At 42.3% G+C, this 57671-nt stretch carries 53 protein-coding genes, 3 tRNA genes and 1 other RNA gene (2 of these 57 cut by a window edge); 11 read left to right on the forward strand and 46 right to left on the reverse strand.

Annotation, left to right across the window (positions count from 1 at the left end; translation table 11 throughout):
• From PROVRUST_RS00585 to PROVRUST_RS00595, 3 genes are all read right to left on the reverse strand, one after another.
• Positions 1-353: the 5' end (the start) of a TonB-dependent hemoglobin/transferrin/lactoferrin family receptor gene (locus tag PROVRUST_RS00585; RefSeq protein ID WP_006812725.1), read on the reverse strand. It extends 2305 nt beyond the left edge of the window; 353 of the gene's 2658 nt are visible here — the first part of the coding sequence; its start codon is at positions 351-353; its stop codon lies off the left edge, out of view.
• Between the two features lie 124 nt (positions 354-477).
• Entirely contained in the window at positions 478-1422 is a 945-nt protein-coding gene (locus PROVRUST_RS00590; protein ID WP_039853988.1) for a FecR family protein, read from the reverse strand.
• The gene (locus PROVRUST_RS00595; protein WP_039853989.1) at positions 1422-1919 is read right to left on the reverse strand and encodes an RNA polymerase sigma factor; all 498 of its coding nucleotides are present in this window, start codon (positions 1917-1919) and stop codon (positions 1422-1424) included. Before PROVRUST_RS00595 ends, PROVRUST_RS00590 begins: the two co-directional genes overlap by 1 nt.
• A gap of 234 nt (positions 1920-2153) precedes the next feature.
• Here PROVRUST_RS00595 and yvcK point away from each other — a divergent pair, with 234 nt between their 5' ends.
• Positions 2154-3062 (forward strand): uridine diphosphate-N-acetylglucosamine-binding protein YvcK, encoded by a 909-nt coding sequence (gene yvcK, locus PROVRUST_RS00600; protein WP_006812729.1) that lies wholly within the window; start codon positions 2154-2156, stop codon positions 3060-3062.
• Between the two features lie 56 nt (positions 3063-3118).
• Here yvcK and pgtA read toward each other — a convergent pair whose 3' ends face one another.
• From pgtA to PROVRUST_RS00615, 3 genes are read right to left on the reverse strand one after another with little or no spacing between them, the layout of a single operon-like run.
• Complete coding sequence (pgtA, locus tag PROVRUST_RS00605) at positions 3119-4366, reverse strand: two-component system response regulator PgtA (RefSeq protein ID WP_006812730.1); 1248 nt, start codon at positions 4364-4366, stop codon at positions 3119-3121.
• Entirely contained in the window at positions 4359-6365 is a 2007-nt protein-coding gene (gene pgtB / locus PROVRUST_RS00610; RefSeq protein WP_006812731.1) for a two-component system sensor histidine kinase PgtB, read from the reverse strand. The genes pgtA and pgtB overlap by 8 nt, the downstream gene beginning before the upstream one ends.
• On the reverse strand, positions 6362-7609 hold the full coding sequence (locus tag PROVRUST_RS00615) for an ABC transporter substrate-binding protein (protein ID WP_039853990.1): 1248 nt from the start codon (positions 7607-7609) through the stop codon (positions 6362-6364). Before PROVRUST_RS00615 ends, pgtB begins: the two co-directional genes overlap by 4 nt.
• Positions 7610-7979: 370 nt before the next feature.
• On the opposite strand from PROVRUST_RS00615, the gene pgtP reads away from it, so the two are divergent.
• Entirely contained in the window at positions 7980-9359 is a 1380-nt protein-coding gene (gene pgtP, locus PROVRUST_RS00620; protein WP_006812733.1) for a phosphoglycerate transporter PgtP, read from the forward strand.
• 149 nt (positions 9360-9508) lie between these two features.
• Here the strand turns inward: pgtP and PROVRUST_RS00625 are convergent, their stop codons facing one another.
• The 6 genes from PROVRUST_RS00625 to bioB form a co-directional block, all read right to left on the reverse strand.
• Positions 9509-10432 carry an Rpn family recombination-promoting nuclease/putative transposase gene (locus tag PROVRUST_RS00625; RefSeq protein ID WP_006812734.1) on the reverse strand — a complete coding sequence of 308 codons (924 nt, stop codon included), beginning with the start codon at positions 10430-10432 and terminating at the stop codon, positions 9509-9511.
• A 222-nt stretch (positions 10433-10654) separates the two neighbouring features.
• Positions 10655-12673, reverse strand: coding sequence for an excinuclease ABC subunit UvrB (gene uvrB / locus PROVRUST_RS00630; protein WP_006812735.1), 2019 nt, complete (start codon positions 12671-12673; stop codon positions 10655-10657).
• A 612-nt stretch (positions 12674-13285) separates the two neighbouring features.
• Positions 13286-13960, reverse strand: coding sequence for a dethiobiotin synthase (gene bioD, locus PROVRUST_RS00635; protein ID WP_006812736.1), 675 nt, complete (start codon positions 13958-13960; stop codon positions 13286-13288).
• Positions 13953-14786 carry a malonyl-ACP O-methyltransferase BioC gene (bioC, locus tag PROVRUST_RS00640; RefSeq protein WP_006812737.1) on the reverse strand — a complete coding sequence of 278 codons (834 nt, stop codon included), beginning with the start codon at positions 14784-14786 and terminating at the stop codon, positions 13953-13955. The genes bioD and bioC overlap by 8 nt, the downstream gene beginning before the upstream one ends.
• On the reverse strand, positions 14764-15921 hold the full coding sequence (bioF, locus tag PROVRUST_RS00645) for an 8-amino-7-oxononanoate synthase (protein ID WP_006812738.1): 1158 nt from the start codon (positions 15919-15921) through the stop codon (positions 14764-14766). Before bioF ends, bioC begins: the two co-directional genes overlap by 23 nt.
• The gene (gene bioB, locus PROVRUST_RS00650; protein ID WP_006812739.1) at positions 15921-16958 is read right to left on the reverse strand and encodes a biotin synthase BioB; all 1038 of its coding nucleotides are present in this window, start codon (positions 16956-16958) and stop codon (positions 15921-15923) included. Before bioB ends, bioF begins: the two co-directional genes overlap by 1 nt.
• Before the next feature lie 93 nt (positions 16959-17051).
• On the opposite strand from bioB, the gene bioA reads away from it, so the two are divergent.
• Positions 17052-18323 carry an adenosylmethionine--8-amino-7-oxononanoate transaminase gene (bioA, locus tag PROVRUST_RS00655; RefSeq protein ID WP_006812740.1) on the forward strand — a complete coding sequence of 424 codons (1272 nt, stop codon included), beginning with the start codon at positions 17052-17054 and terminating at the stop codon, positions 18321-18323.
• Between the two features lie 44 nt (positions 18324-18367).
• Here bioA and pgl read toward each other — a convergent pair whose 3' ends face one another.
• Positions 18368-19348 (reverse strand): 6-phosphogluconolactonase, encoded by a 981-nt coding sequence (gene pgl / locus PROVRUST_RS00660; RefSeq protein ID WP_039853991.1) that lies wholly within the window; start codon positions 19346-19348, stop codon positions 18368-18370.
• 176 nt (positions 19349-19524) lie between these two features.
• Between pgl and PROVRUST_RS00665 the strand changes: the two genes are divergently transcribed.
• The gene (locus tag PROVRUST_RS00665) at positions 19525-20343 is read left to right on the forward strand and encodes a pyridoxal phosphatase (RefSeq protein WP_039853992.1); all 819 of its coding nucleotides are present in this window, start codon (positions 19525-19527) and stop codon (positions 20341-20343) included.
• A 139-nt stretch (positions 20344-20482) separates the two neighbouring features.
• On the opposite strand, the gene modC is transcribed toward PROVRUST_RS00665, so the two are convergent.
• The 6 genes from modC to PROVRUST_RS19065 all read right to left on the reverse strand — a co-directional run bounded on the left by modC (position 20483) and on the right by PROVRUST_RS19065 (position 25046).
• A complete protein-coding gene (gene modC / locus PROVRUST_RS00670) occupies positions 20483-21550 on the reverse strand; it encodes a molybdenum ABC transporter ATP-binding protein ModC (RefSeq protein ID WP_006812743.1) in 1068 nt (355 codons plus the stop codon).
• Position 21551: 1 nt separating this feature from the next.
• A complete protein-coding gene (gene modB / locus PROVRUST_RS00675) occupies positions 21552-22241 on the reverse strand; it encodes a molybdate ABC transporter permease subunit (protein ID WP_006812744.1) in 690 nt (229 codons plus the stop codon).
• Between the two features lie 22 nt (positions 22242-22263).
• On the reverse strand, positions 22264-23034 hold the full coding sequence (gene modA / locus PROVRUST_RS00680) for a molybdate ABC transporter substrate-binding protein (protein WP_006812745.1): 771 nt from the start codon (positions 23032-23034) through the stop codon (positions 22264-22266).
• Positions 23035-23226: 192 nt separating this feature from the next.
• Positions 23227-24012, reverse strand: coding sequence for a surface-adhesin E family protein (locus PROVRUST_RS00685; protein WP_006812746.1), 786 nt, complete (start codon positions 24010-24012; stop codon positions 23227-23229).
• On the reverse strand, positions 24009-24617 hold the full coding sequence (locus PROVRUST_RS00690; protein WP_039853994.1) for a hypothetical protein: 609 nt from the start codon (positions 24615-24617) through the stop codon (positions 24009-24011). The genes PROVRUST_RS00685 and PROVRUST_RS00690 overlap by 4 nt, the downstream gene beginning before the upstream one ends.
• 276 nt (positions 24618-24893) lie before the next feature.
• Positions 24894-25046 carry an AcrZ family multidrug efflux pump-associated protein gene (locus PROVRUST_RS19065; protein ID WP_039854347.1) on the reverse strand — a complete coding sequence of 51 codons (153 nt, stop codon included), beginning with the start codon at positions 25044-25046 and terminating at the stop codon, positions 24894-24896.
• 185 nt (positions 25047-25231) lie between these two features.
• Here PROVRUST_RS19065 and modE point away from each other — a divergent pair, with 185 nt between their 5' ends.
• From modE to PROVRUST_RS00715, 4 genes are all read left to right on the forward strand, one after another.
• Positions 25232-26020, forward strand: a complete 789-nt coding sequence (gene modE, locus PROVRUST_RS00700; RefSeq protein ID WP_039853996.1) for a molybdenum-dependent transcriptional regulator — start codon at positions 25232-25234, stop codon at positions 26018-26020.
• Between the two features lie 134 nt (positions 26021-26154).
• Positions 26155-27633, forward strand: coding sequence for a molybdate ABC transporter ATP-binding protein ModF (gene modF / locus PROVRUST_RS00705; protein ID WP_006812750.1), 1479 nt, complete (start codon positions 26155-26157; stop codon positions 27631-27633).
• A gap of 370 nt (positions 27634-28003) precedes the next feature.
• Positions 28004-28756 (forward strand): 2,3-diphosphoglycerate-dependent phosphoglycerate mutase, encoded by a 753-nt coding sequence (gpmA, locus tag PROVRUST_RS00710; protein WP_006812751.1) that lies wholly within the window; start codon positions 28004-28006, stop codon positions 28754-28756.
• Positions 28757-28941: 185 nt separating this feature from the next.
• Positions 28942-29682, forward strand: coding sequence for a hypothetical protein (locus PROVRUST_RS00715; protein WP_006812752.1), 741 nt, complete (start codon positions 28942-28944; stop codon positions 29680-29682).
• A 56-nt stretch (positions 29683-29738) separates the two neighbouring features.
• On the opposite strand, the gene aroG is transcribed toward PROVRUST_RS00715, so the two are convergent.
• The 3 genes from aroG to nadA form a co-directional block, all read right to left on the reverse strand.
• Positions 29739-30794 carry a 3-deoxy-7-phosphoheptulonate synthase AroG gene (aroG, locus tag PROVRUST_RS00720; RefSeq protein WP_006812753.1) on the reverse strand — a complete coding sequence of 352 codons (1056 nt, stop codon included), beginning with the start codon at positions 30792-30794 and terminating at the stop codon, positions 29739-29741.
• Positions 30795-31104: 310 nt separating this feature from the next.
• A complete protein-coding gene (pnuC, locus tag PROVRUST_RS00725; protein ID WP_006812754.1) occupies positions 31105-31827 on the reverse strand; it encodes a nicotinamide riboside transporter PnuC in 723 nt (240 codons plus the stop codon).
• Between the two features lie 95 nt (positions 31828-31922).
• Positions 31923-32963 carry a quinolinate synthase NadA gene (nadA, locus tag PROVRUST_RS00730; RefSeq protein WP_006812755.1) on the reverse strand — a complete coding sequence of 347 codons (1041 nt, stop codon included), beginning with the start codon at positions 32961-32963 and terminating at the stop codon, positions 31923-31925.
• Between the two features lie 251 nt (positions 32964-33214).
• Here nadA and PROVRUST_RS00735 point away from each other — a divergent pair, with 251 nt between their 5' ends.
• A complete protein-coding gene (locus PROVRUST_RS00735; RefSeq protein WP_006812756.1) occupies positions 33215-34090 on the forward strand; it encodes an aminoglycoside 6-adenylyltransferase in 876 nt (291 codons plus the stop codon).
• A gap of 542 nt (positions 34091-34632) precedes the next feature.
• On the opposite strand, the gene PROVRUST_RS18980 is transcribed toward PROVRUST_RS00735, so the two are convergent.
• From PROVRUST_RS18980 to sdhC, 23 genes are all read right to left on the reverse strand, one after another.
• Positions 34633-34761, reverse strand: a non-coding RNA gene (locus tag PROVRUST_RS18980) — RtT sRNA.
• A 42-nt stretch (positions 34762-34803) separates the two neighbouring features.
• Positions 34804-34879, reverse strand: a tRNA-Lys gene (locus tag PROVRUST_RS00745).
• A gap of 33 nt (positions 34880-34912) precedes the next feature.
• A tRNA-Lys gene (locus tag PROVRUST_RS00750) sits at positions 34913-34988 on the reverse strand.
• A gap of 34 nt (positions 34989-35022) precedes the next feature.
• Positions 35023-35098 (reverse strand) — tRNA-Lys (locus PROVRUST_RS00755).
• 185 nt (positions 35099-35283) lie between these two features.
• A complete protein-coding gene (gene cpoB / locus PROVRUST_RS00760) occupies positions 35284-36072 on the reverse strand; it encodes a cell division protein CpoB (protein WP_006812757.1) in 789 nt (262 codons plus the stop codon).
• Positions 36073-36094: 22 nt separating this feature from the next.
• Positions 36095-36592 (reverse strand): peptidoglycan-associated lipoprotein Pal, encoded by a 498-nt coding sequence (gene pal, locus PROVRUST_RS00765; RefSeq protein ID WP_006812758.1) that lies wholly within the window; start codon positions 36590-36592, stop codon positions 36095-36097.
• Positions 36593-36635: 43 nt separating this feature from the next.
• Positions 36636-37928 (reverse strand): Tol-Pal system beta propeller repeat protein TolB, encoded by a 1293-nt coding sequence (tolB, locus tag PROVRUST_RS00770; protein ID WP_006812759.1) that lies wholly within the window; start codon positions 37926-37928, stop codon positions 36636-36638.
• A 144-nt stretch (positions 37929-38072) separates the two neighbouring features.
• Positions 38073-39206, reverse strand: a complete 1134-nt coding sequence (tolA, locus tag PROVRUST_RS00775; protein ID WP_006812760.1) for a cell envelope integrity protein TolA — start codon at positions 39204-39206, stop codon at positions 38073-38075.
• 70 nt (positions 39207-39276) lie between these two features.
• On the reverse strand, positions 39277-39699 hold the full coding sequence (gene tolR / locus PROVRUST_RS00780) for a colicin uptake protein TolR (RefSeq protein WP_006812761.1): 423 nt from the start codon (positions 39697-39699) through the stop codon (positions 39277-39279).
• Positions 39700-39716: 17 nt separating this feature from the next.
• Complete coding sequence (gene tolQ, locus PROVRUST_RS00785; protein ID WP_006812762.1) at positions 39717-40400, reverse strand: Tol-Pal system protein TolQ; 684 nt, start codon at positions 40398-40400, stop codon at positions 39717-39719.
• Entirely contained in the window at positions 40397-40792 is a 396-nt protein-coding gene (gene ybgC, locus PROVRUST_RS00790; RefSeq protein ID WP_006812763.1) for a tol-pal system-associated acyl-CoA thioesterase, read from the reverse strand. The genes tolQ and ybgC overlap by 4 nt, the downstream gene beginning before the upstream one ends.
• Before the next feature lie 133 nt (positions 40793-40925).
• On the reverse strand, positions 40926-41213 hold the full coding sequence (gene ybgE / locus PROVRUST_RS00795) for a cyd operon protein YbgE (RefSeq protein ID WP_006812764.1): 288 nt from the start codon (positions 41211-41213) through the stop codon (positions 40926-40928).
• Positions 41214-41218: 5 nt separating this feature from the next.
• Entirely contained in the window at positions 41219-41341 is a 123-nt protein-coding gene (cydX, locus tag PROVRUST_RS19070; RefSeq protein ID WP_006660445.1) for a cytochrome bd-I oxidase subunit CydX, read from the reverse strand.
• Between the two features lie 12 nt (positions 41342-41353).
• Positions 41354-42493, reverse strand: a complete 1140-nt coding sequence (cydB, locus tag PROVRUST_RS00800) for a cytochrome d ubiquinol oxidase subunit II (RefSeq protein ID WP_006812765.1) — start codon at positions 42491-42493, stop codon at positions 41354-41356.
• Positions 42494-42507: 14 nt separating this feature from the next.
• Entirely contained in the window at positions 42508-44076 is a 1569-nt protein-coding gene (gene cydA, locus PROVRUST_RS00805) for a cytochrome ubiquinol oxidase subunit I (protein ID WP_006812766.1), read from the reverse strand.
• Between the two features lie 813 nt (positions 44077-44889).
• Complete coding sequence (gene sucD, locus PROVRUST_RS00810) at positions 44890-45762, reverse strand: succinate--CoA ligase subunit alpha (protein WP_006812767.1); 873 nt, start codon at positions 45760-45762, stop codon at positions 44890-44892.
• Positions 45762-46928, reverse strand: a complete 1167-nt coding sequence (gene sucC, locus PROVRUST_RS00815) for an ADP-forming succinate--CoA ligase subunit beta (protein WP_006812768.1) — start codon at positions 46926-46928, stop codon at positions 45762-45764. Before sucC ends, sucD begins: the two co-directional genes overlap by 1 nt.
• A 131-nt stretch (positions 46929-47059) precedes the next feature.
• Complete coding sequence (odhB, locus tag PROVRUST_RS00820; RefSeq protein WP_006812769.1) at positions 47060-48265, reverse strand: 2-oxoglutarate dehydrogenase complex dihydrolipoyllysine-residue succinyltransferase; 1206 nt, start codon at positions 48263-48265, stop codon at positions 47060-47062.
• Positions 48266-48279: 14 nt separating this feature from the next.
• On the reverse strand, positions 48280-51087 hold the full coding sequence (gene sucA / locus PROVRUST_RS00825) for a 2-oxoglutarate dehydrogenase E1 component (RefSeq protein ID WP_006812770.1): 2808 nt from the start codon (positions 51085-51087) through the stop codon (positions 48280-48282).
• 358 nt (positions 51088-51445) lie between these two features.
• The gene (locus PROVRUST_RS00830) at positions 51446-52162 is read right to left on the reverse strand and encodes a succinate dehydrogenase iron-sulfur subunit (RefSeq protein WP_006812772.1); all 717 of its coding nucleotides are present in this window, start codon (positions 52160-52162) and stop codon (positions 51446-51448) included.
• A 35-nt stretch (positions 52163-52197) separates the two neighbouring features.
• Entirely contained in the window at positions 52198-53964 is a 1767-nt protein-coding gene (gene sdhA / locus PROVRUST_RS00835; RefSeq protein ID WP_006812773.1) for a succinate dehydrogenase flavoprotein subunit, read from the reverse strand.
• Positions 53965-54309 carry a succinate dehydrogenase membrane anchor subunit gene (gene sdhD, locus PROVRUST_RS00840; protein WP_006812774.1) on the reverse strand — a complete coding sequence of 115 codons (345 nt, stop codon included), beginning with the start codon at positions 54307-54309 and terminating at the stop codon, positions 53965-53967.
• Positions 54303-54692, reverse strand: coding sequence for a succinate dehydrogenase cytochrome b556 subunit (sdhC, locus tag PROVRUST_RS00845; RefSeq protein ID WP_006812775.1), 390 nt, complete (start codon positions 54690-54692; stop codon positions 54303-54305). Before sdhC ends, sdhD begins: the two co-directional genes overlap by 7 nt.
• 641 nt (positions 54693-55333) lie before the next feature.
• On the opposite strand from sdhC, the gene PROVRUST_RS00850 reads away from it, so the two are divergent.
• Positions 55334-56620 carry a citrate synthase gene (locus tag PROVRUST_RS00850; protein WP_006812777.1) on the forward strand — a complete coding sequence of 429 codons (1287 nt, stop codon included), beginning with the start codon at positions 55334-55336 and terminating at the stop codon, positions 56618-56620.
• 64 nt (positions 56621-56684) lie between these two features.
• Here PROVRUST_RS00850 and PROVRUST_RS00855 read toward each other — a convergent pair whose 3' ends face one another.
• Entirely contained in the window at positions 56685-57443 is a 759-nt protein-coding gene (locus PROVRUST_RS00855) for an AraC family transcriptional regulator (protein ID WP_006812778.1), read from the reverse strand.
• 112 nt (positions 57444-57555) lie between these two features.
• Between PROVRUST_RS00855 and PROVRUST_RS00860 the strand changes: the two genes are divergently transcribed.
• Positions 57556-57671, forward strand: the 5' portion of a protein-coding gene (locus PROVRUST_RS00860; RefSeq protein WP_039854000.1) for a multidrug effflux MFS transporter. It continues 1009 nt past the right edge of the window; only the first 116 of its 1125 coding nucleotides appear in the window; the start codon lies at positions 57556-57558; the stop codon falls past the right edge of the window.

Below are 57671 nucleotides of genomic sequence, written 5' to 3' on the forward strand. Positions count from 1 at the left end.
TCATCAGCTGCTTTATTAATTCGTTGAATCGAGATTCGGTTTCCATCAATTTGATACAGAATAGGATTAGCGCCAATCAATTGGTTCAGCCCTTTTTGAATTGACATATTGCCCTGTATTTTTTGACTGTTCAGTCCATTAATCTCTTGGCTATCAATAAAAATCTCCATATTAGCTTGTTGGGCAAATTGGAGCAGTGCTGAATCAAGAGGTTGAGCAGGAATAGAAAGTGAAGCTGTCTGGCTCAATTTATCTGCGTGCGCATAGTTAGAAAAAGAGATGGCGGGTAGCGCCATTAATGCAAGGTGAATCCCCAGTACTGCTTTTTTATAATCGAACTTTTTATTTGTCATTTCTCATCCTAAAAATGATAATGGTAATGAAAATCATAATCACTTAGATTAAGACGACAAATAACATAAAACCCGTAAATAAATTTTTAATAATTTGTTATCAAAATAACCAAAACATTTAATATCAATAAACTAGAGTGAAAAAAGGTAATTCAGAGACTGATAACCCTTTCGAACTGGTGACAGTTAATAACGCATTTTCGACAGAATCTATCTGGAAAACGCCACTAATCATGGCTTGGGGTGGATTGCCCAATAAAATTATAGGTTTTTCTCTATACCGGCTCAGTTCATGGATAACATGATCAACACTGCTTTGCTGGAAAATAATCAGCCCTTTTCTCCACGAAACTCCATGCTGAATGTTAGCAGGTACCATTGGTGATATATGCTGCTGATAAGATGCCTGATCCCCCGCTATGACCCGCTGAGTCTCCCCAGACAACAAGGTTATTTGTACCTGATGTTCATAGACAGCAACATTGACCTGCTTCTCTTGGGTGTCAATCTCAAATTCCGTTCCCAAGGCTTGAACTGTTCCATTGTTTGCTTTAACCCGAAAAGGTCGTGGCTCTTGAGTTGAAATAGGTGCCGCTGAAAAGTAGGCTCGACCAGAATGTAAATTAACTTGCCGATAACCCTCATTAAATTCGAGCGTTATCGCAGCTCCACTGTCTAAATCAACTTGGCTACCATCGGGTAATATAATGTGTAAAATTTCACCATTTTTAGCCTGATAATCTACAGACTCTTGGCTTAAAAATGACCAAATCGCGAATGAGAACACACTTAAAATTAAGGCTGATGCCATCGCAATCCAACGGGGAGCAAATTTTATATTGCCTGTTTTTCGGCTTGATCCCTTTTGAACGGATAATGCGATCCCAGAGGTTAATCCCCACAGTTGCCGAGCTTTAAAATAGGCGTTCCGATGTTGTTCTGATGTCGTAACCCATTGTTGAAACTCATGCTCCTCTTGGGAGGTTAAGTTTTTTTGAGTCGTTTTGATAACCCAGAAAGCGGCGACTTCCTCAATTTCAGAAGGTTTATTTGAATATTGACTCTCCATTAATCTCTCCATTTATGGATGAGCATAGCTAACGCATTGGCTAAATGTTTTTCAACGGTACTTAACGAAATATTTAACGTTTCTGCCACTTCATTTTGGGTCATTCCATCTTCGCGGTGTAGCCGGAAAATTTCCTGAGTTCGCAGGGGTAATGTCCCTATAATATTTTGTATTTGCTGAATTTGTTGCTCTCGAATTGTCTGAGCTTCAAGGCTTTTCGTTTTAGAGGGCACGGACTCCCATTGCACCTCACTGATGGCGGTGGCTGAGTGTCGTTTCTGCTGACGAAAATAGTCAATCATCAAGTTTTTAGCGGTTCTATAAAGATAGGCATCCACATCCTGAATGGGGGAATGTTTCATTAACTCCGCCATACGCACAAAGCTTTCCTGCATGATATCCATACTTAAATTATAGTCTTTCAGATAACCATTAAGATAACGACATAGTGAGGAAGAGTGACGAGCAAACAGGCATTGTAACTCTGAATCTGACATATCAAGCCATAACACCAATAATGTAAATGAGAATTATTTACATATTATAGTTATTAACATCAAATGGGAACTAGCAACCTGTATTTTTGGTGCAAACATCTGAAAAATCCAAAAGTTTCTTTTTTATTGTTTTTTATCACGGTAAGTGAACTTCAAATGCGGTTTTATGATAGATTAGCGCCAAATTTGTTTTAGATATAACTCTAGAAACATGATTACTGATATAGGAACACTATGCCGAACAGCAGTCTGACAGGTCTTAGGCATGTTGTCGCTCTTGGGGGCGGACATGGGCTGGGTCGTGTGATGTCTTCACTTTCATCTTTAGGCTCCCGTTTAACTGGAATTGTCACCACTACAGATAATGGTGGTTCAACTGGTCGTATTCGCCGCTCAGAAGGGGGAATTGCTTGGGGTGATATGCGTAACTGCCTCAACCAGTTGATCACAGAACCGTCTATTGCCTCTAAAATGTTTGAGTATCGTTTTGCAGGTACCGGGGAGTTATCCGGGCATAACCTAGGCAACCTGATGTTGAAATCATTGGATCACCTCAGTGTACGTCCTTTGGAAGCCATCAACCTCATCCGCAATATGCTCAAAGTTGATGCTCAATTGATCCCAATGTCTGAATCACCTGTAGATTTAATGGCGATTGATGATATGGGGAACGAAGTTTACGGGGAAGTAAATGTAGATGCCTTGAAGGTATTACCCCAAGAACTGCGTTTGTATCCTCCTGTAAAAGCAACAACAGAAGCCCTTGAAGCTATTCACCGCTCAGACTTAATTTTGATCGGACCCGGCAGCTTTTTTACCAGCTTGATGCCTTTATTATTACTCGATGATATTGCCGATGCCTTGAGAGAAAGTCGCGCGCCTATGGTTTATATCGGTAATCTAGGAAAAGAACTCAGCACTTCCGCAGCCAATCTTTCATTAGCAGAAAAATTGGTAATGATGGAAAAGCATATTGGACGTAAAAAAATTGATGCACTGATTGTTGGGCCCCGCACAGATGTTAGTCAGCTTCGTCTTGAGCGTAAAATCGTGCAGCGCGTTTTGGAAGCGGACGATGTTCCCTATCGCCATGATAGAAAATTACTTCTACAAGCGATCGAAGATACCATCCCACTGCTTTAATAATTTTATTTTGGTCAGTTACAGCCTTCCTGTAACTGACTCCTTAATACCTGCCTCTAAGTCCGATAATGGTGCTTATCCAAACCATACTTTTTCATCCGTAAATAGAGCTTTTTACGTGGCATTTGCAAGTACTCAGAAACATCATTAATCCGCCCTTGGTGGATGTTTAATGCCTCTGTAATAATTTGTCGCTCATAGTTTTCAATTTGCTGATCCAGTGCCGTTGGAGCCACTGGTGCTAGCAGAGGGTTTGCCGTTTCCCCCATAGGCATAATCCCCACCGCATATAGCTCAGCGGCATTGGCTAATTCAGTTACATTCCCCGGCCAATGGCGGCGGCTGAGCTTTTTCAAAAATGAGTCATCCAGTGAAGGTAATGGCTGATTTAAGCGAGTACACGCTAGCTCAAGATAGTGATGAAACAGTGGGGAAATATCGGCCTTACGCTGAGCCAGTGGTAGGCAAGTGACCTGAGTTAACGAGAAATAATAATACAACTCGGCGATAATCTGTTGCTGCTTAGTCAATGCTATCAATGGATGATCCGAAATGCCAATAAGACGAAATCCCCGATGGTCTTGCTGCAAATGTTGAACTAAATAGCGCTGCTGAGACGTCGGTAATAACTCAATATTCTTGATCACCAAAGTACCCGCTCCCACTTCGTGAACCCACGTTTCGACGGGAACTTCCTGCTCATTTAGTAAGGTTTTTATCACCAATGGCGATTGCTGATTTGTACTAATTTGGTGAAGATAACGGGCTAAATAAGTACGCCCACTCCCTAATTCCCCTTGTAAAAAAACCGCAACCAAGGTTTCAGAAAGCCCTTGCAATTGTGTTCTTACCTGCTGGGACCACTCACTTAATCCAACAAAATTAAGCATTAATTGGTTTTTACCCCAGCGGCGCTGTAACACCCGCTGCTTACGGGCTGCCAAGGCTTTTTCAACTTGAGTCAGTAGGTATTCAGGGTTAATTGGTTTTTGTAAAAAATCCCAAGCCCCCATTTTCACGGCTTCCACCGCCATCGGGACATCCCCATGACCGGTAATTAACACCACGGGTAAATGTTTATCCTTTTCTAAGAAAAGCGCCATCAGCTCAATACCTGAACATTCCGGCATACAAACATCACTTAATACGATGCCACACCAATCTCGATGCACTAATTCTTTAGCTATTAATGGGTTATCGCATTCATATACTCGGTATCCTGCTTGAGTCAGCAATAGACAATAAGCTTCTAATACATCTTTATCATCATCAATGAGGAGTATGTCATAACTGTCATCAAGCATTTTGCGGTACCTTTTTAAAATCTAAAATCACACATCCATGACCTGCAAGCGTGGATGCAATACGCAGTTCACCACCAATTTGCTGCATGATAGATTGGCTAATCGAGAGTCCAACCCCCAACCCAATCTCTTTACTTGTTGTGAATGGCTTCATTAGCGTATCAGCCAAATGCAGTGGCCATCCCTTTCCATTATCACTGATTGTTAATTCGAGAATATTACCGTTTTCACTGTGATCAATGGTAATTTCTGCTTCTGTCGGACTTGCATCTAAAGCATTTGCCAACAAATTCACCAACACTTGCTGAATGCCTATTTCATCCCCAAAAACATTAGGTAGCACCTCTGGATAATGCAGCGCAACCTTGCGAGTTTTATGTTGCAGTAGCAATACATCCCATGCACCTTGAATACACTGTCGCAAGCAAATTGGTTGTAATTGCTCATTATTATCCCGTTTACGGGCAAATTGGCGTAAAGAGCGAATAATACCATCCATGCGCTTCACTAATTTTTCGGATTTATTTAATGCGGTTAAGGCCGTGTCACACTCATGCTCTGGTAGCGCTTTTTTCGCCATAAATAAATGCATGGAAAGTGCATTCAGTGGCTGGTTAATTTCGTGCGCTAACGTGGTCATTGTCTGGCCAACAACCGCTAATTTAGCGGTTTGAATCAACTCATTCTGCATAGTGCGTAAATTTTCTTCTATTGCCTTACGATCCGTGATTTCCTGTTCAAGCTGTCTTTTTTGCTGGTTAATCTGGTCAATACTGCGTTGTAGCAGCATCGCAATTCGTCCTAATTCATCACGCCCTTCTACTGGGATTGTCGTGGTAAGATCACCGATACTGATCCTCGCAACCGCTTGGTTTAATGCCGTAAAACGCTTAACTAGCCTTGGGCGAATAAAGAGTACATTCAATAATAATGCCAACAATAAGGCTAAACCTGCGGTAATGATAATCGTCGTCCCACTCCATGACATAATTTTGGCTAGTCGATGGTTTAAAGTCTGTAATTGCAAATGGCTACTGCCCAGCTGTAAATCGAGTTGGGAACGAAAGTCTGCAAGAATTCGGTCTTTTTCTGCCGTCACGACATTTAATTCAGCTTGCGCTGTTTGATAATTTTGCAATACGCCCAACATCTGGCTATCGGATAACCCGATATCTAATAATTCATCGATAGTTTGACGTAACGTCACCGAACTAGGATATAAATTAAATGCTGGCTCATTCGCCTGTAAATTGGATTTCAAATATTGCAGGTAACGAGCATATCCCCCGACATCCACGGGTTCTTCATGAGCTAGCTCCCCTTGAATATCATTTAAACGCCCGGTAAGAGCATTGGTGATTTGCTCTTCTAGACGCGCCAATGTGTAGATCAATTGCAGCTCCCCTTGCACATTACGCAGGCGGCTTTGTAACCCTTTTGCTTGGCGAGGATCTTGTTCAATCTTATCCAACAATGAACCCTGTTGTAGGCTAATATCTTGAGATAATGAGTTCAATTCAGTATTGAAGTCATCATGCAGCCAATTGATGCGCGAAGAGAGCGTATTCACCTTTTCTCTCGCTAAAAATAGAGCGTATAGCGCCCTATCCAGACGATGCAGTAAATCTTGGCTCTGAGTCACAATCAGGGCGATTTGCTGGTGATCTTGCCCTGTTAACTTCTGATTAAATGTCTCGATCTGCGCTAAATGTGCGGTAATTTGGTTGCGTAATTGCAAGCGGGTTGAGGTATTCGGCGCTTTTAAAAACTCATTCAACTCATTCACTAAGGTGTTTAACTGTCCTTCAATCAGAAATGATGCCTGCATCCTTGGGAAATAATCCCCAAGGGCGTAACGAATTTGTTTATTCTGCTCCTGCCATGCGTATAGGCTGACGCAGCTAACAATTAGAGTCATGATGGTTCCGGCAATAAAAGCCCCGCGTAAAATTGCGGTAATGCTAAAACGACCAATTAAATTGATGAGTGCCGTTTTCATTTGATAGCTTCCAATGCATTAATCGCTTTACGCTGCTGTTCTTGGAAAAAACGTTGCCAACGCATATATTCTTCTTCCGCTTTGCGGTTATCTTCAAAGCGTGAATAATATGCAGGGTCTTCACTCTCTTTCGCACTCACCGGCATTGCCGTGAGTAACCTTCGAACCTCAGGTAATTGACGTTTTAATTTTGCTTCCGCCATATAAACCGCCCGCCATGCATCTTTTGACTCTGTGAGGCGGAATGTAATCGCAGCGTCAAACAACTGCTGGACTAAACGTTGGCGCTTCAATACCAATTGGACATCCAACGGCTTTGGTGAATTTAATAGCTGGCTCTGCTGATCTTTGCGCGGGCTATTTTCCACCAGTGGAGTCACTGGGTATTTTCCTGTACTACTCTCTGCAAAAATTTGCTGCCCCTGTTCACTAAGTAAAAAATCAATAAATTGTCGTGCTTTTTCTGGGGCTAAGCTATATCGAGTGATGGCAATAAACGTTGGGGATGTCGCTGAATCAGGAAGATAGTGAAATTCCAATTCAGGATCCGCGAGTAAAATATTGGCATAGTTATCAATGATTGGTGCTGCTCCACCAAGCCCTGCTTTGATTTTATCTGCTACCCCAAAACTACGAGATGAAACCGTCGCTAAATTTCCCGACATACTCAGTAAAATTCGCCAGCCTTCATCCCAGCCGCGCTGCTGTAATAATGACTCAATCATCAAATGATAAGTATCCGAGCGGGATGGGCTGCTGATCAATAGCATTCCTTGATATTGGCTATCCGTAAGGTCATCCCATGTTTTAGGAATAGCTAACTGACTCTGTTCCATCCACTTACGGTTAGCTAAAATACCATAGCCAGAAAATGCCACCGCAGCGACAGAATCGGTCAATATTGTTGGTGTTAACCGCTGAGAATACTCTGGGATCCCTTCCAGCATCCCTAATCGATTATGTTGCTGTAAATGCCGCATCAGCATAGGTGATGACGTCAGCACTAAATCTACATTCTCCAAAGCTTCGGTATCCAGCAATCGTTCTAATGAAGCACTCGTGCGATTAATCGTACGGATAGGTACCGCATCAGGGCGTGCATTCCAACTATTCACTATTGCCAGTGTCGCTTCTGGAGAAAATGTCGTTGCAATCACTAGCTCATCACTTTTAGCCAAACTCGTCATAGCTGAAAGTGAAATAACGAGCGCCATCAGCGGGCGAAATAGCTTTATTGATCTCATTAGAGTGTTCATCCCACAGGTAGATGTGATTAATATCAAAGAAAGCAACAATAGTTAGATTTTGTGTAAAAGTGCATTTGAGGCAAATCTTACCCTTTTCGCTTTTCTGCCAATATGACTGACGTCACCCGCTTTATTCTCATTGTTGCGTGATTAAATCAACCATTAGTTACTCATTTTTTGAAATCCATCCGACCTCTTTTTCAGATGAGTCAATTTGACCCACACCTATATTAAATTGAGTCAGTTTTGACTCAAACCATTAATATTGCGATATTTTTTCAACAAGAACATGATGAGCCTGTCAGAAATAAAACGACAAATATATTGAGCAATTTTCTCTTTTTATCTCTATTTTACAGGTGAATCTATGCTGTCATTTCTACGACCTGCCATGGCAAAAAAACAAGTTCCAACGGAACAAGTCTCCGCAACCTATAAGCGTTACCGCGTTCAAGCACTACTGAGCGTTTTTTTAGGTTATTTGGCTTACTATATTGTGCGTAATAACTTCACACTATCAACGCCATATCTAAAAGAAAACTTAGATTTAAGCACCACTCAAATTGGTTTATTAACCAGCTGTATGCTAATCGCTTATGGTATTAGTAAAGGGATCATGAGTAGCCTTGCAGATAAGGCAAGTCCAAAAGCATTTATGGCCTTTGGTCTAATTTTATGCGCAGTGGTTAACTTTGGGATGGGCTTCAGTAATGCGTTTTGGCTGTTCGTTGGTTTTGTCGTACTAAACGGTCTGTTCCAAGGTATGGGAGTTGGTCCTTCATTTATTACGATTGCGAACTGGTTCCCACGTCGTGAACGTGGTCGTATCGGCGCATTCTGGAATATATCTCATAACGTGGGCGGCGGTATTGTTGCACCTATCGTTGGGGCGGCATTTGCTGTTCTGGGAACAGAACATTGGCAAAGTGCGAGCTATATGGTTCCTGCTTGTGTTGCGATTTTATTCGCTGGAGTTGTGTTAGTTCTTGGTAAAGGTTCTCCAAAACAAGAAGGTTTGCCTGCACTGGATCAAATGATGCCAGAAGAAAAGGTAATTTTGACTTCAGCTCAGAAAGAACAATCTCCAGAAAATATGACCGCATTCCAAATTTTCTGTACTTATGTACTGAAAAACAAAAATGCTTGGTATATCTCATTTGTTGACGTGTTCGTTTATATGGTGCGCTTTGGTGTTATCAGTTGGCTGCCTATCTATTTATTAACAGAGAAAAACTTCTCTAAAGATCAGATGAGTGTCGCGTTTCTGTTCTTCGAATGGGCAGCAATCCCATCAACGCTATTAGCGGGCTGGTTGACTGATAAATTATTTAAAGGCCGTAGAATGCCATTAGCGATCGTTTGTATGACGCTGATTTTCTTCTGTCTGATCGGTTACTGGCAGAGCCAGTCTCTGGCAATGGTGACCTTCTTCGCCGCTGTTGTCGGTTGTTTAATTTATGTTCCTCAATTCCTAGCATCAGTACAAACCATGGAAATCGTTCCTAGTTTTGCGGTAGGTTCGGCGGTAGGTCTACGTGGATTTATGAGCTATATCCTTGGAGCAACGTTAGGAACAAGTTTGTTTGGCTTCGTTGTTGACCGTATGGGCTGGCATGCAGGTTTCTATCTACTGCTTGGTGGGATTGTTTGCTGCATTATCTTCTGTGTACTGTCTCACTTCGGTGCATTAGAGTTAGAGCGCAATCGCCAAACTGTATTAGCACAAGGTAAGCTAGCTAACGCTTAATTCTGATAAGGTAGTTATCAATTTAATACCTTAGATTACGAAAAGGCTGGGTTTAGTATTTTCGCTAAACTCAGCCTTTTTCATTGTGATGTTGATACGTCATTCCAATTCCACTATTTGTATAAGGGGAAAGACAATGAGTTCGATAACTAGCAAAGTGCTTGAATTTCAGCAAGTGATAACCCTGTTATTTGGCTGATAACATCAATGCTTAAACCTAATTTCAAACTCGTTACCACTTGTTTTTGTAGGTTTAACCTCATTTGTTTCCTTGCAATAATCCGTTCTTCTTCTCTACCTTTTTCTATGCCTTCATTTCTTAAACGCTGCGCAATATTCATTACAATCTCCTGATGTTCACCAGTTTGGTTAACCAACGTTTTTACTATATGAGTATAAGTTGGGGTGTCCATAACGCTAAAGAGGTAATTTATAACTAAAATGACATCATCTTGATGATTTTGATTGTTATTGAATACCTGAGTTAAACGTTCCGATAAAGCTAAAAGGTTATCCCGTTGTGATGAATGTTTTAAAACCAACTCCATCGCCGCAATTTTACGATGATTCACAATCTCATCGTCATTAACGACAGTGATATCCACCAAGGGCAGTGGATTACAATACAAGTCATAGGCTAAATCTGACCATTGGAAACAATCGGTCCAAGACTGAGAATATGGATACGGTGATTGCTTTCCATGATAAAACAGAATAGGCACCACCAGTGGTAACGTCTTATTACCCTGCTGTAAATGCTGATTCATCGCGGAAAATGCATAATGCATTAAACGCCAACCCATTAACTTATCTGGGGTAGATTGGTGTTCAACTAGCAAGTACAAATAGCCTTCCCCTCGCTCAGTTTCAACCGAATAGAGCATATCCGATAAACGCGAACGTAGGGTTTTGTCCACAAACGAAGCACTGGTCAATGATAAGGTATCAAAATAACATAGCCGTTTAATACGACTAGGAAGATAAATATCAAAAAAGTCCCGAGCATTATCCAGCTTGGTCATAAAACCTTTAAATGCTGAATCATGAGGTGTAGAACTGAGATTATTTGCCATATCCTATGTCATCCAAAGCTACCGATGAGCAAGATACTAACCAATATATTTATGGGACTGTGAAAAAGTTAATCCTAATTCACGACAACACCTTGACAATATAACCGATTGTTATAAATAGAATTATTAACTTATCCTATTAATTAAAAAGCCCTTCAATACGCAGTTAAACTGCTAAAGGGCAATTTGGTATATTGATATTTTTTTATGAGCTATCGTATATTACGAATTCGCAATAAATTGATTACGTAGCGTTTGTAATTCATCACGAACTCGAGCCGCGGCTTCGAATTCAAGATCTTGAGCATGCTTGTACATTTGAGCTTCAAGTTGTGAAATACGCTGTTCCAACTCTTTGGTCGACATTGACTGAATATTAAGCGCCAGATCCTCTTTGTTACTCCCTTTGCCGCGCCCTTTACCTTTGCCCCCGACTTTATGACCGATTTGCAGAATATCGCCGACTTTCTTCTTCAGCCCTTGAGGGGTAATACCATGGGCTTCGTTATACTCAATCTGTTTTGCACGGCGGCGCTCTGTTTCCGCAATCGCTTTTGCCATTGAATTGGTAATTCTATCTCCATAGAGAATGGCTTTACCATTCAAGTTACGTGCAGCACGACCAATGGTTTGGATTAATGAACGTTCGGAACGTAAGAACCCTTCTTTATCGGCATCGAGGATCGCAACTAGAGAAACCTCTGGCATATCCAGACCTTCCCTCAGCAAGTTAATTCCCACCAGCACATCGAACTCACCCAAGCGTAAATCACGGATGATCTCCACACGTTCGACGGTATCAATGTCAGAGTGAAGATAACGAACACGTTCTCCATGCTCTTCGAGATATTCCGTTAAATCTTCGGCCATACGTTTAGTCAATGTGGTCACTAAAACACGTTCCTGTTTTTCCACACGAAGACGAATCTCAGACAGTAAATCATCAACTTGTGTTGTTACTGGACGAACTTCAATGATTGGATCAAGTAACCCTGTTGGCCTGACGACTTGCTCAATGACCTCATGACCGGATTTCTCTAATTCATAATTACCCGGTGTCGCTGAGACATAAATAGTTTGTGGCGCAGCAGCTTCGAACTCTTCAAAACGCATTGGGCGGTTATCTAACGCAGAAGGCAAACGGAAACCATATTCAACTAATGTCTCTTTACGAGAGCGATCGCCTTTATACATTGCACCAATTTGTGGGATGGTAACGTGGGATTCATCAACCACTAACAAGCCATCTGCGGGTAAATAATCAAATAACGTTGGTGGTGGCTCGCCCGGTGCTCTGCCCGATAGATAACGAGAGTAGTTTTCAATTCCAGAGCAGTACCCCAATTCATTCATCATTTCTAAATCAAATTGGGTTCGTTGAGCGACGCGCTGCTCTTCAATAAGCTTATTATTTTCCAGCAGTACCCGACGTCTATCCGCTAACTCAATTTTTATCTGCTCCATAGCCTCGAGAATGCGTTCTCGCGGAGTGACATAGTGAGTTTTGGGGTACACCGTAAAGCGAGGAATTCGATGTTGAATAGCGCCAGTGAGGGGATCAAAAAGTGATAAACGCTCAACTTCATCATCAAATAATTCCACTCTCAGCGCATATTCGTCAGATTCAGCGGGGAAAATATCAATGACCTCACCACGCACGCGAAATGTACCGCGAGTAAACGCTTGGTCATTACGAGTATATTGTAGATCGGCAAGGCGGCGCAAAATCGAACGCTGGTCGATAATCATCCCGTCCGTAAGATGCAGCATCATCTTCAAGTAACTGTCAGGGTCACCTAACCCGTAAATAGCTGACACAGAAGCTACTACAATCACATCTCGGCGTTCCAATAGTGCTTTAGTAGCAGACAGACGCATTTGCTCGATATGTTCGTTTATCGAGGCATCCTTTTCAATAAAAGTATCTGAGCTTGGCACATACGCTTCAGGTTGATAGTAATCATAGTAAGAGACAAAATATTCAACCGCGTTGTCAGGGAAGAAACCTTTCATCTCACTGTATAACTGCGCCGCCAATGTTTTGTTATGCGCCATCAGCATGGTTGGGCGGTTTTCTTGTGCTATCACGTTGGCAATGGTGAATGTTTTCCCAGACCCCGTTACCCCTAATAACGTTTGATGAGCAAGTCCATCTTCCAGCCCTTCTATTAGTTTACGAATTGCCTCGGGTTGATCTCCCCCAGGCTGGAAATCAGAATACAGTTTAAAATCCTTGCTCATAATCACCCCTCATCAATAATCTCCTACCTATGATACTGGATAAAAAACCAGCTTCAAGTGCTGATGATAAATTTCCTTTTTCTTAGGTTGAAATCTATTTACGAAAATGTTATCCCCAAATAAAGCTTGACCTTTTTGAAACTAGATATTTTATGCTTTTGCCTTTTTTACCTTTAATGCAAATATAAATGGAACGCTTGATTTTATTTAACTATTTGTATTTAAATAATATTATTCAAAAGTCCAGAATCACATCAAATAAAGGCAAACCCGCTTGTCGCCTAGCATCAGGATAGTTTTAGAATGCTAATTCACAAGGTTATCCACAGAAATAGTGGATAACTCTGTAAGTCCTTTACCCCCATGCTTTCGCGATGAGTGCAATATTTGTTAACAAGGGGCTAAATTTCAAAAATATGACGAAATGATGAAAATGTTTTTACGCTCAATTTTAGACAAAATAGGAATTTTGTGTTTATTTACGGAAACTACGTAGTATTTTCAGAGTGAAACTTGACAAAAAAAGGATCTAATACGTTAAAAAAGATCGCATGAAAAAAGAATCGAGAACCCCCTCTCTATACCCCATGATATAGAGAGTTTTAGCTCATTTTATAGTGCGGAAATGTCTAGATATTTTCCAATATCATTGAAGGAATGATTTTCGATATGCGGAATGATCCCCAAGCAGGGTGCTTCGATCATTCGTTTTAGTGCCGTGAGATATTCTTGCTGATAAATTCCTGCGGGCTCGACCTCATTGGCAATCCATCCCACTAAAGATAAACCTGCGGCCATCACGGCTTGAGCCGTCAATACTGCATGATTAATACAACCCAGCTTAACCCCAACAACTAAAATGACGGGAAGTTGATGCTCAACCACCCAGTCGGCATACATTTGCTCTGAAGATAATGGCGTATACCAGCCACCAGCGCCTTCTACTAATACCCAATCCGCTTGCTGTTGCAGATTTCTTAACCCGTCGCTCATCACTGAAAATTGGATGGGCTGATTCATTTTCTCGCTCACAATATGGGGTGATGTCGGCGCTTCAAAGATAATCGGATTGATCTGCTCATACGGCACACTGACGCGACTATTCACCTGTAATTGTAATGCATCACTATTACGTAAACCTTGGGGCGTCATTTCACTCCCTGATGCCACTGGTTTATAGCCCACAGTATTAAAACCGTGTAAATTTGCGGCTTGTAATAATGCACAGCTCGACATGGTTTTGCCGATTTCAGTATCGGTTCCCGTTACAAAATAGGTCTTAGTCACGATAAATAATTCCAAACACTGTTTGATAAGTTAATGGCAGCCCTTGGTCGGTATCAGGATAAACCGATATCAATTGCTGCAACCTCTGACGAGTCATCAGCCCCGATTGGCGTCCCGCTGTTAAATGTGTGGCACCAATCCCTTTAACCGAGTTGAGAAGCTCAATCAAATTAGAAAAATAGAGCGTATCCGCTTGTTGAAAAAGCTGATGGCGCCACGGTAAGCAGCTTTTGGTAATCTGCGGGTAGGCTAAAAAACGATTAACATGGGGTGTATCATCCAGCACTTTCCATGCTTGGGATAATTCCCCCAACGAATTTTCCGCCAATGTCGTGAATCCAATCATGCCACCCGGTTTGGTTACCCGATAGAGCTCCCCCAATGCATGTTGAAGGTCATCGCACCACTGAATGGCTAAATTAGAAAATACACCGTCAAAAGAGGCATTGTCGAAAGGAAGTGCATCCATGTCTGCACACACATAATCGTTGGCAGACTGCTTGCTTTTGGCCACATTAAGCATGCCCACAGAAAGATCGAGTGCTGTCACCTGATCCCCACGTTGCTGCATAATTTGGCTAAAAAAACCAGTTCCACATCCCGCATCTAAAATATGATGGCATGTCGATAAACTCGCTGGATTGGCATACTGATCTAATAGCCGTAGTAATTGTGATCCTGTGTTTTGCTGGTAATTAGCCAAAGAGTCATAGCGAGCCGCAGCACGCCCAAAAGCCGACGCTATTTTCTGTTTTTGTCGATTTTTTTGTTTTTGACGACAATGAATATCTTGAGCGCTGCCCTCATGAAACAAACTTAAACTCATGGAGAGCCTCCAATAATTTATCAACATCCTCTTGATGATGGGCTGCGCTCAACGTAATCCGTAATCTCGCGCTATCAGGGGGCACTGTCGGCGGGCGTATTGCTTGAACCCAAATCCCTTTATTCCGCAGAAATTTTGATAGTTGTAGGCTTTTTGCATTATCTCCCACAATCAATGGCTGGATAGCCGTCATGGAGTCCACCAACTGCATATCGGGTAAATCTATATTATTCCTAAAATGGTGAATATTACTCTGAAGCTGTGCTCTTGCCGCATCGGCTTGCTGAATTTGTTGTACGGCAGCGGATAACGCGACAGCCTGTGCAGGTGGCATTGATGTGCTATAAATGAGGTGACGCGCCGCTTGAATCAAGAAATCTGCCGTGGACTCATCACATAATACCGCCGCACCACTAGCCCCGAATGCCTTGCCAAACGTCACCACTAAAATATCAGGCTTGATACCATATTCATCACAGCTACCCCGCCCTTGCCGTCCTCTCACGCCAATTCCATGGGCATCATCCACCATCAGCCAAGCACCATAAGAATGAGCAACTGTATTCAGCTCATCCAGAGGTGCACTGTCCCCATCCATGCTGAACACCCCTTCGGTGATCACCAAGGTTTTAGAGGAGAATGGCTTACTGATCAGTTTTTCCAAAGATGACACACTATTATGGCTAAATCGACGTAACTGCGCTTGAGAATGCATCGCCCCTTCAAGGAGTGATGCATGGCTTAATTTATCCGCCAATATGCGATCTTCGTGGGTCATTAACGCGCTGATCAGTGCATGGTTTGCTGCAAATCCCGAGATAAATAATAGCGCTTTAGGGTAACCAAGCCACTTGGCGAGCTGCTGCTCAAGATCTTTGTGAGCGTTGGTATAGCCTGTAATATGTCCCGAACCACCACTCCCGACACCATACTCTTGCGCGCCTTGTTGCCAAGCGGCAATCACCTTTGCATTCTGGCTAAGACCTAAATAATCATTTGAAGAGAAATTAAGATAATTTTCACCTTCAAAAGTGAGTTCTCTGCCATTACTTTTCTCAATACAGCGACGTTCTCGCCATGCAGAAGCTTGCTTACGCTTCTCCAATTGAGTTTCAATAAAGGATTGCCAGCTCATTAGACTGCCGCATTATAAAACTGTGAGTTATCCGCGGTGAGTACCGCTTCTGCCAGATTTGCGGCTTGCAAATTATCCCCTTCATCAGTTTCAATACGCTCAGGGTTAATATTTAATTTTCGGAACAAGGCAATATCTTTGTTTTCATCTGGATTTGGTGTGGTAAGCAGCTTACAACCATAGAATACCGAGTTAGCACCCGCCATAAAACATAGCGCTTGAGTTTGCTCATTCATGTGCTCACGGCCCGCAGATAAACGCACATAGGAGGTAGGCATCATGATGCGTGCAACTGCAATAGTGCGAATAAAATCAAATGGATCAACATCTTCGTTGTCCGCCATTGGCGTTCCTTCTACTTTCATCAGCATATTAATAGGCACGCTTTCTGGTGGTTTAGGTAAATTCGCCAGCTGGACGAGCAATGCCGCACGGTCACTGACTTTCTCACCCAATCCTAAAATTCCTCCGGAACAAACTTTGATCCCCGCACTACGCACATTATTCAACGTATCTAAACGATCTTGATAAGTGCGTGTCGTAATAATATTTCCATAATATTCAGGGGAGGTATCAAGGTTATGGTTATAGTAATCCAGCCCAGCTTCCGCTAAACGACTTGCCTGAGAATCATCAATCATTCCGAGGGTCATGCAAGTTTCCATTCCGAGGGCTTTGACCTCTTTCACCATCATTTCAAGGTAAGGCATATCGCGCTCTTTCGGGTTACGCCATGCGGCTCCCATACAAAAGCGAGTTGAGCCTGCATGCTTAGCTTTTTTCGCTGATTCAAGAACTTGCTGAACTTCCATCAGGCGCTCAGTTTCTAGTCCAGTTTTATAGCGCGCACTTTGGGCGCAATATTTACAATCTTCGGGGCATGCACCAGTTTTAATCGACAGCAATGTGCTCACTTGAACTTGTTGCGGATCAAAATGCTGGCGATGTACTTGCTGCGCTTGAAATAATAGTTCAAAAAAAGGCATTGAAAACAGTTCATTAGCTTGTTTTATTGTCCACTGTTTTAATTGGCTCACGGAAATACTCCAGTTGAAAAAGTTGTTGCCAGTTTAAATATTGAGATTATCATGTCAACTAAATTGATCTAAAAAAGTTGACGAGTGATTTATATGGACAGTTCCGACATTGCTTTTGATGCCAAGCATATTTGGCATCCTTACACCTCGATGAGCCACCCTATCCCCGCCTATCCTATCGTTGCCGCCGAAGGCGTAGAGCTAATCATGGCAGATGGAAAAAGGCTAGTTGATGGCATGTCTTCTTGGTGGGCAACTCTCCATGGCTATAACCATCCAGTACTTAACCAAGCAGTAACGGAACAACTGGGAAAAATGTCCCATGTGATGTTTGGTGGAATCACCCATCCACCCGCAATCGCACTCTGCAAACAATTGGTAGCCATCACACCAGAACCCCTTGAGTGTGTATTTTTAGCTGATTCAGGTTCCGTTGCTGTCGAAGTTTCTCTCAAAATGGCACTGCAATATTGGCAAGCTCGTGGAGAGAAACGTCAGCGTATTTTGACGCTACGTCACGGGTATCACGGGGATACTTTTGGGGCGATGGCGGTTTGTGATCCTGATAACTCCATGCACGGGCTGTATAAAGGCTATTTACCACCACATATTTTTGTGGATGCCCCTCAATGTGGCTTTCATGATGAATGGGATGACGCCGATTTATTACCACTGAAGCAACAACTGGCTGAGGATCATCAAGATATTGCAGCGATCATCCTTGAACCGATCGTTCAAGGTGCAGGTGGAATGCGTTTTTACCACCCTAACTATTTAAAAGGTGTACGCGAGTTATGTGACCAATATGGTCTGCTGCTCATAGCCGATGAAATCGCCACCGGTTTTGGGCGTACGGGGAAATTATTTGCCTGTCATCATGCTAATATTTCACCTGATATTATGTGCTTAGGAAAAGGTTTAACAGGAGGGTACATGACGCTCTCTGCAACCATCACTACCCGCCATGTGGCTGAAACCATCAGTAACGGAGACGCGGGTTGCTTTATGCACGGTCCTACCTTTATGGGAAACCCTCTGGCGTGTGCGGTAGCAAATGCCAGTCTGAAGTTACTCCTAGAAAGTCCATGGCAAAAAACTGTCGCAAATATCGAACAACAATTAATCACAGAGTTATTACCGTTAGTTCGCTATGACAGCGTTCAGGATGTTCGAGTTCTCGGAACCATTGGTGTGATAGAAATGAAGCGGCCAGTTAACACGGCTGAATTACAGAAGATTTTTGTTGCAGAAGGTGTTTGGGTTCGCCCATTTGGTAAACTGATTTATGTGATGCCGCCGTATATCATTACACCGGAGCAACTCACAAAAATCACCCAAGCCATGGAAAAAGTTCTCACCGCGTAATGGAAAATGTCGCTGAGTTATCCTTTCAGCGACACAGTATACATTTATCTAAACGTCACCCACATACAACCAGCCGATACTTTATAGCGAGCTAATAGGGTTAATTTCCCTGTAATCGGATCAATCTCAGAGACCGAAATATGATCGGATTTTTGTCCGCTAGAAATCAAAAAACGCCCCGTTCCATCAATATTAAAGCCGCGTGGTTGAGTTTCTGTTGGATAACGCCCAACTAAGCTCAGTTCACGACCGTTATCAGAGACTTGATAGTGGCTCAAATAACTTTCGGAACGTTCACTGGCATACAAATGGTGACCATCCGGCGTGATATGAACATCTGCAGCCCAACGCTGGCTCTGGTTACCCGCAGGGTATAACGCAACATTCTGCATTTCGCGATAGCGGGTAAATTTATGATATACATTAATGGTGGAATCCAACTCATTAAGGCAATAAATCACATTTTCGGTAGGATGTAATGCGAGATGGCGAGGTCCCGCTTTTGCCGCCGTGGTGATTTGCTCTGCGGTGGCTTCGGTTAAATAACCGTTATCCGCTAAATCGAACAGGCGAATATGATCTTCACCGAGGCAAGGTATCCAAAGTTGCTGATTTTGTGCATCCATATGGGAAGAATGAGGATGACGCAGACCTTCAACCACTTGGATAGGCGCTCCCGCAACACCATCATTACCAATAGGTAAAACAGCTAAATTATGCTGATGATACGAGGGTACGAATAGGAATTTACCACTATTATCTAACGACAGATGCACGGGTTTTCCCGGCACGCTAGTTTGTGCTTTAAAACGCAATACCCCTTGAACTTCAATTTCATAGGTCACAACGCTCAAGTGAGGTCCCACACCAATATACAGATATTTTTTGTCATGGCTGACCACCATCGGCTGTACTTGTCCCGGTGTATTCACGGTTTGTAGCAGCGAAAGTTCACCGACTTGGTTCATTGCCCATACGTGAATTTGTTGGCTTTCTGGGCTGGCAACATAAACAACCTGATCCATCCTGACTCCTTGAGTGATGATAAATTCGAGCGCAATTAGCGAATTAATGATTCTACCTAGAATAATAGAAAATGCCCCTAAAATCCTGCCTCGCACAGTTTGATGTATAAACACTAATCAACTTCAGTTATCATAAGGCTCTAAAATGAATCCGAAAAAATCATATGGAGTCGTTTATGTCATACCGCGTTATTGCCCTCGATCTCGATGGAACATTACTCGATCACCAGAAAAGAATTTTGCCTGAATCTTTAGAAGTCCTGAATGAAGCCCGTCGCCAAGGCGTCAAAGTCATTATTGTGACTGGTCGCCACCATGTAGCTATCCATCCGTTCTATCAGGAATTGGATTTAGATACCCCAGCGATTTGCTGTAACGGGACTTACCTGTATGACTATTTAGGTAAAAAAGTCCTGAAATCCAACCCAATGACCGTCGATTCCGCTGCTTTACTGATTGATAAACTGCGTGGCTCTGATATTCAACACTTAATGTATGTTGATAATGCGATGCTGTATCACACGAAAACTGAAGGTGTGACGCGCACATTAAATTGGGCGCAATCTTTACCTCAACATCAACGTCCAAACTTCGAATTTATCGAAGATTTCGCCCATGCACTCAACCAATATGAGTACATTTGGAAATTTGCCGTCACCTCGCCAGACCATCAACGTCTGCACGATATTGTTCGTGAAATTGAGTCAGAATTAGACTTAGATTGCGAATGGTCGTGGGAAGATCAGGTGGATGTAGGCCGCAAAGGTAATAGCAAAGGTCAACGCCTGAAAGAATGGGTCGAAGCCCAAGGTATGAGCATGAATGATGTGGTTGCTTTCGGCGATAATTTCAACGACTTAAGCATGCTCACCACCGCAGGTCTAGGCGTTGCTATGGGTAACGCTGTTGATGAAATCAAGCAGCAAGCGAAGCTTGTCACTCGCGTGAATACCGAACCGGGTATCGCCGAAGTGATCCGTAAATATGTTTTGTAAAACGACTCAATCTAAGGCTCTAAGTCATTGGTGTTGTGGCTAGGCCGCAAATGAAGCTATCCCTAGGAGCATACATAAGTATGTGACTAGGGAGAGTTAATGAAGTCAACAACGCTGCGGTGTGAAGAACAACGAGCCTTTAGAATGTTTTAGAAAGAGATGCCGACTTAACCTGCGCAAACACCTTCCGCCCCTTGCGGATCGAAAGTTCATCCCTAGCCCAACGCGTGATCCTCGCCCACAAATAATGCTCATCACCAAGATCTAACTTCACATCCACTTGCTCACCATCCTCAACCCATTCCACCACTTCTGCAGAAAGAATATTTCGAATACTGCTTACTAGGGGTTTTTCGAGCACTAACGACACATCTGAAGCATCGATTCGCAGACGTAATTCGCTGTTTTTATCCACATCGACACGGGGGATCCACAGTTTTTGTCCACCAACCAAAACCGCGGTCATTTGATAGTCTGGATGCTGACTGTGTACCTCTACATTAAGAACGCTACTGAGCGTTTCTTGTTGTAGCCAAGGTCGTAACGCACTACTTGCCCACACCTCTTCGAGAGGCCCGAACGCTTTAACTTTACCTTGCGCCATCACGATGACTTTATCCGCTAAACGTAAGATTTCGTCCAAACTGTGGCTCACATACAGGATTGGGATCTTTACATCTTTTGATAGCTTTTCTAAGTACGGTAATAATTCACGTTTGCGAGGGAGGTCGAGGGACGCTAATGGCTCATCCATTAGCAAAATTTCAGGTGCGGTGAGTAACGCACGACCAATCGCCACCCGCTGTTTTTCACCACCAGACAGCGTAATCGGGAATCGGTTAAGTAATTTTTCAATACCCAGCAATTCAACAATATCATCGAATCTTTCTTTCATTTCCGGCGCCATACCGTAGCGCAAGTTACTTTTCACTCGATAATGGGGAAATAACCGTGCATCTTGGAAAACATAGCCAATATGTCGCTTCTCAGGTGGCAGGCAAATTCCTTTTTCAATATCCACCAGTGTGCGCCCATTCAGGACAATCCGGCCTTTATTGGGTTTAGTGAGCCCACCAATCACGTTGATTAATGAAGTTTTTCCAGCTCCCGACAAACCAAATACGGCGGTAATACTTTCTGTGGGTAATTGAGTATTAACTTCTAGCTGTAAGTCGCCCAATTTTTGAGAAAAATTCAGTTCTAACATATTAGGCTACCCCTAAGCGCTTCTTGCCCCAACGGGTCAGCCACTCTGAAATCAACAACGAAATTAACGCTAAAACAATCGCAATAATACACAGACGCGCTGCATCAGTTTCAGCTCCCGGCGTCTCAATCAATGTATACATGGCGAGTGGAATTGTTTGGGTTTCCCCTGGAATGTTGGAAACGAACGTGATTGTCGCGCCAAATTCCCCAAGAGATCGTGCAAATGCCAGTACAGTACCGACAATTATACCCGGTAAGGATAATGGGATAGTAATCGTGAAAAAGACGCGTAAAGGCGTCGCCCCAAGTGTACGGGCTGCTTGCTCTAATTTTCTATCCACCGCTTCAAGCGCCAAGCGAATGGCTCGGACCATTAGCGGAAAAGCGACTACCGCAGATGCTAATGCAGCACCGCGCCAACTAAATGTAAAGCTGAAGCCAAACCAGTCATACAGCCATTCGCCAATAAATCCACGTTTTCCCATGCTGATCAACAGTAAATAACCCACAACCACTGGCGGTAGCACCAGTGGCAAGTGGATAATACTATCGAGCAATGTTTTGCCGGGAAAATGGCAACGAACTAATATCCAAGCGACCAAGATCCCCAGCGGTAAACTGAAAACCACAGCCACACTAGAGACCTTTAAACTTAGGTAAATCGCTTCCCATTCATAAGCACTTAACATCTGCAACGATATATTCTCTTCGCTATTTGGTAGTAAAACCGTAACGTTTGAACACTTCTGAAGCCACTGGGGTTTTCAGGTATTCATAATAATCACGGGTCGCTTTATTATCCTGATCTTTAACAATTCCCATTGGATATTCAACAGGTTTATGGGTATCTGCTGGGAAAATACCCACGACTTTGACTTTTTGGCTCGCAACCGCATCAGAGCCGTAAACAATACCTAAAGGTGCTTCTTGGCGTTCAACCAGCGCCATACCACTACGAACATTATTAGTACGAGCCAATAATGGGTTAACTGTTTCCCATGCACCGAGATAAGTTAAAGCCTCTTTAGCATAAATACCAACAGGGACATGGTCTGGATCACCAACAGCTAACCGTCCGCCATCTAGCAATTTTTTCCAATCAGTTTGTTTATTGATTTCGACTTTATCAATTTTAGAATCTTTTGGCGCGATCAAAACCAGTTCATTACCCAGTAAGGTATAACGCGTATCGTTCACCATCAAATTTTTATCAATCGCAAAATCCATCCACTGTTGGTCAGCAGAAATAAACATATTCGCTGGTGCACCTTGCTCAATTTGGCGCGCTAACGTTGAGGATGATGCATATGAAGCAACCACTTCAACATTGGTCTCTTTTTTATATTGTGCTGAAATTTCATTCAGTGCATTGGTCAACGAAGCTGCCGCAAATACCGTAATTTTCTCAGCCGCAAAACTGTTACCCACCATTGAAAGCGTTAATGTGGCGCCAGCGACCAGTGATATCAAACCTTTTTTCATTTTAATCCACCCTTGTATTAATTAACCCGCTATATATATCAAGATATAGCGTTAACTTAAAGTTAAACAATGCATAAAGGTGTGCTAGCTCAACAAATGGAAGATTTACAAGCGCTCAATAATAATATCGACAGGAGGATAGACAACGTTAATGTTTTCGTCGCCTATCCCATAGAGATGCAGAAAGAAAAACTACTGGACAATAGATTGGCATTTCTGGTCATTAATCTCGATAGTAGACTCGAGTGAATTACCATTGTAATACTCTAAAACAACGGCTTTAGGTTTACTCAAACCTAAACCATTTTCAAATATATCGCATATCTTATTAAGCTGCTTTTCCTTGATTTCACTATTCAATTTTCGATGAAAATCGGCTTTTGGCATGTCATCTGCTCGATATGAAATATGAATAATTCCCTCTGCTTTTTGAGCACCTATCAACGTTAACCAATCATTAAGTTTGATTGGCGCTCGCTGATTTAGGTTATTCACAAAATCATCCGATGTCTTTTGTGAGCCATTTTTCAACTCACACAATTTTTGCCAAAAAATAGCATTGAAATTATTTTCGGCTGCAATTTCCCAGCGACTACTTACGTCTGGATATGGAATAGTAGGCTTACCCGTTGCATATTTATTGGCGAAAAATCCTATTGGTCGCTCAGTATATTTATTAGTTTTTCGACAGTCATAGATATGTGTCGCTTTTATCGAATTAAATTTAATTCCTTTTAAATCATTCTCTTCTTTTAATGACGTCACCACATTAATTTGAATTAAATCAGTGTTACCTTGGTAATAATCGGTTTCTGGCTTAGCCATATACATGGTTGCCGATTTAGTTTCCATCCATTTTATATATCCAGCAGGTAACTCTGAAGATTTTAGCGTATTTTTCTCTTGAAGCTTTTGGGAACTTTGACAGCCCATCACAGAAATACAGATGGAAGATAATATTATCAATTTAAGTTTCATTTGATGATTCCTACTTCACGTAAATCTTGAGGTTCTAAATTCCCTTGTATAGAACAAAATAGCGTGACCGTTTTATCACTACTCTCTTCGATGATAAATAATTTTTCTGCCGATTCTTCGTCAGGTGCAATATCCCCTACTGGAGAACTATTTTTCAGCCATTTATCAGATAGAGAATTACGATATACAGGGTTATATACATACGAATTATCTGCAATTTTTACTAATTTTATTTCTTTAGATAATATGCGAGCAACCTCATCTAGTGGTTGGCTAGACTCAAAACCCCAATAATAATATTCACCTGTTGGTGCATTTGGAACAACGTCTTTATATTTATTAAAATCTGTATACTTCACTACAAATTTATCGAGTTTTAATGAACCTTCATTAACACTTATTGGTTTTATAAAATCTTCACCATCTATAATTTTTTGTTGATAAAACTCATTAATTATAGGTTTTATTTGATTATTTTGACTGGCATCTTTAAAAAACTCAGCATTACAATTTGATAATGATTTTATCAGCGTTGATGCCGTGGCTGTATTACTAAAAGACATTATTAACAATTGAAATACGATTAAAATACGAAATATCATCATAAACCATCCTTTGAATAACATTTGGTGTTTAAATATTTATAAAAATAATAATATCAAAATTATAACACTAAGAATTTAGAATGGTCATGGTGATTGTTCAGCAAATAGAGTTAATTAAGACAATTCAATAGAAATAACGTTATTTACTGTTGAGTGATGAAAGATAGTAAAAAATCACAAAACTAACTATTTCACCGAGTAAAAATGACTTGCCCCCCAACTATCGAGTAGCCAGAGGGCAATAATTAGCGAGAAAACTAAATGGTCTACAGGTGACTATTTGTTTTCATTGTGATGATGGTGCGGTACGTGAGCTTTAGACAGCAAGTTAAAGAAAGCCCCTAAACCATAGATAAGACCCATGATCAGCGCCATCACAACTGGAACCATTAAAAGAGCAAAGCCCAAACTTTTTATGAGTTCTAACATTAAAACCTCTTCAGTGATACTGTGCTCACCAGCCTTCTGATACGCTGACGAGGAAAAATCAACTATAACTAAAATAATAACGCACAATAGCATTATATTGCATACTATTTTAGACAAATTATTATACTAGCGACATACTAAACGTGCTTTTTATCTATACCGCCAAAAACCTAGGGGAGAGAGCTATGCAGGCTGAAATTCTACTCACATTAAAATTACAAGGAAGTTTATTTGCCGATCCTCGCCGCATCGCGCTTCTCAAACAGATAAAAGCGACAGGGTCAATTAGCCAAGGCGCTAAGTTAGCAGGTATTAGCTATAAAAGTGCTTGGGATGCGATCAACGAAATGAACCAACTCACCGATGACATTTTAGTTGATAGAGCCACTGGAGGCAAAGGTGGTGGCGGAACGACATTAACTCATTATGGGGAAAGATTAATCCAGCTATATGATTTACTAGGACAAATTCAGCAAAAAGCATTCGATGTCCTCAAAGAAGATAGCCTCCCTCTTGACAGCTTACTCGCTGCTATCTCTCGATTTTCACTACAAACGAGTGCCCGTAATCAGTTTTTCGGTACGCTGATTGCCCGGGATCACAACCAAGTTTTACAACATGTTCAAGTAAAATTAGCCGATCAGAAAACCGTGATTAATGCAGCCCTTACGGAATCCAGTGCTAATCGTCTTGGCTTAATCGAAGGCAAAGAGGTGCTCGCACTAATTAAAGCACCATGGGTAAAACTGACCAAACAACCCAATCACAGCCACTACGATAATCAACTAGCGGGAACTGTTTCTACCTTAGAACGTGGTTCTGAAAATAGTGAAATTTTAGTCACTTTAGCGGGTGGTGAAACCCTGTGCTCAACCTTAACGAATCAAGAAGTTGATGCGTTAAAATTGGCGATTGGCGACTCAATTACAGCACTATTTAATGCCGAACAAGTAATTATTGCCACCCTTTGCTAAATTTTTAGTTATTTATTTTATTTACGGCAAATAACCCTGCGGTTTTTTTAGCTTATCCTAACGCCTACTTATTGACTTTGTCTGCGAACCTGATTATCTGTGGTACAAGACATGGTCAATGATAAGGATGCTAGATGGGCTCAATAATAATACAAAATGGGTGCTTTAAGCTTAGTGATACACACACACTGGATATTCAACAACTTGAAATTCATTCTGGTGATAGCTGGGCATTTATTGGCGCAAATGGAAGCGGCAAATCATCACTAGCACGTGTTTTTTCCGGTGAATTACAGCGACTTTCTGGCATAAACCAAAACAGTTTTAAGTCCCCTGTTCGCCTCTCCTTTGAGCAGCTACAAAAAATAATCGCCGAGGAGTGGCAGCGTAATAATACCGATTTGCTCAGTGACGATGAAGAAGACACTGGATATAGTGCCGCCGAAATCATACAACTCCACCATAAAGACAATGAATATTGTTTAGCGCTGGCAGCTAAATTCGGTATCAGTGATCTGCTTTCTCGTCGCTTCAAATATCTTTCGACAGGGGAAACCCGTAAAGTTTTATTGTGCCAAACATTAATGGGAAATCCGGATTTATTAATCCTCGACGAGCCTTTTGATGGGTTGGACGTGTACTCTCGCAACAGTTTAAGTGAGCTATTACTTGATTTACATGAGCAAGGGCTCACTTTGGTGCTGGTCTTAAATCGTTTTGATTTAATCCCTGAGTTTGTCACAAATATTGGCATCGTCGCCGACTGTAAACTCACGCTTTCCGGTGATAGAAAGTCAGTACTTGCTGACACTCTAATTAGTCAGCTACAACACAGTGAAAAAATAAAACAGCTGACAATCCCCGAACAAGAAGACCCAACTACGGATGAGAGTTTAGATCCAGAGACTCCGCGTATCATCTTAAAAAATGGAATTGTGAGCTACAATGATAAACCCATTTTACATGGGTTGAATTGGCAAGTTGACCCTCACCAACATTGGCAAATTATTGGTGAAAATGGTGCAGGTAAGTCCACATTACTAAGCCTGATTACAGGGGATCACCCTCAAGGTTATAGTAATGACCTCACACTATTTGGATGCCGCCGAGGTAGTGGCGAAACCATTTGGGATATTAAGCGTCATATTGGTTACGTCAGCAACAGTATTCATCAGGAATATCGCGTTGCCACTAGCGTACTCAATGTGATTATCTCAGGCTTCCATGACTCAATCGGGTTATACCAAACCCCATCAGATCGCCAAGTTCAATTGGCCTATGAGTGGTTGGCACTACTTGGCTTCGCTCCTCAAACCGCTCAACAACCTTTTCATAGCCTTTCATGGGGTCAACAACGGTTAATATTGATTGCCCGAGCATTAGTTAAACACCCTGCCATGTTGATTCTTGATGAACCTCTGCAAGGGCTTGATGGGCTCAACCGCCTGTTAGTACTCCGCTTTATTGATATTATGCTTAGTCGCGGTAATACCCAATTACTGTTTGTTTCTCATCACCAAGAAGATGCACCTTCCTGTATTACCCATCGATTAAAATTCGTTCCTGATGGTGATAAATACCGTTATGACATCGAAATCGTTGAGCCAGAATAACCATCCAATGGCTGGTGAGTATTTACTTACTAGCCATTTTCGCATTAATTGATTGAATCTTTGTATTACTTAATCCAACGCATATTATTATTGAATTTTTCTCTTGCTGTATCGATTCACTTGAGGTTAAATCTAGTCCATACCTATGATTTACTAAGCAAGTGAAGCAAGCTGAAAATCGTCCAATAAACTAAATCGTTTCATCCCATCTTAAGTTAAATATTTATTGCTAAGATCTCGATGTTGTTGATTTTTTTAGTTTGGCATTGATAAAACGCAAGTTGTCACTAGCGTTCGGGACGACTATCCCTATAATGTAGGTCAGCAATAATTCATTTCTAATTTGAATGTACTGATAGGAGTTTTAGCTATGGCTGTAACTAAACTGGTTTTAGTAAGACACGGTGAGAGTGAGTGGAACAAAGAAAACCGCTTTACCGGTTGGACTGATGTAGAACTGTCAGAAAAAGGTCGCGAAGAAGCGAAAAATGCAGGCCAACTGCTAAAAGATGAAGGCTTTGTTTTTGATTTCGCTTACACCTCTGTTCTGAAACGTGCTATCCACACCTTATGGAACATTCTTGATCAAGTTGAACAGCAATGGTTGCCAGTAGAAAAAAGCTGGAAACTGAACGAACGTCACTACGGTGCTCTGCAAGGTCTGGACAAATCAGAAACCGCAGCAAAATATGGTGATGAGCAAGTTAAATTATGGCGTCGTGGTTTTGCTATCACGCCTCCAGACCTGACTAAAGATGACGAACGCTATCCTGGTCACGACCCACGTTATGCGAACTTAAAACCGTCTGAGTTACCTGTTACTGAAAGCCTGGCAACAACGATTGACCGTGTTGTTCCTTACTGGGAAGAAGTGATCAAGCCTCGCGTAGCTAGCGGTGAGAAAGTCATTATCGCCGCTCACGGTAACTCACTGCGTGCGTTAGTTAAGTACTTAGATAACATGGGTGAAGAAGAAATTCTGAACCTGAATATCCCTACAGCAGTGCCACTGGTTTATGAGTTTGATGAAAACATGAAACCAATCAAACGCTACTATTTGGGTAATCAAGACGAAATCGCCGCTAAACAAGCAGCAGTAGCTAACCAAGGTAAAGCAAAGTAATCACTTACTTTTTTGATACCTAGCAAATTACATTAAGGGTTGAGCTGATGGCTTAGCCCTTTTTTATTGTCATTAATTCCTTCTTCATTCACTTTCATTATAAAATGATGCCGCGTTGAGTGTCGGAATAGCCCATAACCGACTATCATAGGAAAAACTAACTGAAAGGTTTATAAAACAAGATAATGAATAAATTTAATCTTTATGTCTGGGTGGGGTTGATCCTCAGCGCCAGTATTTTAGGTGCGTTGCTGTATATGCTACAAACGGGTGAAATGACACTTGAAGGACCAGCTGGGAGTTCTAATCCAGAATTAATGAAGACTCTGATGATCATTGCCTGTGTGAGTTTTCCAGTCCAAATCGTCAGCATGATGGTACTCAACTATAAGCCTACACTGGCGATTATTATCGCTATCATCAGCAGCGTTGCATTAATGCCAATTACTATTGTATTTGTAATGGGAATGATTTTCTCCGCTATCCGTTGGCGCTACCATCAACTAACACCATTCGATACGACCATTAACGTAGATTTTGATATTCGCCTAACCATGGATAAACGCCGTAATACGATGACCGTGATCCCTCTGGCTATTTTGGGTATTGTATTGATTGTATTGAGCCAAAGTATGGGAATGTTTTTATTTGTACTGGCAGCCTTTTTAGGTTATTTCGGTAAAAAAGCCTGTACTACCACCTATTTAGCGGTTAAAGGTGACCATTTTTATATTCGCCCTAATATCTTCGCCTTTTGCTACCGCATCCCACTCAAGGATATGACCTATCTAAAAACAGAGAAAGGGAAACTATTTTTCTCTGCTAAAGTTGAAGAAACAGAAATTCCATTGTCTGCCACCCCAATCAGTACAACCGCAGACGATCAGGCTAATATAGAAAAATTACTCAGCCGAATTAAAAAATAAGCAAACAAAAGCCAGTTCCTAAAATAGCGAACTGGCTTTTTTCTTTAAATTTTAGTTTATTTATTACGACGGGCAATTACCGCATCTGACAGCTGGCGCAATACTTTTTCTGTATCATCCCAGCCAATACACGCATCCGTGACGCTTTTACCATAAACTAGAGGTTCACTAGATTCTAAATCTTGGTTCCCTTCAACTAAATGACTTTCAATCATCACACCCGTGATTGAACGGTCACCTTGACTGATTTGAGCGCTAACATCCGTAGCGACTTCCATCTGTTTTTCAAATTTCTTACAGCTGTTGGCGTGGCTAAAATCAATCATAATACTTGGCACTAAACCGGCTTTTTCCAAACCTTCACGCACTTCTTTAACGTGTTTAGCGCTATAGTTTGGCTCTTTACCACCACGTAAGATAATGTGGCAATCTGGGTTTCCGCTGGTATTCACAATTGCAGAATGCCCCCATTTCGTCACTGATAAGAAACAGTGTGCCGAACGTGCCGAATTAATCGCATCTATCGCAATTTTAATGGTGCCATCAGTCCCATTTTTAAAGCCAACTGGACATGATAAGCCAGACGCTAATTCACGGTGAATTTGTGATTCCGTCGTACGCGCACCAATAGCTCCCCAGCTCATCAAATCTGCCACATATTGCGGGCTGATGACATCGAGGAATTCTCCAGCAGTCGGTAAACCTTGGTCATTGATCGTTAAGAGCAACTCACGGGCAATTCGTAAACCATCATTGATATTGAAACTATGATCCATATGAGGATCATTAATTAACCCTTTCCAACCTACTGTTGTACGCGGTTTTTCAAAATAGACACGCATAACAATTTCAAGGGTATCTTTTAACTCAGCACGTAATTCATTCAAACGCTGAGCATATTCCAACGCGGCTTTTGTATCATGAATCGAGCAAGGGCCAATGACAACAACAAGACGGTCATCTTTTCCCACAAGGATATTATGAATAGCGTGGCGAGCTTCATGAACGGTAAACGCAGCTTTATCGGTTGCTGGAAATTTTTCAAGCAGAGCAATAGGAGGTAATAATTCTTTTATCTGTTTTATTCTGACGTCATCGTTCTGATAGTTCATACCGGTATATCCACTGTTTATTATTTTTTACTGAAGTTGAGTTACATACCTTTTAAATCTCAATAGCTAACAAATAACTTGAAATGCGACAGGTATCGAATTTTTAATCTAACCGTTCCCCGAGCATCTGTAAACAACCAAACAGACCAGAAAATCATCATTAAATTGTGGTTTGATTATAAAATGAGGTCAAATACTGATATCTAGCACAATTACTAGATTTTAGATGAGTTTTATAGCGTAAAAACATATAGAAACGGCTAAACAACGAGGATGTTACTTTAGCCGTTTTTTTTGTATTTTTTCTTATCTAGCCACGAGACATTGGCTCAGAGCCATTTTCTTTCGCAGATTTCATCCATAGACGAGAACCATTTAGAGCAATACCGAGTAGCAGTAGGTATTCCAACGACATGGCGTAAACACCTTGGATAAAGAAAACCACAATGCTAATGACATTAATTACTACCCATAACAGCCAGTTTTCCACATATTTGCGAGTCATTAGGATCATTGCCACAACCGACAATACGGTCATCGTCGAGTCCCAGAATGGGAAAGCATCGGGTTCAAGCACTGGCATCACTAAATTAGCACCAAACAGATTTAATACCGCCACAGCCCAGTTGGCTAATACACCAAAGACAGCATCAATATTAAACGTCAGAACAATAATCGCGAGGACAGAAATAATTAATGTGGTTAATGCGCTTGGTAAACTTAGCCAACGAATTTTTAATTCTGCCTCTTGAGAGCTGGACATTCGGCTCCAAGCATACCAACCATAAATATTGGCACCAAAGAAAAAGAGTTGTAAAAGCAGGTTTGCGTATAATTGAATTTGGAAAAAAATCACCGCAAATAGAGTTACGTTGATTAGACCAAATAGGTAATTAATCGTTTTTTCAAAACTAGCTAATAAAATGCACAGTAAGCCGGCAATAGTGCCTACAGCCTCAATATACGACAAATCGTAAACACTTCCCCATACAGGAATCTGAACTAATGTATTGGCGGTGCTAAAGAACTCCATCTCAACATCCTATTTATCATTAATGGTTAAAATAGCATTGCTCATCAATATCACAGACGATTCTGAATTTAAATTAAACCGTCAAATCACAACTGTTATTTTAGACTTTCAGCAAACTTTAGCATTTTATTCAATGGCTGCATGGCTTTTTCACGTAACTGCTCACTGACATGAATTTGGTGCGTGACATCATCCCCTTCTAGAGCCGCTGCAATCGCTTGTAAGCCATTCATTGCCATCCAAGGGCAATGAGCACATGTCCTGCACGTCGCGCCTTCTCCCGCCGTTGGTGCGATATAGAGAGCCTTATCAGGGCAGGCTTGCTGCATCTTATAAAAAATCCCTTTATCTGTTGCAACAATCATTGATGGATTCGGTAAATTTTGTGCGGCTTTAATCAGTTGACTGGTTGAGCCGACGGCATCCGCTAAATCCACTATCGCCTGTGGAGATTCTGGATGAACCAATACCGCCGCGTCAGGGTACATGGCTTTCATTTTTTCTAATGACTGAGTTTTGAATTCGTCGTGAACAATGCAAGCCCCCTGCCAACACAGAATATCCGCCCCAGTTTGTTGCTGAACATAACGACCTAAATGCTTATCGGGTGCCCAAATAATTTTCTCACCTAGGCTATCAAGGTGCTCAATCAGCTCAACCGCAATACTGGATGTAACGACCCAATCGGCTCGAGCTTTAACGGCCGCAGACGTATTGGCATAGACCACCACGGTACGGTCAGGATGAGCATCACAAAAACGAGCAAATTCTTCGTCTGGGCAACCAATATCTAATGAACATTGGGCATCCAACGTTGGCATTAAGACATTTTTTTCTGGGCTGAGGATTTTGGCTGTTTCCCCCATAAATCTCACCCCAGCAACTAATAAGGTTGAGGCGTGATGACGAGCACCAAATCGAGCCATTTCTAACGAATCAGCGACACATCCCCCAGTTTCTTCCGCTAAGGCTTGAATTTCAGGATCGGTATAATAGTGCGCGACAATGACTGCATTTTTTTCAACAAGTAACGCTTTGATTCGCTCGCGATAAAATGCCTTTTGATCTGCATCTAAGGACGCTGGTTTTGGTGGAAACGGATAAACGGCCTGGTCAAAATCGATAAACACGCTCATTGCTTGCCTCTGTTTAGCAGAAAGTGGTTTTATAGCTAAAATTTTTCATAAAACCCCTAAATCGTCATACTTTTGTTTTATATACTAAACACGATACTCCAGTTCGCCTTAGAAGTCTCCAACCTTTTCTCGATCAAAATCCCATATATCCTCTACCTTAAATTTCATCGACAGTTTTTCTGATTTGTCTTTCGCTTTTCTACCCATTTATCGGTATCTTAGCCACTCCTGTTAATTTCAATAGGTTAGTTATGGAATCACCTGCAACTTTATTAAATAAAATAATATCTATTTCATTACTCGAACCGAGAATCGAAGCAGTTGTACTGACTGGCTCTCGTGGGAGAGAAAAGGATATTGATGCTTATTCAGACATTGATATCGAACTTATCGGCCATGGCGTAACCGACCTTTTTAACGACAAAAATTGGGTTAGCCTAATTGCCAATCCGCTTATTGCCTTGCATTTGCAAAATGGTGGAGAAAATGAACCAGAATTTCCCACGTGTTTAGTCATCTACGAGGAAGGGCGTAAAGTTGATTTTACGTTTGCAGAGCCTATAAGGCTCAAAAAAATGCAACAAGGATTAGATACGATTTATACCCGAGGCTTTACTGTTTTGTTGGATAAAACAGGGTTAACTGACCAGCTACCTGAAGCCGCCAATATCCGTGTTCTACAGCCCCCATTATTAAGACAAAGTCAATTTGATGAGCTAGTCACTGATTTTTGGTTTGAAGCCCATCAGGTGGCTATCGCACTGACCCGAAATGAATTATGGAGTGCTTGGTCAAGAAGCACGGATATGAAACAATTTTTTCTCAGTTTGCTTGAGTTGAATGCATCACATTCCAATGAATTTAAAGATGTTTGGTACAACGGCAAGCACTACCAACAATGGATGCCGGAGCGCTTTATCAAAGCAACAGAAATAATTTTTGACTGTGGAACTGCACATAAGGCCGCTTTATCCCTGCATTGCTTGATGGCAAGCTTTCTCGAGGTTAGTGCTGAGTCTATGAGTCTATTCAACTATCAAGAAAAACAATCTGTGGGCTTAAAAATGCAGGACATTGTTATCGGGATATTAAAGGATAACGGGCTAATAGCCGAAAAGATGAAATAAATAATGCAGAACTAGCAAGGGAATGCTGGTTTTTGTTTTTTTAGAATTGAAAGTGGTTATTGGTGTTCATTGTTCTTTGACTGAGTTCGAAACCGTGGATGTTCAGGAGGAGACTAATGGAATTTTATGTGAAGAAATTTTTAAGATGGTGGGTCGTGCAGGATTTAAGTCCTTCAGACTTACACTTCGTGTCGAACCTGCGACCATCTTGTCGAGACATGGCTCAATCATTGAAGTTTTACTTGATTGGGATGAGTTTGAATTGGATATCTTTAAGATGGTGGGTCGTGCAGGATTTAAGTCCTTCGGACTTACACTTCGTGTCGAACCTGCGACCATCTTGTCGAGGCATGGCTCAATTATTGGAGTTTTACTTGATTGGGATAAGTTTGAATCGGATGTCTTTAAGATGGTGGGTCGTGCAGGATTTAAGTCCTTCAGACTTACACTTCGTGTCGAACCTGCGACCATCTTGTCGAGACATGGCTCAATCATTGAAGTTTTACTTGATTGGGATGAGTTTGAATTGGATATCTTTAAGATGGTGGGTCGTGCAGGATTACTCGGGCTTTGCCCTCGCCCTTCGGGTCGTTGCGACAAGCGCAACGCTGTCTCGCTTCGCTCGGCTCGAACCTGAACGCAGCTTCTCACCTACACTCAACGTGCAATATATAAATGGTAGAGTTGTTTATTCTTGGGGAGTTTCTTTGAGATGGTGGGTCGTGCAGGATTCGAACCTGCGACCAATTGATTAAAAGTCAACTGCTCTACCAACTGAGCTAACGACCCATCTATATTACTTAAATTGTTTACTACTTTAGATGGTGGGTCGTGCAGGATTCGAACCTGCGACCAATTGATTAAAAGTCAACTGCTCTACCAACTGAGCTAACGACCCATCTGTACTGCTTGAATTGTTTACTACTTTTAGATGGTGGGTCGTGCAGGATTCGAACCTGCGACCAATTGATTAAAAGTCAACTGCTCTACCAACTGAGCTAACGACCCATCTAAAATTTAAATCTCATTGATACCACTCAGATTTCTCAACCTGCTGTTTCTCGTATCAACGGCGGCTTATATTACTGATTTCTGACTGGGGTGCAACGCTTTTTTTGAAAAAATGAATTAAGTGCGCACTAATCATACGGATAACCCCGAAATGTTTGGTTATGTTGCTTCGGGGTTAATAATTAAAGGGCACTCAACTTCTTCTCTGCAAGTTTTGAACCTGCACTATTGGGGTATTGTTTCAATACCTGCTGGTAAACAGCTTTTGCTTTATCTTTCTGTCCCTTATCTTGCATGATAAGACCCACTTTATATAAGGCCTCACTGCTTTTTTGAGACTTTGGATACTGCTTAACTACGGTTGCAAAGTAAAATGCTGCATCATCTTTGCTGCCTTTATTGTAGTTTAACTGCCCCAACCAATAGTTAGCATTGGATTGATATCCAGACTTCGGATACGTTTTGATAAACCCTTGCAATGCCCCAATAGCCTCATCAATTTGTGCTTTTGATTTGCTGTTCATGGCTAACTGAACTGCGGCATTATAATCATCTTTTTCATTACCACCGGAGCTTGGAGCCGCTGCGGAGGTATCTGAAGTCGATGACGCGGGACTTGATGCACTTGAATCTGTTGCATCAGAAGGAGTTGCTGAATCACCGCCACCCGCTTTGTCCAATTGCATATACAAATCTTTTTGGCGCTCAACAACCTGATTCAATTTATATTCACTTTCTTGAATCTGTCCACGTAACATATCGATGTCACGCTGGTTATCGGCTAATTGCTGCTGGATTTGATAAATAATTTGACCTTGAGAGCTAACGGCTGTCTCAAGTTGGGTGAGGCGATCTGCAGAGGAACCAGATCCGACATTGTTGATTGGCGCTTGGGCAATAGCGGCCCAAGGGGCCGCTACGCCAACCAATAACGACAGACCGACTAGTAATTGTCTGAAGTTACTGTTCATAATAGATAATTTCTCTTATCTATTAGTATGCAATGACTGCACGACGGTTTTTCGCGTAGTCTGCTTCAGTGTGACCTAACACAGCTGGTTTTTCTTTACCGTAAGAAACCAGTGAAACTTGGTCGCCTGAAACACCTTTGCTTTGCAGATACATTTTAACTGCGTTAGCACGACGCTCGCCCAGTGCGATGTTGTATTCTGGAGTACCACGCTCATCCGCATGACCTTCAACAACAACACGTACAGATGGGTTGCTACGCAGGAATGCTGCGTGTGCATCTAACATTTCAGCGTACTCTGGAGATACGTTGTATTTATCGAAACCAAAGTAAACAGTGTTGTTCTGTTGCAGTTGTTCCATTTGCTGACGTGCCAGCTCTTCCGCAGACAGACCAGTATTAGTTTGATCCACAGCAGAATCAGCACCATTTTGGTCATTGTTTTTGTTAGAGCTACAAGCTGCGACTGCCATGATTGGTAATGCGATCATCAGCCCTTTAAGCACTTTGTTCAGTTGCATCGTTTTGATCCTTAATATTTTTGCCACACATTATTATTATGCATCACAGATACGGCGACCAGGCAGGAAATTTTACCTGTCCATCGGTTGCCGGAAGACGCGCTTTGAAACGCCCGTCGGTCGAAACTAGCTGCAATATAGTCCCCAAGCCTTGAGAGGAGCTATAAATTACCATAGTGCCGTTAGGTGCGATACTCGGCGTTTCATCTAGAAACGTTGTCGTTAAATATTCAACGTTACCCGTTGCCAGATCCTGTTTGGCGATATGCTGTTGACCGCCCCCGGAGCTGACCATCACTAAGAAAGTTCCATCCGGGCTTACATCAGCATCCTGATTTTGAGTTCCTTCATAGGAGACTCTTACTGGACTACCACCATTAATATTCATTTTATAAACTTGCGGACGTCCTGCTTGGTCCGAAGTATAGACTAAAGTTTGGCTATCCGGCATCCAGCTTGGTTCAGTATTGTTACTACGACCATCTGTAACTTGACGAATTTGCCCACTTGCTAAGTCCATCACATATAAATTCAGGCTACCTGTCTTAGACAGTGCAAATGCTAATTTAGTACCATCTGGTGAGAACGCAGGCGCCCCATTATGACGTGGGAATTTTGCAACCTGACGAACTGCACCACTTGATAGCGTCTGGATAACTAACGCAGAGCTACCACTTTCAAATGTTACATACGCGATTTTTTGACCATCTGGTGACCATGCTGGTGACATCAGTGGTTCAGGTGAACGGTGAACCGTAAATTGGTTAAATCCGTCATAATCTGAAACGCGTAATTCAAACGGATATTGACCGCCATTAGTTTTCACTACATACGCAATACGCGTACGGAATGCTCCACGAATACCGGTCAATTTCTCAAAAACTTCATCACTTGCAGTATGAGCTGCATAGCGTAACCAATCTTTAGTGACTTTAAATTGGTTCTGAGCTAACACTGCACCTGGATTAGCAGCAACATCAACTAGTTGATAACTGACTACGAAGCTACCATCTGCGGCTGGCTGAACTTGACCAACGACAACAGCATTAATGCCCAACGTAGTCCAAGCATCAGGAATGACTTCTGAAGCCGTTCCCGGTTGCTGAGGCATACGGCTTGGCTCAATAGGGTTAAATTTACCGCTATTACGTAAATCAGCGCCGACAATCTGTCCAACTTCTTGTGGTGGCGCACCTGCACCCGCCCACTTAAATGGAACCACACCGATTGGTTGAGCTGAGTTAACGCCTTCAGTTATCTCAATACGGATTTCTGCCTGAGCAACAGTAGCCCATAGCATCAGGAACCCGAAAACTATTTTAAACGCCTGCTTCATCCTAATCTCCCTTACTGCGATATTCACCACCGCAATAATTCGCTGAATTTTAACAAAGGTATACTAACAAAACTAGATAGCACACAAACTATTTATTACATCGCCAAAAAATTTACAATATAGACTACTCTGACTTATTGAAAATTAAGGCTTAAATACTAATGTGCTGCCTGATTTATTAAACGTTTCATAGACCTCTCTGCTAGGTGGTTTTGGCATAGTTGCGAGTTTTGCCGCTCTTATTGCCGCTTCACATAGCGCGGGATCATTTGCTGGACCATTTTTCGGTGTAATACTGACCAATAATCCATCTGGTGCCAGTTTTAATTGCAGCTCACAAGTCCGTCCACGATACGTCGCTGAGTCATAGAATTTACTTTGGATCGCTGCTTTTATTTTACCTGCATAGCTATCAACATCTGCATTAGATGCGCCTGATTTTTTACCGCCTCCGCTGCCAGCAGCAGTCTGTCCGCCTTGCTTACTTGGACCTGATGCAGTTAAATCACCCAGCAAATCATCAACGGATGATGCATTTTTTGCGGCTTCAGCTTTGGCTTTAGCGGCCTTAGCTTTAGCTTCTTTATCTTTGGCTTCTTTATCAGCCTTAGCTTTCGCTTCTTTCTCAGCTTTAGCCTTAGCATCAGCTTCAGCTTTTGCTTTAGCTTCTTTTTCAGCCTTAGCTTTAGCATCAGATTCGGCTTTTTCTTTCGCTTCTTTTTCGGCTTTAGCTTTGGCAGCCTCGGCTTCTTTTTTAGCTTGCGCTTCCGCTTTCTCTTTCGCTATAGCCTGCTCTTTAATTAGCTTTTCTTTCTCAGCTTTGGCTTGCGCAGCGGCATCCTCAGCTAATTTTTGCTCTTCCTTCGCTTTTTTGGCTGCTTCTTGAGCTTGCTTTTTCTGTTCTTCAGCTTGTTTTTGCTGCTGTTCAGTTTCGCGCTGAGTTTGAATTTGTTCTTCTTCAAGTTTTTGCAGACGCTTTTGTTCCTGCTCCTGCTTTTCTCTCAGCTCAGCATCTTGTTTCTGTTGTTGTTCTTTGCGTTCTTTAGCTGCTTGTTGGGAACTTTTTTGCTGCTGTTGAGATTGATTATATTGCTCAACAACAGCACCAGGATCGACCATGACTGCATCAATGACCGTTCCCTCTTCTCCACCGCCGCCAAGTTGAACGACTGTCACTAAAGAGCCTATAACGATTAAAGCAACCAATAAGATGTGCAATCCAATCGACACCATTAATGAACGCTTTAAGTTATCCTGTTTCTCTTTTGTCTTTCCCACTCTGGTTTCCAAAAAAAGAATCGTTTCTTTTCAAACTACATCCAAGCCACAAGAACAGTGGCTGGACAAATTAAATAGGTTGAGTCATCAAACCAACAGATTTGATCCCTGCCCCATGTAACAGATTCAGCGCCTTAATCACTTCATCATAAGGAACTTCTTTAGCTCCGCCAATTAAGAAAACCGTTTTAGGATTTTTCTCTAATTGTGCTTTTGCCTCTGCTGAAATTTGTTCTGGTGGCAGTAACTCTAAACGCTCACCATCGATCAACATATTATATTGATCAACCCCTGCCACTTCTAAAATCACAGGGGGGTTATCACTTGATGATACGGTTTGAGTATCTGTAGCATCCGGCAATTCAACTTCCACACTCTGAGAAATAATAGGTGCTGTTGCCATAAAGATCAGCAAAAGCACCAACAATACGTCCAGTAATGGGACTATGTTGATTTCGGATTTCAGCTCACGTTTGCGACTATTGCGCGCCATTCGCTTTTCTCCCCGTCTTATTTCTTATCTGCAGAGAATGCTTGACGATGCAGGATAGCTAGGAATTCTTCCATAAAGTTATCGTAGCTTTGTTCAAGTTTATTCACGCGTAAGTTTAAGCGGTTGAATGCCATAACAGCAGGGATTGCCGCAAATAAACCAATTGCAGTTGCAATCAGCGCTTCCGCAATACCCGGTGCAACCATTTGTAGCGTTGCTTGCTTTACCGCACCCAATGCGATAAATGCATGCATAATTCCCCAAACGGTACCAAATAGACCAATATAAGGGCTAATCGACCCTACTGTACCTAAAAATGGGATATGTGACTCTACAGATTCCAATTCACGGTTCATGGAAATACGCATTGCACGTGCTGCGCCAGTAATGACGGCATCCGGTGCATGGATATTCGCTTGGTGTAAACGTACAAATTCTTTGAAGCCAGAGTAAAAAATTTGCTCTGTGCCACCTAGTGCATCACGGCGTGCCTGACTCTCTTTATACAAACGAGACAGTTCAATACCTGACCAAAATTTATCTTCGAACGCTTCAGCCTCACGGGTTGCCGCGTTTAAAATTTTGGTTCTTTGAATAATGATGGCCCACGATGCAATAGAAAATCCAAGCAAAACGAACATAATGATCTGAACCAATAGGCTCGCTTTTAGGAATAAATCCAAGATATTCATGTCAGTCACTGTTTAAACTCCGCGACAATAGACTCAGGAAGCGCTTTTGGCTTCATTTTAGAAATGTCCACACAAGCAATTAGGGCGGTCGCCCCACAAAGCAAGTTACCTTGCGAATCAACTAACCTTTGCTGAAATTTTAAAGAAGCTCGTTTTATTTCAACGATTTCCGTTTCAACTTCCAGCAGGTCATCTAACCGAGCACCCTTAATAAAGTCGATTGTCATATTTTTGACAACAAATCCTAGGTTCTCTGCGAGTAAACTTTGTTGATTGATACCTTTATTTCGCAACATTTCCGTTCTTGCGCGCTCAAAAAAAGCCAGATAACGTGCATGATATACAACTCCGCCCGCATCAGTGTCTTCATAATACACGCGAACAGGCCAGCGAAATAACATAAAAATCACTCCGTCTTAGGTTAAATTAATTAACGGTGCCACTATACGCAAGACCGTGACGCTTTGGAATCACTTTGCAGGTAAAGATATCAAAAATAATTGTGGATCTCATGACCCACAATCTGAATTTAGATTAACTGAAGACTTTAATTAGTCCCCAGATAAGAATGATGATGGCAGGCAATGGATGGAACAACACTCGCCAGATGATTTTATTAGGTAGGAAACCCACCCCAAAAATAATCGCGCTGCAAGTTGCCCATATCATTAGGAAACCTAGCCAGATAGGAAATGAGCTAGTATTGGCTGCAAATAGGGATGGATCCCACATAACAGTACCAGCTGTAACTAAAGCTAATACAAGGATAAGGGCCCTAATAGGGCCCTTTCCTAATAGCTGATAGGTTTTATCCATCAGCATATTATTTACTCACCATCTTTAGCTGTTTTAGCTTCTTTTGCACTTTCTGAGTGCTCAAGAGCTAATGCTGCAATCACTGCAAAACTACAAGCTAACAGAGTGCCGAGGATCCAGGCGAAATACCACATATGTTATGCTCCTTAATACAGTGAATGCTTGTTGCTTTCGATAAAGTTTTTGTCCAAACGACCAAACATTTTGTAGTAACACCAAGCGGTGTAGCACAGAATGAGTGGGACAAAAATGATCGCAACAACAGTCATGACTTGCAGAGTGAACAAGCTAGATGTCGCATCCCACATGGTCAAGCTTGCATTTGGCATGATGCTTGATGGCATGATGAATGGGAACATTGCAACACCACATGTCAAAATAATACATGCGATAGTCAATGATGAAAATAAGAACGCCCAACCATTTTTGTCTGCTTTAGTTGCAATCATCGTTAACAGCGGTAACCCAACACCTAGAGCAGGTAAAGCCCACAGGATTGGATACGTGTTAAAGTTAGTTAACCATGCACCAGAAGCGACTTCTACAGTTTTGTTCAGTGGGTTAGATGGAGCATATGGGTCTATTGCTGAAGTCACAACATAACCATCGATACCCATAACTAACCATACACCAGCACCCGCAAAAGCAACTAACGTGATCAGCGCACAAATATACGTGGCTTTACGGGTACGTAGGTGAAGTTCACCTGTCGTACGCATTTGCAGATAAGTTGCACCTTGGGTAACAATCATCATTAAACCAACAACACCAGCTAACAAGCCATATGGGTTTAACAGACCAAACAGATTACCTGTATAAGTCAGATACTGCTGGTTATCAATTTGCAGTGGAACACCCAATAACAGGTTACCAAATGCAACACCGATAACTAATGGCGGAACGAAACCACCAATAAACAGACCCCAGTCCCACATGCTACGCCATTTTGGGTTCTCCAGTTTTGAACGGTAGTCGAAACCAACCGGACGGAAGAACAATGCAGCTAATACCAAAATCATAGCAACATAGAAGCCAGAGAATGAAGCAGCATAAACTTGTGGCCATGCAGCAAACATTGCACCACCCGCGGTGATTAACCAAACTTGGTTACCATCCCAATGCGGTGCAACAGCATTAATCATAACGCGGCGTTCAGTATCTGTTTTACCTAAGATAGGTAATAAGAAGCCAACGCCCATGTCAAAACCATCCGTGACAGCAAACCCAATCAGCAGCACGCCGATAAGGATCCACCACACAAATCGAAGAACTTCATAATCAAACATAAGTGGACTCCTGTTTACTGAACGTCGTGTGCTGAACTATTTTTTTGTTCAAAATGATAACGACCGGTTTTCAGGCTACTAGGCCCTTTACGAGCGAATTTGAACATTAAGAACATTTCAGCAATCAAGAACAGTGTATACAGACCACAGATCAGTACCAGAGAGAAGATCAGATCTTGAGGTGTTAAATTAGAGTGTGCAACCGAAACCGGTAACACTTCACCAATTGCCCACGGTTGACGACCGTACTCTGCCACAAACCAACCTGATTCAATTGCAATCCAAGGTAATGGAATACCGAACAACGCAAGGCGTAACAGTAATTTGCTTTTACCAATACGGTTACGAATAACTGACAGGAATGCCCAACCAACGATTAGCAGTAATGCGAAACCAACTGCAACCATGATACGGAATGCCCAGAACAGTGGCGCTACGTTTGGAATACTGTCTTTAACAGCTTTTTGGATTTGTTCTTCAGTCGCATCAACAACATTTGGAGCATATTGTTTTAACAGAAGACCATAACCGAGGTCTTTTTTGCTTGCTTCAAATGCAGCGCGCAGTTCAGGACTCTTATCACCAGCTAATAATTGTTGTAGCTGACCATAAGAAACCATACCGTTACGGATACGAACTTCGTGTTGCTTCATCAGATCTTTCAGACCTAATACTGGCGTATCAATAGAGCGAGTTGCAATGATACCCATTGCCCAAGGAATTGAGATAGAGAATGTATTCTCTTCTTTTTCATTGCTTGGGAACGCGATTAGGTTAAATGCAGCTGGAGGAGCATGTGTTTCCCACTCTGCCTCAACAGCGGCCAGCTTTGTTTTCTGCACGTCACCCATTTCGTAACCTGATTCATCACCAAGAACGATAACAGATAAGACCGCCGCCATACCAAAGCTTGCAGCAATTGCAAAAGAACGTTTAGCAAACGCAACATCACGACCTTTAAGTAGGTAGTAAGAGCTGATACCCAGAATGAACATAGCACCAGTACAGTAGCCTGCTGCAACAGTATGTACGAATTTAACTTGTGCGACTGGGTTAAGAACTAGCTCGGAGAAGCTAAGCATTTCCATTCGCATTGTTTCGTAGTTAAAGTCTGCAGCGATTGGGTTTTGCATCCAACCGTTCGCTACCAGAATCCACAGTGCTGAGAAGTTAGAACCTAAAGCAACTAACCAAGTCACCGCAAGGTGCTGAGTTTTGCTTAAACGATCCCAACCAAAGAAGAATAAACCAACAAAGGTAGATTCTAAGAAGAATGCCATCAATCCTTCGATTGCCAGAGGCGCACCGAAGATATCTCCAACATAGTGGGCGTAGTATGACCAGTTAGTACCAAATTGGAACTCCATAGTCAGACCAGTTGCAACACCTAGGGCAAAGTTAATACCAAATAACTTACCCCAGAACTTAGTCATATCTTTATAAATTTGTTTACCGGACAGCACATATACCGTCTCCATGATCGCAAGCAAAAACGCCATACCTAGCGTTAATGGTACGAATAGGAAGTGGTACATCGCGGTTAAGGCAAACTGTAATCGTGACAGTTCGACAATATCAAACATCTTGACTCCTTGCTCCTAGCAGGAAGACACCGACTTGCGGCAACCCAGCTTCCAGTATTAAACGGGAAAGCCTCTTAACTACCAGCAAAAAATGCCTCAAAACAACAAATAATTAACAAAAGTAAAGGAAAAAACCTACCATAATAATAGTACGCCTATCTTCACATACAATAAACTTCTTTTACGTGATTCAGATTTGAATTCTGAAGTTATATCAATAATTATACCCTTTAATAGAAAAATAGGTATTTGATCGAGTACCAATTTAAGCAATTTAAACAAATAAAGCCAGTGGTAATAGATTGATCTAAGTCAATTTTTTCTAGCTTGTTAATTTCATTCGTCTCGAATCAAATAATAGTTAGTTAGTTGTTAACTACCTGTTATTATCATTGATATATAACTTTTTACTTTTTTAATAAGATTAAAACAAACTTATAACGTCTTCTTTAATACATCTAAAAAAGAATGTCTATTTTATAATAGCAGCTTATTTTTAAGTTATTACTTAATTTATAAATAAAGAGAATAATCGTAGTTAATCCCCTATATTCAGTTAATCAAATATCACTATAAATATAAAAATTGATCTACTGCAAAATTTGACTAATATGCGTAATGTGCTATTTGCAAGCAAATAAAAAACTCTCTAAATATCACTTTTTAGACTGGTTTATTCTTGGCTGATATAGTTTAAAGAACCCTATTTACAGAATTAAATTCCTAATATATAAATACAAAAAAACCCGTGCTTCATTCTGCAAGCACGGGTTCTGTCTCTTACGTTACCTGAGCAATTAGCTCATGTTTCGCTTATTTATTTAACAGTGATTTTACTGCATCGCCGATATCAGCAAGGCTACGAACAGTTTTAACACCTGCGGCTTCTAAAGCAGCAAATTTTTCATCTGCTGTACCTTTACCACCCGCGATAATTGCACCAGCATGACCCATACGCTTACCTTTAGGTGCAGTAACACCAGCAATATAGCCTACGACAGGTTTAGTGACGTGCTCTTTAATATACGCAGCGGCATCTTCTTCAGCATTACCACCAATTTCACCGATCATAACAATTGCTTCAGTTTGTGGGTCTTCTTGGAACAATTTCAGGATATCGATAAAGTTTGAGCCTGGGATTGGGTCACCACCGATACCAACACAGGTTGATTGACCTAAACCAGCATCAGTCGTCTGTTTAACCGCTTCATAAGTCAACGTACCTGAACGTGAAACGATACCGACTTTACCTGGCATATGGATATGACCCGGTTGGATACCAATTTTGCACTGTCCTGGGGTGATTACACCTGGGCAGTTTGGTCCAATCATACGAACGCCAGCTTCGTCTAATTTCACTTTAACAGTCAGCATATCCAGTGTTGGGATACCTTCAGTAATAGTGATAATCAACTTGATACCAGCATCAATGGCTTCAAGGATAGAATCTTTACAAAATGGTGCTGGAACATAGATAACAGAAGCTGTTGCGCCTGTTGCTTCTACCGCTTCACGCACAGTATTAAATACGGGTAGGCCTAGGTGAGTTGTGCCACCTTTACCTGGCGTTACACCGCCAACCATTTTTGTACCGTAAGCAATAGCTTGTTCGGAGTGGAAAGTACCTTGACCGCCAGTAAAACCTTGGCAAATTACTTTGGTGTTTTTATCGATTAAAATAGACATTATTTAGCCTCCGCCGCTGCTACTGCTTTCTTAGCTGCATCTGTCAGGCTGTTTGCTGCGATAATATTTAAACCGCTATCTGCCAGTTTTTTCGCACCTAACTCTGCATTGTTACCTTCTAAACGTACAACTACTGGTACATTTACGCCAACTTCTTCTACTGCACCAATGATGCCGTCTGCAATCAGGTCACAGCGAACGATACCACCAAAAATGTTTACGAATACGGCTTTAACGCTCTTATCTGAAAGGATAATTTTAAATGCTTCAGTTACGCGTTCTTTAGTTGCACCGCCACCAACATCAAGGAAGTTAGCTGGGGAACCGCCGTGCAATTTAACGATATCCATCGTACCCATTGCAAGACCCGCGCCGTTAACCATACAACCGATGTTACCATCCAGCGCTACGTAGTTTAGTTCCCATTGAGCCGCTTGAGCTTCACGCGCATCTTCTTGAGATGGATCGTGCATTTCACGCATTTCAGCTTGGCGATACAGTGCGTTACTATCAACGCCTAATTTACCATCTAAGCAAATTAAGTCGCCTTCAGTATTGATAACTAATGGGTTAACTTCGATCAGAGCTAAGTCGCGCTCTAAGAACATGGTTGCTAAGCCCATGAAAATTTTCGCGAATTGGCTAACTTGCTTTCCAGTTAAGCCTAATTTAAAGGCTAATTCACGGCCTTGATAAGGCATAGGCCCTGTCAGTGGATCGATAGCCGCTTTATGAATCAGTTCTGGTGTTTCTTCGGCAACTTTTTCAATTTCAACGCCGCCTTCAGTTGATGCCATGAACACAACACGACGTGTTCCACGGTCAACAACTGCACCTAAATACAGCTCTTTAGCAATGTCAGTTGCGCTTTCAACCAAGATTTGGTTTACAGGCTGACCATTTGCATCAGTTTGGTAAGTGACCAGATTTTTACCTAACCACTTTTCAGCAAACTCGCTGATGTCATTGATATCTTTTGTAACTTTTACGCCACCAGCTTTACCACGTCCACCTGCGTGAACTTGGCATTTGATAACCCATGGACCATTACCGATTTTTTTCGCTGCAGCTACTGCTTCTTCTACTGATGAACAGGCATAGCCAGTTGGAGCGGGTAAGCCATAGCGTGTAAAAAGCTGTTTTGCCTGATACTCGTGTAAATTCATGATGTTCTATCCATAATTGAGTCTGGAGGAGCGTGTATCGCCCCTTGCAATTGTTACAGATTTAGCAGCCAGAAAACTGGCTGCATCGGTTACCTCAGACCGGGCAGGTTGTACCCTGCCCTGTTATGTTTCTATACGTCTAACAGTAAACGAGTTGGATCTTCCAACATATCTTTAATAGCAACTAAGAAACTTACTGATTCACGACCATCGATTAGGCGGTGATCATAAGAAAGCGCTAAATACATCATTGGAAGAATTTCTACTTTACCGTTAACAGCCATTGGGCGGTCTTTGATGGCATGCATGCCTAAGATTGCGCTTTGTGGTGGGTTAATGATTGGAGTAGACATCAGAGAACCGAACACACCACCATTCGTGATAGTGAAGTTACCGCCACTTAAATCTTCAACGGTTAATTTACCGTCGCGACCTTTGACAGCCAGCTCTTTAATATTTTTCTCAATGTCAGCCATGCTCATAGCATCAACATCACGCAGAACTGGCGTTACCAGACCACGCGGTGTTGAAACGGCAATACTGATATCGAAATAGTTATGGTAAACCACGTCAGTGCCATCAATAGAAGCGTTAACTTCTGGGTAGCGTTTCAGTGCTTCAACTGCGGCTTTGATGTAGAAAGACATAAAGCCTAAACGTACACCGTGACGTTTTTCGAATGCATCACCATATTGAGCACGTAAATCTTTGATTGGCTGCATGTTAACTTCATTAAATGTGGTTAACATTGCGGTGCTATTTTTAGCTTCCAGCAGGCGTTCCGCGATACGTTTACGCAGGCGTGTCATTGGTACACGTTTTTCACTGCGGTGAGCTAACGGAGCTTGTGGCGCAGCTGGCGCTTGTGCTGCTGCCGCAGCTGGTTTAGCGGCTAAGTGCTTGTCAACATCTTCGCGAGTCAGACGTCCACCAACACCCGTACCTTTAATATCTGCTGGGTTCAGACCGTGCTCTGCTACCAGACGACGAATTGCTGGGCTCAGAGCATCATTGCTTTCTTCTTCTAAACTTGCAGTTTGGCGAGCTGCTGGTGCTGGTGCCGCTTCTTTCACTTCAGCAGGAATACCAGTACTATCACCTAAACGAATACGGCCCAATAGCTGTTTAGATAAAACAGTTGCGCCTTCTTCTTCAATGATCGCTTCTAAAATACCCGCTTCACTTGCAGGAACTTCTAAAACAACTTTATCTGTCTCGATTTCAACCAGGACTTCATCACGCTGAACACTGTCACCTGGTTTTTTATGCCATGTGGCAACCGCTGCGTCAGCGACGGATTCAGGAAGATCGGGAACAAGAATTTCTACGCTACTCATTTTCTATCCTTTAATTATGCAATGTTCAAAGCGTCATTAACCAGGGCCGCTTGTTGTTCCTGGTGAACGGAGTTATATCCAACAGCTGGAGAAGAAGAAGCTGCTCGACCGGCATAGCGTAAACTTGCGCCTGCTGGGATTGCCTCATGGAAATTATGTTGGCTGCAATACCAAGCGCCTTGGTTTAGCGGCTCTTCTTGACACCAAACAAAATCTTTCACATGAGCATATTGAGCCAATACTTTTTGGATGTCGTCATGCGGGAACGGATATAACTGCTCAATACGCACGATCGCAACATCGGTTTGCTCGTTCTTACGACGTTGCTCTAACAAATCGTAATAAACTTTACCGGAACACAGAACGACACGTTTCACATTTTTCGGATTGATTTCATCGATTTCACTGATAACTGGTTGGAATTTTCCATTTGCCAGCTCATCCATGCTAGATACCGCTAATGGATGACGTAACAGTGATTTAGGAGACATAACAATCAGAGGACGACGCATATCGCGCAGCGCTTGACGGCGTAACATGTGATAAACCTGAGCTGGTGTTGATGGCACACACACTTGCATGTTTTGATCCGCACACAGTTGCAGGTAACGCTCTAAACGAGCTGAGGAGTGTTCTGGACCTTGGCCTTCATAACCATGAGGTAATAACATCACCAGACCACACATCCGACCCCATTTCTGCTCACCCGAGCTAATAAATTGGTCAATAACCACCTGAGCACAGTTAGCAAAGTCACCAAACTGAGCTTCCCAAATAGTTAAAGCACGAGGTTCAGTTGTTGCATAACCATATTCAAATGCCAATACTGCGTTTTCAGTTAGAACAGAGTCCCAAACGTTGAATACGCCTTGACCACTATGAACATTTTGCAGTGGAACATATACTGAACCATTGGTTTGGTTGTGTACAACTGCATGGCGATGGAAGAATGTACCGCGACCCGCATCTTCACCAGATAGACGAATTGGAACACCTTCATCAACTAGCGTACCGTAAGCTAAAGTTTCTGCTGCACCCCAATCGAGTAATTTGTTACCTTTCGCCATTTCAGCGCGGTCCGCATAAATTTTCTCAACTCGAGATTGAGCAACAATACCCTCAGGGATTGTGCTTAGCTTAGTCGCCAGCTCAGTTAAACGCTTGATGTCATAGCTTGATTTATATTCTTCATGCCACTCATGGTTCAGATACGGTTCCCATGTATAAGCATTCAGCCCCATCTCACGATATTCATCAACGACACAATCGCCACGGTCTAATGCATCACGATACAGGTTAACCATTTCAGTGACTTCATTCGCTGAAACGATGCCTTCTTCAATTAAACGATCTGCATAGATTTTACGTGGTGTAGGATGCTGTTTGATTTTCTGGTACATAATTGGCTGAGTTGCACTTGGCTCATCAGCTTCGTTGTGACCATGACGGCGGTAACACACTAAGTCGACCATGACATCGCGCTTAAAGGTGTTACGGAAATCTAATGCTAAGCGAGTCACGAATGCGACGGCTTCAGGATCATCAGCATTAACGTGGAAAATTGGTGCCTGCACCATTTTCACAATATCAGTGCAGTATTCAGTTGAGCGTGTATCTTTCGGGTTCGACGTAGTAAAACCAACTTGGTTATTAATAACGATACGCATCGTACCGCCAACTTCATAACCACGGGCCTGAGACATGTTCAATGTTTCTTGAACAACACCCTGACCTGTTACTGCGGAGTCACCATGAATAGTGATTGGCAGAACCATGTTGCTGCGACCTTCATCAAGACGGTCACGACGAGCACGAACAGAACCGATAACCACTGGGCTCACGATTTCAAGGTGAGACGGGTTAAATGCTAACGCTAAGTGAACTCGTGAACCGGCCGTTTCAAAGTCAGACGAGAAACCTTGGTGATATTTTACGTCACCTGCGCTTGAATGGTCTTTATGTTTACCCGCAAACTCATCAAATAATTCAGCAGGTTTTTTACCCAGAATATTGATTAAAACGTTTAAGCGTCCACGGTGTGCCATACCCAGTACAACTTCACGGGTATCTTGTTTTCCGGCATGATGGATCAGGTCTTTCAGCATTGGAATTAATGCATCACCGCCCTCTAAAGAGAAGCGTTTCGCACCAGGGAATTTAGCGCCTAAATAACGCTCAAGCCCTTCTGCTGCGGTTAATTCAGCTAAGAAGCGACGTTTTTCTTCTTTAGTAAATTGTTCTGCAACATTCACGGATTCAAGACGCTGTTGGATCCAACGTTTTTCTTCGGTATTAGTGATATGCATATACTCCGCACCGATTGAACCGCAATAGATGCGCTTCAGGTGGTCATATAGCTCACTGAGTTTCATGGTTTCTTTGCCAATCGCAAATGAACCCACATTGAAAGTCTCGTCAAAATCTTCTTTGGTCAGATTATGGAATGTAGGGTCCAGATCTGGAACAGCTTCACGCTTCCAAAGTCCTAATGGGTCGAGATTGGCATTTTGATGTCCGCGGAAACGGAAGGCATTGATAAGTTGCAAAACTTTGACTTGTTTTGCATCGATCGTAGGATCGCTAACAGAGGTATGGTAACGGGTGGAATCTTTTGCTAAGCGACGGAAATAATCTCGTGCTTGCGAATGTAATTGCTCACCACTAGTACCTACTCCAGGTAGTTGCTGGAAGATTTCTCTCCACTCTGCATCTACGGAATTAGGGTCAGTCAGATAATCTTCATAGAGCTGTTCTATATAAGACTGGTTCGCGCCTGCCAGAAAGCTTGAATCCAGCCAGTCCTTCATTACGCCGTTCTGCATTGTGATCCCTTAAGCTTTATAAGCTTTAGTTTTCGCCGTGGTTAACTAATTGCCGCATTTAAGCGACCTCGATAAAGGTTCTCTTGGACGTGCTTTTTGCATGTTCTCACTTTGGGAGTCCCTTTTATCAATTAAGGGTTTCCCTTTTAAGGAACCTTTAAAAACTGGCTGCGGTTTTTAAAGGTTCCTTGTTTTTACATGCATCTTCATCTTTTTTTGCAGTTGGCTTTTTACTTTCACTTTTACTTCGCACTTGTTTCACTGAATTTTACTTTACGCTTATTTTTTACTTTAAGTGTTTATTTTGTGCTATCCGCATTTAGCCTACGGTACTCAGGTACCGCAGGCTATACCGGTTTTATGCGCTATGTTTTAACAACATAGATTTAATATGACCGATAGCTTTAGTCGGATTAAGTCCTTTAGGGCATACATTGACACAATTCATAATGCTATGACAGCGGAAAACACTAAAAGCGTCGTTCAGATCATCTAATCGTGAATCCGTTTCAGTATCGCGACTATCAATTAAGAATCTATACGCAGCTAACAGACCCGCAGGACCGATAAACTTGTCCGGATTCCACCAGAAAGATGGACATGAAGTAGAACAGCATGCACACAAAATACACTCATAGAGACCATCGAGTTTTTCACGTTGTGCAGGTGACTGTAAGTTTTCACGCGCCGGTGGATTCTTATTATCATTAAGAAGATATGGGCGAATTTTTTCGTACTGGGTATAGAACTGCGTCATGTCAATAATCAGGTCACGCACAACTGGCAAACCTGGCAATGGACGGATCACAATTTTTTTACCATTACGGGTCAAAGCAGACAGTGGCGTAATACAAGCCAGCCCATTCTTACCGTTCATGTTCACGCCATCAGAACCACATACCCCTTCACGACAAGAACGACGGAAAGACAATGTTGGGTCTTGTTCTTTTAATTGAATCAACGCATCTAGCAGCATCATGTCACGCCCATCTTTGACTTCAAGGGTGTAATCTTGCATGCGTGGTGCGTTGTCTACATCTGGATTATAGCGATAAATCGAAAATTCTAATTTCATAATTTATTTCTCCGCAACTGGATTAACACCACGCATTAATAAGTACGAATCTTCGGTGGGAAGGCCTCACGCAACTTAGGTTGCATGTTCACTTCGCGACGAGTCATCGTTTCAGATTGCGGTAGATATAATGAGTGACATAACCAATTTGCATCATCACGATCTGGGAAGTCAAAGCGACTGTGTGCGCCACGACTTTCTGTACGGAAGTTAGCTGCTTGCGCCGTTGCGTAAGCCGTTTCCATCAGGTTATCCAGCTCTAAACACTCAATACGCTGAGTATTAAACTCAGTTGAAGTGTCATCCAGACGTGCATTTTTCAGACGCTCGCGAATTTCTTTCAGCTCTTCTAAGCCCTTCGCCATAGCATCCCCTTCGCGGAATACGGAGAAGTTGTTCTGCATACAAGATTGCAGAGCTTTACGGATCTGAGCAGGATCTTCACCAGTGCGTGCGTTTTCCCAACGGTTGAAGCGAGCCATAGCTTCATCGAGGTCTGATTCAGACGCATCGCGCATTGGGCCTTGCTCCATAATGGATTCGTTCAAGTGCAGACCAGCAGAACGACCGAATACAACGAGATCCAGCAGTGAGTTACCACCTAAACGGTTAGCACCGTGTACAGACACACAAGCGATTTCACCCACCGCAAACAGGCCTGGGATCACTTCGTCTTCGCCTTTTTCGTTATAACGAATAGCTTGACCAGTTACCTTAGTAGGGATACCGCCCATCATGTAGTGGCAAGTAGGGATAACGGGAATAGGTTCTTTAACTGGGTCAACGTGAGCAAAGGTACGAGAAAGCTCAAGAATACCCGGCAAACGAGACTCCAGAACATCTTTCCCTAAGTGGTCCAGTTTCAGTTTAGCGTGAGGACCCCACGGACCTTCACAACCACGACCTTCACGAATTTCAATCATGATTGAACGCGCAACAACGTCACGACCCGCAAGGTCTTTCGCATTTGGTGCATAACGTTCCATGAAGCGCTCACCGTCTTTATTCAGCAAGTAACCGCCTTCACCACGACAGCCTTCTGTGACCAGAACACCCGCACCCGCAATACCTGTTGGGTGGAATTGCCACATTTCCATATCTTGCAATGGAACACCTGCACGAACGGCCATACCGACACCATCGCCAGTATTGATATGTGCGTTGGTTGTAGACTGGTAAATACGCCCCGCCCCACCCGTTGCAAGAATCGTAGCTTTGGCTTTGAAATAAACCAGTTCACCCGTTTCCATGCAAATTGCGGTACAACCCACGATATCGCCATCTTGGTTTTTCACTAAATCCAGTGCATACCATTCGGAGAAAATTGTGGTGTGATTTTTTAGGTTTTGCTGATACAGCGTATGTAACAGCGCGTGACCAGTACGGTCAGCAGCTGCAGCAGTACGTGCCGCTTGCTCGCCACCGAAATTCTTAGACTGACCACCGAATGGACGTTGATAAATAGTCCCATCTTCAAGACGAGAGAAAGGCAATCCCATATGTTCTAATTCAAGGATAGCTTCTGGCCCAGTTTTACACATGTACTCGATAGCGTCTTGGTCACCGATATAGTCTGAACCTTTAACGGTGTCATACATGTGCCATTCCCAGTTATCAGGATGGGTGTTACCTAATGCAACAGTAATACCGCCTTGCGCTGATACCGTATGAGAACGAGTTGGAAATACTTTTGACAACAAAGCACAAGATAAGCCTTGTTGCGAAATTTGTAGTGCTGCGCGCATACCTGCACCGCCCGCACCGATAACAATAGCGTCAAACTCTCTGATTGGCAGATTCATTTATGCACCCCACACAACAATTGTTCCGTAAATTAAGTAAGCCAGCAGACCAACAACAATAGCGAGTTGCAGGACTAAACGAATTGCGATCGGCTTAACATAGTCAGTCAGTACTTGCCACATACCAATCCAGGCATGTACAAGAATTGAGAACAATGTGAGGATGGTGAATACTTTTGTCACAGAGGAGGCAAAGAAGCCACGCCACACTTCGTAGGTAATATCATTGATCGCCACGAAGCCAACGATGTAGAGTACGTAGAGAACGATAAGAATCGCTGAACCACGAATTAACAGCCAGTCCTGGATACCAGTACGGCCTAAAGCTGAAGCATTACTTACCATACTAAGATCCCCGCCAGAATTGCCAGAATTACGGTAATAACAAATGTAATTTTTGCAGATGAATTACCAGCAGCAAGGGTTTCATCAACACAGCCGAAATCCATCAGCATATGGCGAATACCACCACAAATGTGGTAAGCCAAAGCCGTCAAGATGCCCCAAAGAATGAACTTAGCAAAAAAGCCAGTCATTAATTCAGACGCGTATTGAAAACCTTCTGGAGAGGAGAGAGAAGTCCCTAGCAACCAAAGCAGAATACCAACTGCGATGAGAGTAATGACGCCAGAGACACGGTGCAAGATAGACGATATTGCAGTAATCGGGAAATGTATCGTCTGCAAATCAAGGTTGACAGGTCTTTGTTTTTTCACAATTTTGCCCACACAGCTCTTTATTATTTTCCATCCTCCGGACCTGGGGTGGAAATCAGACAGCGACAGGGGTACAAAATGCAACTTAACGCAAACTCTAATCCATCATGTTTGAATAAAATTGCATACTGATCACGCTGGGAACTCCTACTACAGGGTAATCCGGAGACCTGGTGCCAGTATAAAGTCTTCACATTGTTATTACAATTCCCACACAAAAGGTTTGGAGACATTTAGCCCGAACAGTGAGAAGGATCACGATTTAAACATTTTATATAAATGTGCTTATCTTATTTGACAATGATTCAACATTTATCTTACATATAGGGCTGGCAGATTTATCTGAATACGTTACGGATGACTCTACGTCATGTAAGTAGTGTGAATGAGTATGCAAGTATAAACAAAAGTTATGAAAGTTGTTTCCCTTACCACAAATAATGATATTGTAGAGAAAACAACAAAAAAAGAACATAACGCCCTATACACTCATAAACAACCTAACACATTGTTATCGGTCGCAAGATTTCAGCGTTTTATGTGATATCTGGCTAACTTTCTCACCTCACCGATAGAACAATGCGCAAAGACACAGTATAACGCTGAGTTCAGGGTTGTTGAGTGTGGATTATCAAGCGCTAAGGAGACCGTTAATGGCTGATAACAAAGCTAAGATAATGACTGAGAGTAAAGGTACTATTGAAGTAGACATTCTAACCCCTACAATTGGTCAAGATGTTATCGATGTACGAACTTTAGGTTCAAAAGGGTTTTTTACATACGACCCAGGTTTTACCTCGACAGCGTCATGTGAATCAAAAATTACCTATATCGATGGTGACCAAGGTATCCTACTCCACCGCGGTTATCCTATTGACCAACTTGCGACTAAAGCAACTTACCTCGAAGTTTGTTATATCCTGCTCTACGGCGAAGCACCAACCCAAGAACAATACGAAACATTCAAATATACGGTAACTCGCCACACGATGATCCACGAGCAAATCACCCGAATGCTTAATGGTTTCCGTCGTGACTCTCACCCGATGGCTGTTCTGTGTGGTGTAACAGGTGCATTAGCGGCGTTCTATCATGATGCTCTGGATGTTAATAACCCTCGTCACCGTGAAATCACAGCGTACCGTTTGCTGTCTAAAATGCCTACCGTGGCAGCAATGTGTTATAAATATTCAATTGGTCAACCTTTTGTTTATCCTCGTAATGATCTTTCTTACGCGGGTAATTTCTTGCACATGATGTTCTCTACTCCATGTGAAGAATACGTTGTTAATCCAGTGCTTGAACGCGCAATGGACAGAATTTTAATTTTGCACGCTGACCACGAGCAAAATGCATCAACCTCAACAGTTCGTACCGCAGGTTCTTCTGGTGCAAACCCATTTGCGTGTATCGCTGCGGGTATCGCATCTCTGTGGGGGCCTGCACACGGCGGTGCTAACGAAGCTTGTTTACGCATGCTTGAAGAGATCCAAACGGTTGAACATATCCCAGCATTTATCGAACGCGCGAAAGATAAAAATGACTCTTTCCGCCTAATGGGCTTTGGTCACCGTGTGTATAAAAACCATGACCCGCGTGCTACCGTCATGCGCGAAACTTGCCATGAAGTTTTAAAAGAATTAAACCTCAACGATGGTTTGTTAGAAGTGGCGATGGAATTAGAACGTATTGCACTGAACGACCCGTACTTCATTGAGAAGAAATTATACCCGAACGTTGACTTCTACTCGGGTATCATTTTGAAAGCAATGGGGATTCCATCTTCAATGTTCACCGTTATTTTTGCTATCGCCCGTACTATCGGTTGGATCGCTCACTGGAACGAAATGCATGATGATGGTCTGAAAATTGCGCGCCCTCGTCAGCTATATACTGGTTATGACAAACGCGAATTTAGCTCTGACATCTCCAAAAAATAATGGTTGAATTCTCACTCAATTATTGATGAATAAGCCTCGATTTTTCGGGGCTTTTTATCGATGATTACCGCTGATACTCCCGTGGAGTACACCCGCTCATTTTGCGAAAAAAGCTAATAAAGGCGCTATCACTGGCTAACCCAAGCTCTTGAGTAATATAGTAATATGGTTTATCCAAAGCCAATAGTTCCAGCGCTTTAATAAATCGCCATTGTTGACGCCAAGCTTGATAGGTCATGCCCGTTTCTCGCAGAAAAATCCTTGAAATTGTTTTTTCACTTGCCCCTATCGTCTGAGCTAATACATTTAACGGCGGTGGTAATAATTCCATGTCTAAACCGTTAAAACGTCGATCCTGAGGAAATGACAGTAAGGTAGGCTCGGTTGTTGCACTCTGTAATTCATCAATAAACACAGGGATTAAATTCGCTAAACGCCCTTCTTTCCAGTCGCTATCAAATGATGTTAGTGCAATTATCTCTAGTAATTCCCTTAATAACGGCGAAACCTTCAAAATACTCACGTTACTTGATATTTGTGCCGAGTAATCTTGATTGAGATACACCGAACGATAACCGACAGATGCGCGCATTTGCGCTCTATGCTGGATAAATGGCGGGATCCAAGCCACTCGTCCCGGAGGCAATAAAGAGATTTTATTTTCCAAGCTAATGCGAATACAGCCCTGTTGGGTAAATAAAAGCTGCCCCATTTCATGGGTATGCTCTCCTGAATCATGTAGCCCCATTTGCGCCGCAATCCCCAAAATTGGAGCATCATACCAATCTGTTTGGAATTCATCCGTCTGTAATAACCACGCCATAAATGTCTCATTCTTGATATTTATTGTCTTTATTATTGTAATAAGACAAGCAAAAAGCCAATAAACTTCTCAGCATTCCCACAGATTAAAGAGAAGAATATAGGTAAATCAAATGAACCGCTCACTTTCCTTATGGCTTGCTGTGGCTTTAATGATGTTTCCACAAATTGTCGAAACCATTTATAGCCCCGCGTTGACCGATATTGCCGCTGCATTCCACGTCAATGC

This window comes from Providencia rustigianii DSM 4541, assembly GCF_000156395.1.
In the GTDB taxonomy this organism is placed as follows: domain Bacteria; phylum Pseudomonadota; class Gammaproteobacteria; order Enterobacterales; family Enterobacteriaceae; genus Providencia; species Providencia rustigianii.

Excerpts from the sequence above, each read along its gene's own strand:
- ybgE (WP_006812764.1), bottom strand. The coding sequence starts at position 41,213 with ATGCTGATGGATAAAACCTATCAGCTATTAGGAAAGGGCCCTATTAGG.
- bioF (WP_006812738.1), bottom strand. The coding sequence starts at position 15,921 with ATGAGCTGGCAATCCTTTATTGAAACTCAATTGGAGAAGCGTAAGCAA.
- modF (WP_006812750.1), top strand. The coding sequence starts at position 26,155 with ATGGGCTCAATAATAATACAAAATGGGTGCTTTAAGCTTAGTGATACA.
- cydX (WP_006660445.1), bottom strand. The coding sequence starts at position 41,341 with ATGTGGTATTTCGCCTGGATCCTCGGCACTCTGTTAGCTTGTAGTTTT.
- modE (WP_039853996.1), top strand. The coding sequence starts at position 25,232 with ATGCAGGCTGAAATTCTACTCACATTAAAATTACAAGGAAGTTTATTT.
- tolB (WP_006812759.1), bottom strand. The coding sequence starts at position 37,928 with ATGAAGCAGGCGTTTAAAATAGTTTTCGGGTTCCTGATGCTATGGGCT.
- nadA (WP_006812755.1), bottom strand. The coding sequence starts at position 32,963 with ATGAGCGTGTTTATCGATTTTGACCAGGCCGTTTATCCGTTTCCACCA.
- cydA (WP_006812766.1), bottom strand. The coding sequence starts at position 44,076 with ATGTTTGATATTGTCGAACTGTCACGATTACAGTTTGCCTTAACCGCG.
- bioA (WP_006812740.1), top strand. The coding sequence starts at position 17,052 with ATGGACAGTTCCGACATTGCTTTTGATGCCAAGCATATTTGGCATCCT.
- modB (WP_006812744.1), bottom strand. The coding sequence starts at position 22,241 with ATGTTAAGTGCTTATGAATGGGAAGCGATTTACCTAAGTTTAAAGGTC.
- bioC (WP_006812737.1), bottom strand. The coding sequence starts at position 14,786 with ATGAGTTTAAGTTTGTTTCATGAGGGCAGCGCTCAAGATATTCATTGT.
- pal (WP_006812758.1), bottom strand. The coding sequence starts at position 36,592 with ATGCAACTGAACAAAGTGCTTAAAGGGCTGATGATCGCATTACCAATC.
- sucA (WP_006812770.1), bottom strand. The coding sequence starts at position 51,087 with ATGCAGAACGGCGTAATGAAGGACTGGCTGGATTCAAGCTTTCTGGCA.
- PROVRUST_RS00685 (WP_006812746.1), bottom strand. The coding sequence starts at position 24,012 with ATGAAACTTAAATTGATAATATTATCTTCCATCTGTATTTCTGTGATG.
- pgtB (WP_006812731.1), bottom strand. The coding sequence starts at position 6,365 with ATGAAAACGGCACTCATCAATTTAATTGGTCGTTTTAGCATTACCGCA.
- PROVRUST_RS00590 (WP_039853988.1), bottom strand. The coding sequence starts at position 1,422 with ATGGAGAGTCAATATTCAAATAAACCTTCTGAAATTGAGGAAGTCGCC.
- ybgC (WP_006812763.1), bottom strand. The coding sequence starts at position 40,792 with ATGTTATTTCGCTGGCCTGTTCGCGTGTATTATGAAGACACTGATGCG.
- PROVRUST_RS00715 (WP_006812752.1), top strand. The coding sequence starts at position 28,942 with ATGAATAAATTTAATCTTTATGTCTGGGTGGGGTTGATCCTCAGCGCC.
- uvrB (WP_006812735.1), bottom strand. The coding sequence starts at position 12,673 with ATGAGCAAGGATTTTAAACTGTATTCTGATTTCCAGCCTGGGGGAGAT.
- pgtP (WP_006812733.1), top strand. The coding sequence starts at position 7,980 with ATGCTGTCATTTCTACGACCTGCCATGGCAAAAAAACAAGTTCCAACG.
- cydB (WP_006812765.1), bottom strand. The coding sequence starts at position 42,493 with ATGTTTGATTATGAAGTTCTTCGATTTGTGTGGTGGATCCTTATCGGC.
- pgl (WP_039853991.1), bottom strand. The coding sequence starts at position 19,348 with ATGGATCAGGTTGTTTATGTTGCCAGCCCAGAAAGCCAACAAATTCAC.
- sdhD (WP_006812774.1), bottom strand. The coding sequence starts at position 54,309 with ATGGTAAGTAATGCTTCAGCTTTAGGCCGTACTGGTATCCAGGACTGG.
- sucC (WP_006812768.1), bottom strand. The coding sequence starts at position 46,928 with ATGAATTTACACGAGTATCAGGCAAAACAGCTTTTTACACGCTATGGC.
- PROVRUST_RS00665 (WP_039853992.1), top strand. The coding sequence starts at position 19,525 with ATGTCATACCGCGTTATTGCCCTCGATCTCGATGGAACATTACTCGAT.
- sucD (WP_006812767.1), bottom strand. The coding sequence starts at position 45,762 with ATGTCTATTTTAATCGATAAAAACACCAAAGTAATTTGCCAAGGTTTT.
- tolR (WP_006812761.1), bottom strand. The coding sequence starts at position 39,699 with ATGGCGCGCAATAGTCGCAAACGTGAGCTGAAATCCGAAATCAACATA.
- PROVRUST_RS00855 (WP_006812778.1), bottom strand. The coding sequence starts at position 57,443 with ATGGCGTGGTTATTACAGACGGATGAATTCCAAACAGATTGGTATGAT.
- PROVRUST_RS00850 (WP_006812777.1), top strand. The coding sequence starts at position 55,334 with ATGGCTGATAACAAAGCTAAGATAATGACTGAGAGTAAAGGTACTATT.
- pnuC (WP_006812754.1), bottom strand. The coding sequence starts at position 31,827 with ATGGAGTTCTTTAGCACCGCCAATACATTAGTTCAGATTCCTGTATGG.
- modA (WP_006812745.1), bottom strand. The coding sequence starts at position 23,034 with ATGAAAAAAGGTTTGATATCACTGGTCGCTGGCGCCACATTAACGCTT.
- PROVRUST_RS00690 (WP_039853994.1), bottom strand. The coding sequence starts at position 24,617 with ATGATGATATTTCGTATTTTAATCGTATTTCAATTGTTAATAATGTCT.
- modC (WP_006812743.1), bottom strand. The coding sequence starts at position 21,550 with ATGTTAGAACTGAATTTTTCTCAAAAATTGGGCGACTTACAGCTAGAA.
- yvcK (WP_006812729.1), top strand. The coding sequence starts at position 2,154 with ATGCCGAACAGCAGTCTGACAGGTCTTAGGCATGTTGTCGCTCTTGGG.
- gpmA (WP_006812751.1), top strand. The coding sequence starts at position 28,004 with ATGGCTGTAACTAAACTGGTTTTAGTAAGACACGGTGAGAGTGAGTGG.
- PROVRUST_RS00625 (WP_006812734.1), bottom strand. The coding sequence starts at position 10,432 with ATGGCAAATAATCTCAGTTCTACACCTCATGATTCAGCATTTAAAGGT.
- odhB (WP_006812769.1), bottom strand. The coding sequence starts at position 48,265 with ATGAGTAGCGTAGAAATTCTTGTTCCCGATCTTCCTGAATCCGTCGCT.
- cpoB (WP_006812757.1), bottom strand. The coding sequence starts at position 36,072 with ATGAACAGTAACTTCAGACAATTACTAGTCGGTCTGTCGTTATTGGTT.
- aroG (WP_006812753.1), bottom strand. The coding sequence starts at position 30,794 with ATGAACTATCAGAACGATGACGTCAGAATAAAACAGATAAAAGAATTA.
- PROVRUST_RS19065 (WP_039854347.1), bottom strand. The coding sequence starts at position 25,046 with ATGTTAGAACTCATAAAAAGTTTGGGCTTTGCTCTTTTAATGGTTCCA.
- pgtA (WP_006812730.1), bottom strand. The coding sequence starts at position 4,366 with ATGCTTGATGACAGTTATGACATACTCCTCATTGATGATGATAAAGAT.
- PROVRUST_RS00735 (WP_006812756.1), top strand. The coding sequence starts at position 33,215 with ATGGAATCACCTGCAACTTTATTAAATAAAATAATATCTATTTCATTA.
- PROVRUST_RS00595 (WP_039853989.1), bottom strand. The coding sequence starts at position 1,919 with ATGTCAGATTCAGAGTTACAATGCCTGTTTGCTCGTCACTCTTCCTCA.
- PROVRUST_RS00615 (WP_039853990.1), bottom strand. The coding sequence starts at position 7,609 with ATGAGATCAATAAAGCTATTTCGCCCGCTGATGGCGCTCGTTATTTCA.
- sdhA (WP_006812773.1), bottom strand. The coding sequence starts at position 53,964 with ATGAATCTGCCAATCAGAGAGTTTGACGCTATTGTTATCGGTGCGGGC.
- PROVRUST_RS00830 (WP_006812772.1), bottom strand. The coding sequence starts at position 52,162 with ATGAAATTAGAATTTTCGATTTATCGCTATAATCCAGATGTAGACAAC.